This window comes from Streptomyces sp. NPDC050658 (assembly GCF_044457025.1).
GTDB lineage: Bacteria > Actinomycetota > Actinomycetes > Streptomycetales > Streptomycetaceae > Streptomyces.
This window is the reverse complement of sequence record NZ_JBITGM010000001.1, coordinates 1003301-1060971: the sequence shown is the minus strand read 5'-3', so window position 1 is coordinate 1060971 and position 57671 is coordinate 1003301. Positions and strand designations below refer to the sequence as shown.

Annotated in this window: 46 protein-coding genes and 2 tRNA genes (2 of these 48 running past the window's edge); 32 read left to right on the top strand and 16 right to left on the bottom strand. The window is 71.0% G+C overall.

Annotated features, from left to right (window positions below):
• The 3 genes in view from ACIBKX_RS04785 to ACIBKX_RS04775 are tightly spaced (at most 7 nt apart) and all read left to right on the top strand, a layout consistent with a single transcriptional unit that may run on beyond the window.
• A protein-coding gene (locus ACIBKX_RS04785; protein WP_363273342.1) for a polyphosphate kinase 2 family protein crosses the window boundary here: on the top strand, positions 1–742 show its 3' portion. The gene continues 266 nt to the left of window position 1, outside the view; only the last 742 of its 1008 coding nucleotides appear in the window; its start codon lies off the left edge, out of view; the stop codon is at positions 740–742.
• Positions 739–3474, top strand: a complete 2736-nt coding sequence (locus tag ACIBKX_RS04780; RefSeq protein WP_363273343.1) for an HAD-IC family P-type ATPase — start codon at positions 739–741, stop codon at positions 3472–3474. The genes ACIBKX_RS04785 and ACIBKX_RS04780 overlap by 4 nt, the downstream gene beginning before the upstream one ends.
• Before the next feature lie 7 nt (positions 3475–3481).
• The gene (locus ACIBKX_RS04775; protein WP_363273345.1) at positions 3482–5173 is read left to right on the top strand and encodes a sulfate permease; all 1692 of its coding nucleotides are present in this window, start codon (positions 3482–3484) and stop codon (positions 5171–5173) included.
• A gap of 95 nt (positions 5174–5268) precedes the next feature.
• Here ACIBKX_RS04775 and ACIBKX_RS04770 read toward each other — a convergent pair whose 3' ends face one another.
• From ACIBKX_RS04770 to ACIBKX_RS04760, 3 genes are read right to left on the bottom strand one after another with little or no spacing between them, the layout of a single operon-like run.
• A complete protein-coding gene (locus tag ACIBKX_RS04770; protein WP_363273346.1) occupies positions 5269–6765 on the bottom strand; it encodes an alpha-amylase in 1497 nt (498 codons plus the stop codon).
• Positions 6762–9461, bottom strand: coding sequence for an MGH1-like glycoside hydrolase domain-containing protein (locus ACIBKX_RS04765; RefSeq protein WP_363273347.1), 2700 nt, complete (start codon positions 9459–9461; stop codon positions 6762–6764). Before ACIBKX_RS04765 ends, ACIBKX_RS04770 begins: the two co-directional genes overlap by 4 nt.
• A gap of 21 nt (positions 9462–9482) precedes the next feature.
• Entirely contained in the window at positions 9483–10928 is a 1446-nt protein-coding gene (locus ACIBKX_RS04760; RefSeq protein WP_363273348.1) for a hypothetical protein, read from the bottom strand.
• Positions 10929–11063: 135 nt separating this feature from the next.
• Between ACIBKX_RS04760 and ACIBKX_RS04755 the strand changes: the two genes are divergently transcribed.
• The 3 genes from ACIBKX_RS04755 (at position 11064) to ACIBKX_RS04745 (ending at position 14549) form a co-directional block, all read left to right on the top strand.
• Positions 11064–11618 carry a DUF1269 domain-containing protein gene (locus ACIBKX_RS04755; RefSeq protein ID WP_363273349.1) on the top strand — a complete coding sequence of 185 codons (555 nt, stop codon included), beginning with the start codon at positions 11064–11066 and terminating at the stop codon, positions 11616–11618.
• On the top strand, positions 11618–12103 hold the full coding sequence (locus ACIBKX_RS04750) for a DUF1269 domain-containing protein (RefSeq protein WP_363273350.1): 486 nt from the start codon (positions 11618–11620) through the stop codon (positions 12101–12103). The genes ACIBKX_RS04755 and ACIBKX_RS04750 overlap by 1 nt, the downstream gene beginning before the upstream one ends.
• A gap of 163 nt (positions 12104–12266) precedes the next feature.
• Positions 12267–14549, top strand: a complete 2283-nt coding sequence (locus ACIBKX_RS04745; RefSeq protein ID WP_363273351.1) for a LuxR C-terminal-related transcriptional regulator — start codon at positions 12267–12269, stop codon at positions 14547–14549.
• Between the two features lie 115 nt (positions 14550–14664).
• On the opposite strand, the gene ACIBKX_RS04740 is transcribed toward ACIBKX_RS04745, so the two are convergent.
• Positions 14665–15096: a LuxR C-terminal-related transcriptional regulator gene (locus ACIBKX_RS04740; protein WP_363273352.1), complete on the bottom strand. Its 432-nt coding sequence runs from the start codon at positions 15094–15096 to the stop codon at positions 14665–14667.
• 170 nt (positions 15097–15266) lie between these two features.
• The gene (locus tag ACIBKX_RS04735) at positions 15267–15539 is read right to left on the bottom strand and encodes a hypothetical protein (protein ID WP_363273353.1); all 273 of its coding nucleotides are present in this window, start codon (positions 15537–15539) and stop codon (positions 15267–15269) included.
• Positions 15540–15738: 199 nt separating this feature from the next.
• On the opposite strand from ACIBKX_RS04735, the gene ACIBKX_RS04730 reads away from it, so the two are divergent.
• A complete protein-coding gene (locus ACIBKX_RS04730) occupies positions 15739–16200 on the top strand; it encodes a hypothetical protein (protein ID WP_363273354.1) in 462 nt (153 codons plus the stop codon).
• A 19-nt stretch (positions 16201–16219) separates the two neighbouring features.
• Here ACIBKX_RS04730 and ACIBKX_RS04725 read toward each other — a convergent pair whose 3' ends face one another.
• Positions 16220–17524 (bottom strand): diacylglycerol kinase family protein, encoded by a 1305-nt coding sequence (locus tag ACIBKX_RS04725; protein WP_363273355.1) that lies wholly within the window; start codon positions 17522–17524, stop codon positions 16220–16222.
• A 126-nt stretch (positions 17525–17650) separates the two neighbouring features.
• On the opposite strand from ACIBKX_RS04725, the gene ACIBKX_RS04720 reads away from it, so the two are divergent.
• Positions 17651–19132 carry a DUF2252 domain-containing protein gene (locus tag ACIBKX_RS04720; RefSeq protein WP_363273356.1) on the top strand — a complete coding sequence of 494 codons (1482 nt, stop codon included), beginning with the start codon at positions 17651–17653 and terminating at the stop codon, positions 19130–19132.
• Here the strand turns inward: ACIBKX_RS04720 and ACIBKX_RS04715 are convergent.
• Complete coding sequence (locus ACIBKX_RS04715) at positions 19124–19933, bottom strand: YhjD/YihY/BrkB family envelope integrity protein (protein ID WP_363273357.1); 810 nt, start codon at positions 19931–19933, stop codon at positions 19124–19126. The two genes, ACIBKX_RS04720 and ACIBKX_RS04715, sit on opposite strands and share 9 nt — an antisense overlap.
• Before the next feature lie 287 nt (positions 19934–20220).
• On the opposite strand from ACIBKX_RS04715, the gene ACIBKX_RS04710 reads away from it, so the two are divergent.
• The 4 genes from ACIBKX_RS04710 to ACIBKX_RS04695 all read left to right on the top strand — a co-directional run bounded on the left by ACIBKX_RS04710 (position 20221) and on the right by ACIBKX_RS04695 (position 24046).
• The gene (locus ACIBKX_RS04710) at positions 20221–20727 is read left to right on the top strand and encodes a hypothetical protein (RefSeq protein ID WP_363273358.1); all 507 of its coding nucleotides are present in this window, start codon (positions 20221–20223) and stop codon (positions 20725–20727) included.
• A gap of 146 nt (positions 20728–20873) precedes the next feature.
• Positions 20874–22175 carry a glutamate-5-semialdehyde dehydrogenase gene (locus tag ACIBKX_RS04705; RefSeq protein WP_363273359.1) on the top strand — a complete coding sequence of 434 codons (1302 nt, stop codon included), beginning with the start codon at positions 20874–20876 and terminating at the stop codon, positions 22173–22175.
• 110 nt (positions 22176–22285) lie between these two features.
• Positions 22286–22861: a hypothetical protein gene (locus ACIBKX_RS04700; protein ID WP_363273360.1), complete on the top strand. Its 576-nt coding sequence runs from the start codon at positions 22286–22288 to the stop codon at positions 22859–22861.
• A gap of 114 nt (positions 22862–22975) precedes the next feature.
• Positions 22976–24046 carry a hypothetical protein gene (locus ACIBKX_RS04695; RefSeq protein WP_363273362.1) on the top strand — a complete coding sequence of 357 codons (1071 nt, stop codon included), beginning with the start codon at positions 22976–22978 and terminating at the stop codon, positions 24044–24046.
• A 3-nt stretch (positions 24047–24049) separates the two neighbouring features.
• Here ACIBKX_RS04695 and ACIBKX_RS04690 read toward each other — a convergent pair whose 3' ends face one another.
• Positions 24050–25159, bottom strand: coding sequence for a M48 family metallopeptidase (locus ACIBKX_RS04690; protein ID WP_363273363.1), 1110 nt, complete (start codon positions 25157–25159; stop codon positions 24050–24052).
• Positions 25160–25256: 97 nt separating this feature from the next.
• Between ACIBKX_RS04690 and ACIBKX_RS04685 the strand changes: the two genes are divergently transcribed.
• From ACIBKX_RS04685 to ACIBKX_RS04655, 7 genes are all read left to right on the top strand, one after another.
• Positions 25257–25481, top strand: a complete 225-nt coding sequence (locus ACIBKX_RS04685) for a hypothetical protein (protein ID WP_363273455.1) — start codon at positions 25257–25259, stop codon at positions 25479–25481.
• A gap of 86 nt (positions 25482–25567) precedes the next feature.
• Positions 25568–25732, top strand: a complete 165-nt coding sequence (locus tag ACIBKX_RS04680; protein WP_363273364.1) for a hypothetical protein — start codon at positions 25568–25570, stop codon at positions 25730–25732.
• A gap of 67 nt (positions 25733–25799) precedes the next feature.
• Positions 25800–26438 carry a nicotinate-nucleotide adenylyltransferase gene (gene nadD, locus ACIBKX_RS04675; RefSeq protein WP_363273365.1) on the top strand — a complete coding sequence of 213 codons (639 nt, stop codon included), beginning with the start codon at positions 25800–25802 and terminating at the stop codon, positions 26436–26438.
• 16 nt (positions 26439–26454) lie between these two features.
• A complete protein-coding gene (locus ACIBKX_RS04670; RefSeq protein ID WP_363273366.1) occupies positions 26455–28203 on the top strand; it encodes an LCP family protein in 1749 nt (582 codons plus the stop codon).
• A gap of 167 nt (positions 28204–28370) precedes the next feature.
• Complete coding sequence (gene rsfS, locus ACIBKX_RS04665; RefSeq protein ID WP_363273367.1) at positions 28371–28814, top strand: ribosome silencing factor; 444 nt, start codon at positions 28371–28373, stop codon at positions 28812–28814.
• Entirely contained in the window at positions 28811–29452 is a 642-nt protein-coding gene (locus ACIBKX_RS04660; protein ID WP_363273368.1) for a histidine phosphatase family protein, read from the top strand. Before rsfS ends, ACIBKX_RS04660 begins: the two co-directional genes overlap by 4 nt.
• 104 nt (positions 29453–29556) lie before the next feature.
• Positions 29557–29629: transfer RNA gene (locus tag ACIBKX_RS04655), tRNA-Ala, on the top strand.
• A gap of 20 nt (positions 29630–29649) precedes the next feature.
• On the opposite strand, the gene ACIBKX_RS04650 is transcribed toward ACIBKX_RS04655, so the two are convergent.
• The gene (locus ACIBKX_RS04650) at positions 29650–30612 is read right to left on the bottom strand and encodes a helix-turn-helix transcriptional regulator (RefSeq protein ID WP_399375637.1); all 963 of its coding nucleotides are present in this window, start codon (positions 30610–30612) and stop codon (positions 29650–29652) included.
• Positions 30613–30700: 88 nt separating this feature from the next.
• On the opposite strand from ACIBKX_RS04650, the gene ACIBKX_RS04645 reads away from it, so the two are divergent.
• The 3 genes from ACIBKX_RS04645 (at position 30701) to ACIBKX_RS04635 (ending at position 32703) form a co-directional block, all read left to right on the top strand.
• Positions 30701–32188, top strand: coding sequence for an MFS transporter (locus ACIBKX_RS04645; protein WP_399375636.1), 1488 nt, complete (start codon positions 30701–30703; stop codon positions 32186–32188).
• A gap of 86 nt (positions 32189–32274) precedes the next feature.
• Positions 32275–32466 carry a hypothetical protein gene (locus ACIBKX_RS04640; protein ID WP_363273370.1) on the top strand — a complete coding sequence of 64 codons (192 nt, stop codon included), beginning with the start codon at positions 32275–32277 and terminating at the stop codon, positions 32464–32466.
• Positions 32467–32469: 3 nt separating this feature from the next.
• Entirely contained in the window at positions 32470–32703 is a 234-nt protein-coding gene (locus ACIBKX_RS04635; protein ID WP_306334254.1) for a hypothetical protein, read from the top strand.
• Here the strand turns inward: ACIBKX_RS04635 and ACIBKX_RS04630 are convergent.
• Positions 32672–33910: a glycosyltransferase 87 family protein gene (locus tag ACIBKX_RS04630; RefSeq protein WP_363273371.1), complete on the bottom strand. Its 1239-nt coding sequence runs from the start codon at positions 33908–33910 to the stop codon at positions 32672–32674. The two genes, ACIBKX_RS04635 and ACIBKX_RS04630, sit on opposite strands and share 32 nt — an antisense overlap.
• Before the next feature lie 137 nt (positions 33911–34047).
• Here ACIBKX_RS04630 and ACIBKX_RS04625 point away from each other — a divergent pair.
• Positions 34048–34120, top strand: a tRNA-Ala gene (locus tag ACIBKX_RS04625).
• Between the two features lie 81 nt (positions 34121–34201).
• Here ACIBKX_RS04625 and ACIBKX_RS04620 read toward each other — a convergent pair.
• Positions 34202–35791, bottom strand: a complete 1590-nt coding sequence (locus ACIBKX_RS04620; protein ID WP_363273372.1) for an NADH-ubiquinone oxidoreductase-F iron-sulfur binding region domain-containing protein — start codon at positions 35789–35791, stop codon at positions 34202–34204.
• On the bottom strand, positions 35788–36984 hold the full coding sequence (locus tag ACIBKX_RS04615) for a ferric reductase-like transmembrane domain-containing protein (RefSeq protein WP_363273373.1): 1197 nt from the start codon (positions 36982–36984) through the stop codon (positions 35788–35790). The genes ACIBKX_RS04620 and ACIBKX_RS04615 overlap by 4 nt, the downstream gene beginning before the upstream one ends.
• 416 nt (positions 36985–37400) lie before the next feature.
• On the opposite strand from ACIBKX_RS04615, the gene leuS reads away from it, so the two are divergent.
• From leuS to ACIBKX_RS04585, 6 genes are all read left to right on the top strand, one after another.
• A complete protein-coding gene (leuS, locus tag ACIBKX_RS04610) occupies positions 37401–40319 on the top strand; it encodes a leucine--tRNA ligase (protein ID WP_363273374.1) in 2919 nt (972 codons plus the stop codon).
• A gap of 119 nt (positions 40320–40438) precedes the next feature.
• Positions 40439–41173: a hypothetical protein gene (locus ACIBKX_RS04605; RefSeq protein WP_363273376.1), complete on the top strand. Its 735-nt coding sequence runs from the start codon at positions 40439–40441 to the stop codon at positions 41171–41173.
• 106 nt (positions 41174–41279) lie between these two features.
• Positions 41280–42125 (top strand): DegV family protein, encoded by an 846-nt coding sequence (locus ACIBKX_RS04600; RefSeq protein WP_363273377.1) that lies wholly within the window; start codon positions 41280–41282, stop codon positions 42123–42125.
• A gap of 101 nt (positions 42126–42226) precedes the next feature.
• Entirely contained in the window at positions 42227–43252 is a 1026-nt protein-coding gene (locus ACIBKX_RS04595; protein WP_363273378.1) for a ComEA family DNA-binding protein, read from the top strand.
• Complete coding sequence (locus ACIBKX_RS04590) at positions 43249–45825, top strand: ComEC/Rec2 family competence protein (protein WP_363273379.1); 2577 nt, start codon at positions 43249–43251, stop codon at positions 45823–45825. Before ACIBKX_RS04595 ends, ACIBKX_RS04590 begins: the two co-directional genes overlap by 4 nt.
• A gap of 165 nt (positions 45826–45990) precedes the next feature.
• Positions 45991–46875, top strand: coding sequence for a YceI family protein (locus ACIBKX_RS04585; RefSeq protein ID WP_363273380.1), 885 nt, complete (start codon positions 45991–45993; stop codon positions 46873–46875).
• Between the two features lie 62 nt (positions 46876–46937).
• Here the strand turns inward: ACIBKX_RS04585 and ACIBKX_RS04580 are convergent, their stop codons facing one another.
• Entirely contained in the window at positions 46938–47183 is a 246-nt protein-coding gene (locus ACIBKX_RS04580) for a hypothetical protein (RefSeq protein ID WP_363273381.1), read from the bottom strand.
• A 71-nt stretch (positions 47184–47254) separates the two neighbouring features.
• Between ACIBKX_RS04580 and holA the strand changes: the two genes are divergently transcribed.
• Positions 47255–48238 carry a DNA polymerase III subunit delta gene (holA, locus tag ACIBKX_RS04575; protein ID WP_363273383.1) on the top strand — a complete coding sequence of 328 codons (984 nt, stop codon included), beginning with the start codon at positions 47255–47257 and terminating at the stop codon, positions 48236–48238.
• 263 nt (positions 48239–48501) lie between these two features.
• Here the strand turns inward: holA and rpsT are convergent, their stop codons facing one another.
• Positions 48502–48768: a 30S ribosomal protein S20 gene (rpsT, locus tag ACIBKX_RS04570; RefSeq protein WP_363273384.1), complete on the bottom strand. Its 267-nt coding sequence runs from the start codon at positions 48766–48768 to the stop codon at positions 48502–48504.
• Positions 48769–49058: 290 nt separating this feature from the next.
• Between rpsT and lepA the strand changes: the two genes are divergently transcribed.
• Positions 49059–50930, top strand: coding sequence for a translation elongation factor 4 (gene lepA / locus ACIBKX_RS04565; RefSeq protein ID WP_363273385.1), 1872 nt, complete (start codon positions 49059–49061; stop codon positions 50928–50930).
• A 264-nt stretch (positions 50931–51194) separates the two neighbouring features.
• The gene (locus ACIBKX_RS04560) at positions 51195–53084 is read left to right on the top strand and encodes an AMP-dependent synthetase/ligase (protein ID WP_363273386.1); all 1890 of its coding nucleotides are present in this window, start codon (positions 51195–51197) and stop codon (positions 53082–53084) included.
• A gap of 46 nt (positions 53085–53130) precedes the next feature.
• Here the strand turns inward: ACIBKX_RS04560 and ACIBKX_RS04555 are convergent, their stop codons facing one another.
• Both ACIBKX_RS04555 and ACIBKX_RS04550 read right to left on the bottom strand, forming a co-directional pair.
• The gene (locus ACIBKX_RS04555) at positions 53131–53715 is read right to left on the bottom strand and encodes a response regulator (RefSeq protein WP_363273387.1); all 585 of its coding nucleotides are present in this window, start codon (positions 53713–53715) and stop codon (positions 53131–53133) included.
• Between the two features lie 12 nt (positions 53716–53727).
• Positions 53728–57671, bottom strand: the 3' portion of a protein-coding gene (locus tag ACIBKX_RS04550; RefSeq protein WP_363273448.1) for a HAMP domain-containing protein. It continues 193 nt past the right edge of the window; the window shows 3944 of its 4137 coding nt (coding positions 194–4137); its start codon lies beyond the right edge, outside the window; it ends in the stop codon at positions 53728–53730.

Sequence of the window (57671 nt, the reverse complement as noted above, 5' to 3'; positions counted from 1 at the left end):
GGACGGCACGATCCGGCACGTCATGAGCGGGGTGAACCCGCAGGGCGTGCATGTGGCCGGCTTCAAGGTGCCGTCGGCGGAGGAGCTGGGGCACGACTACCTCTGGCGCTACGTCCGTGAGCTGCCGCGCCGCGGGGAGATCGGCATCTTCAACCGGTCGCACTACGAGGAGGTCCTCGTGGTGCGCGTGCACCCCGAACTCCTGGACCGCCAGCGGCTGCCGGGCAAGACCACGGACAAGGCCAGGAAGAAGCTCTGGCGGCGGCGCTACCGGGAGATCAACGCGTGGGAGCGCCATCTGACGGACAACGGGTTCAGGGTCGTCAAGCTGTTCCTGAACCTGTCCAAGGAGGAGCAGCGCATCCGCTTCCTCAAGCGGATCGACGTACCGGACCGGAACTGGAAGTTCTCGGCGGCGGACGCGCGTGAACGCACCCGGTGGGACGCCTACCAGGCGGCGTTCTCCGACATGCTGTCCGCCACGAGCACGCCCTGGGCTCCGTGGTACGTCGTGCCCGCCGACCACAAGTGGTACGCGCGGATCTGCGCGGCCGCCGTCCTCGCCGACACGCTGATCGACATCGACCCGCACTTCCCGGAGATCGACGACAAGAGCCGCCACGAACTGGAGCTGGAGAAGCGCCAGTTGGAGGAAGAGGCACCGCCCGGAGCGGCGCTCGACCCCTATGCGGACTCCATCGGCGCACGAAGCCACCGGGGTGGTCGGAGGCGGGCCCGGTGACGGCGCCGGCGTCGGGACAGGACGCACCCCTGACACCGGGCCACGCCTGGTACGCGCGATCGGCCCAGGAAGTGGCCGGGCACCTCGGCGTCGACCCGGCAGTCGGCCTCGACGCCGCCCGCGTGTCCGCGAGGCGCGCCGAGGACGGGCCCAACGTCCTGCCCGAGGAGCGGCCGACACCGGCCCTGCTGCGATTCCTCGGCCAGTTCACCTCGTACATGCAGATGATCCTCGTCGGCTCCGCGGTGGTGTCCCTCGCCATCCAGGAGTGGGGCACGGCGGTGGTGCTGATGGCCCTGACCGTGCTGAACGCGGTCATCGGGATACGTCAGGAGGGCAAGGCGGAGAGCGCCATGAACGCCCTGAAGGCGATGACGAAGGCCACGGCGCGGGTGCGGCGCGAGGGACGTGAGGCCGAGATCCCCGCCGAGGAGGTGGTCGTCGGGGACGTCGTCCTGCTCGCCGCCGGGGAGGAAGTGCCCGCGGACGGACGGCTCGTCGCCGCGAGCGCCCTGCAGATCGACGAGTCCGCGCTCACCGGCGAGAGCGTCCCTGTGTCGAAGGACGCCACGACGGTGACGGGCGACGACCTGGGTCCGGTCGACCAGACGGACATGGCGTTCATGACCACCCCCGTCACCCACGGGAGCGGCGTACTGGTCGTCACCGCCACCGGCGCCGGTACGGAACTCGGCCGGATCTCGGGCATGCTGTCGGCCACCCCGCGCGAAGAGTCCCCGCTCACCCGGGAGTTGAACCGGCTGACGCTGTGGATCGTCGGGGCGGCCGGGATCACCATGGCCGTGATGTTCGCCCTGGGGCGCGGGCGGGGCGAGGCCTGGGAGGCGCTGTTCATCAGCGCCGTGTCGCTGGCCATCGCCGCCGTCCCCGAGGCGCTGCCGACGGTGACGCAGACGATCCTGTCGATGGGCGGGCTCGACCTGGCCCGGCGGCACGCCATCGTCAAGGACCTGCCGTCGGTGGAGACGCTGGGCTTCACCTCGGCCGTGAACTCCGACAAGACCGGCACCCTGACGATGAACCAGATGACCGTGGTCGAAGTGGTGGACGCCTTCGACCGCTACACCGTCTCGGGGACCGGATACGCCCTCGAAGGCAGGATCCATCACGCCGCGGGCCGCGGTGACCGCATCGACGACGCGATCCTGCCCTACCTCGTCGCCGGCGACGCCTCGCTGGTGGACGGACGGGTGGTGGGCGATCCCACCGAGGGCGCGCTGCTCGTGCTCGGCCACAAGGCGGGCCTCGACGTGGCGGCGACCCGCGAGCGGCTGCCCCGGCTCGCCACGCTGCCCTTCGACCCGGCCTACAAACTGATGGCCACGTTCCACCCGGCCATCGACGACAAGGGGCAGCCGGTCGTGCGCTGCTTCGTCAAGGGCGCGGCGCCCGCCGTCCTCGCGCGCACCACCGCGGCGCTGTCGAACGGCAGCAGCATCGAGTTCGACGCCGCACTGCGGGAGCGGGCCGAGGGCGAGGTCGAGCGGATGGAGCGCGCGGGGCGCCGCGTGATGGCCGCCGCAAGCCGGGACCTGGACCCCGCGGCGTTCGATCCGGCCGGCGATCTGCTGGCCCTGGTCACGGAGTTGCGGGTCACCAGTCTCGTCGGCATGGTCGATCCGCCGCGCGAGGAGTCACGGGCCGCCGTGGCCGCCGCGCAGGCCGCCCACATCCGCGTACGGATGGTCACCGGTGACGACGTCATCACCGGCGCCGCGGTCGCCGAGCAGATCGGGATCGGCGGCGAGGCGATTCTCGGCGCCGACTTCGCCGCCCTGCCCGAGGAGGAGCGGCTCGCCCGCATCGACGACATCGGCGTGGTGGGCCGGGTGGCCCCGGAGCACAAGGTGCTCCTGGCCGAGACCCTGAAGAAGCACGGCGACGTGGTCGCCATGACCGGTGACGGCGTCAACGACGCGCCCGCCATCAAGGCCGCCGACATCGGCATCGCCATGGGGTCCGGCACCGAAGTGGCCAAGAACGCCGGACGGATGATCCTGTCCGACGACAACTTCGCCACGATCGTCCACGCGGTGGAACAGGGCCGCAAGATCTACGACAACCTCACCAAGTACATCCGCTTCGTCCTGGTGCTGCTCGTCGTGTTCGTCCTGACGTTCCTGGGCGCCGCCCTGTTCGACATCGCCGACGGCGAGCCGTTCACGCCCGCGCAGGTGCTGTGGATCCACTTCGTCGTCAACGCGGCCTTCGGCTTCTCCCTCGGGTTCGACCGCGTCAGCCCCGGACTCATGACCCGGCGCCCGCGGCCGCGCGGAGAGCCGGTCATGACGCCCGCCCTGATGCTCACGGTCGGTCTGGCGGGTACGGCCGTCACCATCGGGCTGCTCGGCCTGATCCAGCTCGGGGAGGCCCGCTACGACAGCGTGCGCGTCGGCAATTCCATCGCCTTCGCCTCGTTCGCGCTGTGCCTGATCGTGGCCGCCCTGGAGTGCCGCAGCCAGACCGGAACGGTCCTGACCACGGAGACCTTCGACAGCAAGCAGCTGAACTGGACGATCCTGGGCGAGTTCGTGCTCGCCGTTCTCGTGACCCAGACGGACGCCTTCAACCGGCTGCTCGGCACCGTGCCGCTGGGCATCGGCCAGTTCGGCTGGGCGCTCCTGCCGGCGCTCGCGCTGCTGGCACTGTGGGAGCTCGGCAAGCTCACCGCCCGTCACCGTCGGCGGCCTTTGGCCACCGGCGGGCGGTGAGCCGGCGATGCGCGGGGTACCACCCGGCGTCCGGACGCTGCGCACCTACCGTCGCGAGTGGCTGTTCAAGGACCTCGTCGCCGGCATCGTCCTGACCACGCTGCTGGTCCCCCAGGGCATGGCGTACGCGGAGCTGGCGGGGCTGCCCCCGATCACCGGTCTGTACACGTCCGTGCTCTGTCTGCTCGCCTACGCCGTGGCGGGGCCGTCCCGCATTCTGGTGCTCGGCCCCGACTCGTCGATCGGTCCGATGATCGCCGCGACGGTGTTGCCGCTGGTGGCCTCGGACGGCGACAGCGCCCGCGCGGTCGCCCTCGCCTCGGTCCTCGCCCTGATGGTCGGGGCGATCACCATCCTGGCGGGGGTGGCGCGGCTCGGCTTCGTCGCCGATCTCATCTCCAAGCCCACCATGATCGGCTACATGAACGGCCTGGCCCTGACCATCCTCGTCGGCCAGTTGCCCAAGCTCTTCGGCTTCTCCACGGACGCCGACGGGCTGATCGCCGAACTGGACGCCTTCGTCGGCGGGTTGGCCGACGGGGACGCGGTGCCCGCAGCCGTCACGGTGGGCGGCTGCGGAATCGTCCTGATCCTGTTCCTCCAGCGTCTCCTGCCGAAGGTGCCGGCCGTTCTCGTCATGGTGGTGCTCGCCATCGGCTCATCGGCCCTGTTCGACCTGGGCGACCACGGTGTGAAGCTGGTCGGACGGCTGCCCGAGGGGCTGCCGCCCTTCACGGTTCCCGACATCCGCTGGGACGACCTGGGGCCCCTCTTCGTCGGCGCGCTCGGCATCGCGCTGGTGTCGCTGGCCGACACCATCTCCAACGCCTCGGCCTTCGCGGGCCGCACCGGCCAGGAGGTCCGCGGCGACAGCGAGATGATCGCCATCGGCACCGCCAACGCGGCCGCGGGTCTGTTCCAGGGCTTCCCCGTGAGCACGAGCGGATCGCGGACGGCCGTGGCGGAACGGGCCGGGGCCAGGACCCAGCTCACCGGGGTGGTCGGCGCCGGGCTGATCGTTCTCATGCTGGTCCTGTTGCCGGGCCTCTTCCGTGAACTCCCGCAGCCCACACTGGCGGCGGTGGTCATCACCGCCTCGCTGTCCCTGGCCGACCCGCGCGGCACGGCACGGCTGTGGCACCAGCGCAAGGCGGAGTTCTGGCTGTGCGTCGCGGCGTTCCTCGGGGTCGCCCTGCTCGGGGTGCTGCAGGGGATCGCGGTCGCCGTGGGCCTGTCCATCCTCAATGTGTTCCGGCGCGCCTGGTGGCCCTACAGCACGGAGCTCGGACGCGTGCCGGGCCTGGAGGGGTACCACGACGTGCGCTCCCACCAGGGCGCCGAACACCTGCCGGGCCTGGTGATACTGCGCTTCGACGCGCCCTTGTTCTTCGCCAACGCCAAGTCGTTCCGCGACCAGGTGCTGCGGTACACGCGCGGCACGGCGCCACTGGAGTGCGTGCTGATCGCGGCCGAGCCCGTGACCGACGTCGACACGACCGCGGCCGATGTCCTGGAGGAACTGGACCGCACCCTCCAGGACCGCGGAATCGCCCTGGTCTTCGCCGAGCTCAAGGACCCCGTACGGCGCAAGATCGAACGCTACGGGCTGACCCGCACCTTCGACCCGGCCGCGTTCTACCCGACGGTGGAGAGCGCGATCGAGGCGTTCCGCTCGCGGACCGGCGCGGACTGGGGCTAGGGCCTGTCCGGCGGATCTTGCATGGGACGCGGCGGCAAGGCACCGCCCACAGGAGCCGGCCAGATCCGCCGGACAGGCCCCAGGCGGCCAGGCGGCTAGGACACGGGAGGCGAACCGCTCACGACGGACAGCACATGGCTTCCCCAGGGCGGCAGATCCACGTACAGGCCGCTCTCCACGAGCTCCGCGCCCCCGCGCTCGTACCGCTCGGAGCCGAGCACGTCGAGCAGGCTCCAGGTGTCCGGGCCGAGCAGCTCGGTCCACGGCAGCCGGACGCGGGCCTGTGCCGGATGCGCGGAGAGGTTCACCACGGTCAGGAACCGGCCCGCGGGACCGGTCCAGCACGAGGCGACCAGATCGCGGCAGGAGTCGTTGTCGGACCAGCCCTCGCAGTCGAGCGGCTGCCAGCGGCCCGTGCGCATGCCGCTGGCGTGCACGCGCGACAGGAGTTGTTCGTGGAAGGACCGCAGGGAGGGGTCCGCGGGTTCGTCGGGGCGCCGGTCCAGGAACACCGGCAGATGGACGCGGCGGCCGGTGAACTGTCCCTCGTGCCACAGCGTGGCGCCGGGCAGGGTGGCGACCAGCGTGGCCGCGGCCCGTTCCTTGGCCGGGTGCAGCGTCAGGGCGGCCCGCGGCTCGTCGTGGTTCTCCAGGAAACGGACGAGCCCGCGCTGGTACTCCTCGTCGGCGCGCAGATGTCCCCGGACGGCCTCGGGGCTCTCGTTCAGCAGCCTGTCGTAGAGACGCTTGTCGTAGCAGAAGTCGAACCCCTGGCGCTGCAGGGCCCATTCGAGGTCCCAGTAGGCCTCGGCCGCGAAGATCAGACGTGGGTGTTCGCGGCGGACCTCACCCACCACCTCGGGCCAGAAGTCCGCCGCGGGCGCGGGCCCCACCCGCTCGCCCCACGTCCGCGCGAAGACGTCGTTCATCAGCAGCATGGCCATGTCGCAGCGCAGCCCGTCGCAGAACCGGCCGATATGGCCCAGGAGTTGAGCGGTGGCCGTGCGCAATTCCGGTGCGAAGGCGTTCAGTTGGACCACGTCCGGCCAGGGCGGGAAGAACGGGTCGCGGCCTCGGGCCAGCACCGCCCGCCCGGTGTCGAGGAACCCGGCCGGATCCCGCCGCAGGTCGTCCGCGTCGCCGCGCACGAAGTACTCGGGGTGTTCGCCGACCCAAGGGCTGTCCGGTGCCACGTGATTGGGGACGTAGTCGAGCAGCAGCCCGACGCCCCGCCGGTCGAGCTCGGTCCGGGCCGAGACGAGCCCCGCGGCACCGCCGAGTGCCGCGTCGACCTCGTAACGGCGGATGCAGTACGGCGATCCGGCGATGTCGTCGTCGGCCACGCCCGGCAGCGCCGCGTCGAAGGCGCCGCGGAGCTGCGGGTTCTCCAGGGCGATGGCGCGTCCCCGGGGGCTGCGCTCCCACACGCCCATCAGCCATACGGCGTCGACACCGGCGGGAGTGATCTCGTCCCAGACGTCCTTCGGTACGTCCCCGAGTCCGGTCGGTCGGCCGGTGCGGAGCCCGGTCTCCCGCAGCCACACACGGGTGTTGACCTCGTACACGACGGGCTGTGCCGGCAACGCGGTCATCGCCTCTTCCTCCTCGTGGCCCCGGGACCGAAGTCCGCCGGGCCGAGCGTGCCGAAGATCTTCATCAGGGCGGCGACCAGGCCGGTCCAGCCCGTCTGATGGGAGGCGCCGATCCCGGCGCCGTTGTCGCCGTGGAAGTACTCGTAGAACGAGATCAGGTCGCGCCAGTGCGGATCGTCCCGGAACGCCTCCTGCCCCCCGTACACCGGGCGCACGCCGTTCTCGTCGCGCAGGAAGATGCGGCTGAGCCGGGCGGAGATCTCCTCGGCGACCTCGAAGAGGTTCTTGTGCACCCCCGAGCCGGTCGGGCACTCGACGGTGAGGCCGTCCCCGTAGAAGCCGTAGAGGTTGAGCAGCCCGCGGATGACGAGCGTGTTCATCGGCATCCACACCGGTCCGCGCCAGTTGGAGTTGCCGCCGAACATGCCGGTGTCCGACTCGGCGGGCAGATAGCCGACCTTGTACTCCTGGCCGTGCACCCAGAAGGAGTACGGGTGCTCGGCGTGATGGCGGGAGAGCGCCCTGATCCCGTACGGACTCAGGAACTCGTCCTCCGACAGGAGGTGGGCGAGCACCCGCACCAGCTTCTTCTCGTCCACGACGGACAGCAGCCGGGGGCCGCCCGCCGCACCGGCCTGGGCCGACGTCAGCGTCACGGAGAGCGAGGGGTGGCGCTCGGCGAACCTCTGCAACCGCTCCCCGAGGCCGGAGAGGCGCTCCAGCTGCTCGGGCCTGAAGACGGTCGACGCGCACAGCGGAAGCAGCCCCACCATGGAGCGGACCTTCAGCCGGACCGACTGTCCGTCGGGCAGCCGCAGCACGTCGTAGAAGAAGCCGTCCTCCTCGTCCCACAGTTCGTCCCCGAGATTCCCGAGCCGGTCCATCGAGGCGGCAATCCACAGATAGTGCTCGACGAACTTCAGGACGAGATCCTCGTACGCGGCGTTGTGCTCGACGAGTTCCAGCGCGATCTGCAGCATCGACTGGCAGTACAGCGCCATCCAGGCCGTGCCGTCGGCCTGCTCCAGGACGCCGCCGGTGGGCAGTGGCGCACTGCGGTCGAAGACACCGATGTTGTCGAGGCCGAGGAAACCGCCCTGGAAGACGTTGCGGCCGTTCGGGTCCTTGCGGTTGACCCACCACGTGAAGTTCGTGAGCAGCTTCTGGAAGGTGCGCTCCAGGAAGGCGTGGTCGGCGTGGCCCGTCGTGCCCTGCTCGACCGTGTACACGAAGTACGCGGCCCAGGCGTGCACCGGCGGGTTCACGTCGCCGAAGTTCCACTCGTAGGCGGGGATCTGGCCGTTGGGGTGCAAGTGGGTGTCCCGCAGCAGGAGTTCGAGCTGCTTCTTGGCGAAGCCGATGTCGACGGCCGAGAGGGCCACCGCGTGGAACGCCAGGTCCCATGCGGCGAACCAGGGGTACTCCCACTTGTCCGGCATCGACACGATGTCGTCGCTGACCATGTGGAACCACTCGCGGTTGCGTATCCCGGGCCGCGGCGGACTCCATGGCGTCAGATCGTGCTCGGCCAGCCAGGTCTCCAGGTCGAAGGCGTAGTACTGCTTCGACCAGAGCATCCCGGCGAGCGCCTGGCGGATCACCCGGGCCTCGTCCTCGCCCGCCCGCGGGGGCGTCAACTCCCGGTAGAAGGCGTCCGCTTCGGCGATGCGGTCCTTGAACACCGAGTCGAATCCCCGGCCGAGCGACAGCTGGGCACCGGCGGGGCCGAGACGCAGCCGCAACGTCTCGGACCCGCCGGCGGGTACGGTCAGCCGGTGGTGCACGGCCGCCTTGGTGCCCTCCTGGGCCGGATTGACGGCGCCCTGCTCTCCGTCGACCACGCGGCGGCCGATGCCGTCCTTGACGTAGGGCGAGGCGCTGGGGGTGTCGAAGAGCCGCTCGTTGTTGGTCTCGTTCTCGGTGAACAGCAGCGCGGCCGGTCCGGAGCACCGCAGGTCGTAGCTGCCGAGCTCCGGATGGTCGGCCCGGACGGTGAGTGTGGAGCGCGGCCCTTCGGCCTTCCGCAGCCGTGGCCTGTGCTCCCGGTCGGGGTGTTCGCCCCAGGACCAGGTGTTGCGGAACCACAGCGTGGGCAGCACGTGCAGCGTCGCCTCGTCGGGGCCGCGGTTGTCGACGGTGATCCGCATGAGGAGGTCGTCGTGATCCGCCTTGGCGTACTCCACCGTCACGTCGAAGTACCGGCCCTCGTCGAACACGCCGGTGTCGAGCAGCTCGTACTCGAACTCCTGGCGCGTCCGCTCCCGGTTCACCGCGGTGAGGTCGCCGTAGGGGAACGCGGCCTGCGGATACTTGTACAGGTAGCGCAGGTAGGAGTGGCTGGGCGTGCTGTCGAGGTAGAAGTAGTACTCCTTGACGTCCTCTCCGTGGTTGCCCTCGCCGTTGGTGAGGCCGAAGGCCCGCTCCTTGAGGATCGGGTCGCGGCCGTTCCACAGGGACAGGGCCAGACACAGCCGCTGCTTCTCGTCGCAGACGCCGCCGAGACCGTCCTCGCCCCAGCGGTAGGCGCGCGAGCGGGCGTGGTCGTGCGGGAAGTACGACCACGCGTCGCCACCGGGGCTGTAGTCCTCGCGGACCGTGCCCCACTGGCGTTCGCTCAGGTACGGGCCCCACAGGCGTGACCGGCCGCTCTTGTCGTCGACCGGTCCGACCCGACCGGCGTGTGTCTGGCTCTTCATGCCGTGCCTCCCTGCCCTCGGTCAGCCGGAGGCCCCAGTCTTGGCGGGCGCCGGAGGCCCGGCCTCACCTGCCGGGGGTGAGCCCTCCGTCCTGGCGAGGAGCGTGATCGCGATCTCGTACGCGGCGAGCAGACAGGCGATGACGAGCAGCGCGGTCCACGACGAGAGGAGCAGCGCGATCAGGGCGGCGACGACGAGGCCGGACACCCGCAGCACATCGGCGTTCCGGGCCAGCCACGGCCGCACCGGGGAGTCATGGGTGAGGCGTTCCCCGGCCCGCGCCACGAAGTGGCCGGTGGCCCTCGCGCCCTGTACCGCGTACCGGCGCAGCGCCACCGGCAGCCGTCCGGGCCCGACCAGATAGGCCAGCACGGCGATGCCGACACCGAGCCAGAGCAACTGGTCGCCCCGTTCGCGCAGGGTGGTGAAGACGGTCCACAGGGCGGCGGCCACGCCCTCGCGGTAGACGCCGGGCTGCACCTGGCCGAGCAGCTGGTCCCGCACGGCCCGCAGCACACTGGACAGCACGGTGACCGTCACCACCAGCCACAGGCCCAGCTGGAGCAGGGTGCGCCGCCGGTTGGGGGAGACCCACAGGGCGAGGCCGAGCAGCACCGGAACACCGATCAGCAGACCGACCACGGCCTTCTTGAACAGGACGACGGCGTCCTGCAGTTGCCCGAGTTCGTTCCGGTCGTAGAGCCGGATCTGCCCGAAGTCCTCCGGGAGGTTCACCCCGAGCGCGTTCTCGATGCGCTCGTGCAGACCGGGCGGCAGCTCGCCGGAGGACAGGGCCGGCAGATCGAGCTTCTTGCCGAACACCGACGGCAGTTCCTCCTCCAGGGACTTCAGCAGGTTGTTGACCATCGGCAGCAGGTTCAGCGTCACCGTGTCGCCCTGCACCCGCACGTTTTCGGAGCGTTTCTCCAGCACCGCGACGATCCGCCGGTGCGCGTGTTCGTTCGTCGCACGCCACAGGTCCTGGAACTGATCCGTCGCGATGAGCTTCGAGATCGAGTCCCGCATGAAGTCGTGGACGGCTCCCGTGACCGGCGCGGCGAGGAAGGACGCACGGGGCGGCAGCGCCTCGGACAGCCGCCGCTCGACGTCGGCTTGATCGAAGATCTCGTCCGCCAGATACGCGGAGACGGCGGCGTTCACCTTCGGGTCCTCGGGCAGCGGGCCCACGGTGGCGATCCAGCGATCCGTGTTCAGGGTGGTCCGCGATCCCCACACCCCGACGACCGACGTGACCGAGAGGACGGCGACGAGGGCGATCAGCACGGCCGCGACGACACGGCGGAGCGTCAGCAGGCGGGTCCGGCGCCGCCGCTCGGTTCCGGCCCGGTCACGCAGTTGCTCGACCTCGGCGCGCAGGCGGGCCAGTTCGGTCTCGGTGGCGGTCTCGGTGGCGGTCTCGGGGGAGGGCACGGGGTCGTCCCGGCCCGGCGTCTGTCCTTGACTCATGGGCGTCGCACCTCCGTCGGCCAGCGTCGCCGCGCCGCCGTGCGCCTTGCTCACCTGCGGCGGGTGAAGCGGCGGGGGTGATCGGCCGCTGTGATGACGGCCGTGACGGCGGACGTTCCGCCGGAGGGAGGGATCATGACCAGCATCGGACCGGTACAAGTCCTCACGGTCGAGTTCGGCCCGGAAGCCAAGTTCGAGGGCCGGATCGTCGAGGAGCTGGCGATCCTCGAGGCCAACGGGCAGATCCGCGTACTCGACATGCTCTTCATCAGCAAAGGGGCCGACGGAGATCTGTTCACCCTCGACTTCCAGGCGGAGGGGATGGGCGAGACGGTCTCCGCCCTGCTCGGCATTCCCGTGGAGAGCATCCAGCCGGCGCAGAACGTCTACCCGAGCCTCGCCGAGGGCAACGCCTTCGGTCTGGGCCTGGACGAGATCCGGGAGATGGCCGAATCCCTCGATCCGGACACCTCCGCGGCCGTCGTCCTGCTGGAGCACGTATGGGCCAGGTTCTTGCGCAAGGCGATCCGTGACGCCGGTGGGGTGCCCGTGGCGGAGGGCTTCCTCACCGAAGAGGCACTCGAACCCGTCGCCGCCGAACTCATGGCCGTGGCACAGCGCCTGGGCGATCCGGTCGTCAACGGATCAGGCGTGGCCCGGGCGCCCGGCAGCAACCAGAGGAGCACCTGATGGCCGAACTCGTCGTACTCGGATTCTCGGACAAGGAGAAGGCGCAGGGGGTCCTGCGCCTCGCCAAGGAACTGTCCCGCCAGGAACTGCTCGACCTGGAGGACGCCGCACTCGCCTGGCGCACCGCGGACGGCAAGATCCATGTGCGCCAGACCTACAACACCACGGCCACCGGCGCGGCGGGCGGAGCCCTGTGGGGCTCGCTGTTCGGGCTGCTCTTCCTGATGCCGGTGTTCGGTGCCGCGGTGGGTGCCGCCACCGGCGCCGTGGCGGGCAAGCTCACCGACATCGGCATCAACGACGCGTTCGTCAAGGAGATCGCGGGCACGCTCGAACCGGGCCGGGCCGCCGTCTTCGCCCTCGTGCGACGCTCGACGCCCGACCGGGTACGAGAGGCGCTACGCCCCTTCAACCCCAGTGTGATCCGCACTTCGCTGACCAAGGACCGGGAGGAAGAGCTGGTGGCCGCCCTTCAGGGGACGTAGCGGGGACGGCTCGCGGCCCCGCGTCGCGAGCGCTCCGCAGGCGCGCCGTCTCACCCCGGAACTTCACCCGGGTGAGATGGCGCGCGCCGCGTTCTCCGCCCGCACAACCGGACCCACACTTTCCCTGCGACGCGTCGGCTCGCTCACCGAGGGGGTGCCGCGCATGGTCGATGGGACGTGCCGCAGAGAGGACAGCGGTCCTGACCGCGAAGCCGCCGGAACCGCGCCCGCACTGCCCGGTTGGCTGGTCCCAAGGCCCCGGCTGACGGACCGCATCGCCCGAGGCGTTCTCGGTCCGCTGACCGTGGTCGTCGGGCCGGTGGGCGCCGGCAAGACGGCGCTCGTCGTGGAGTGGGCGCACACCCGGCAAGCGCCGGGGCCGCTCGCCTGGGTCACCTGTGACGGCCAGGCGGAGCAGGCCGGAGTGTTCTGGCAGCGAGTGACCCACGCTCTGCACGCGGCCGGCGTGGAACTGGCGGAACCCGCCACGGCGGGCGACCTTCCGCTGCTCGTGGCGGCGCTCGCCGATGGTCTGAACGAGCACGCCGAGCCGGTGGTGCTGGTTCTCGACGACTTCCACCCCGTGCCCAACTCACCGGTCGCGGAGGGGGTCACCACCCTGCTGCGGCACACCCCCGGCGTGCTGCGCATGGTGGTGCTCGCGCGCCGGGACCCGCCGCTGCACCTGCGGCGCGGACGGCTCACCAGCGACGTCACCGAACTGCGCACCGCTGACCTCGCGTTCAACGACCGGGAGACCGCGGAGCTGCTCGCCCAGCACGGGATCGACGTCTCCAAGCAGACGGTGGGCACGCTGCGGCGGCGCACGGAGGGCTGGGCCGCCGGTCTGCGGCTCGCCGCCATGTCGATGGAGAACATCCGTGAACCCGACCGGTTCGTGGCGCAGTTCGCCGGTGACGACGAGGCGGTCGCCAGCTATCTGGTCGAGGAAGTGCTGGACGCGCAGCCGGCCGGAATGCGCAGACTGCTGCTCACGACCAGCCTGCTGGACCGAGTGAACGCGGAACTCGCCGTGGAACTCTCCGGTGCGGACGCCGGACGGCACTTCGCGGCCCTCGTCCGGGAGAACTCCTTCCTGCGCCCCGTCGGACAGGGCTGGTACCGGTGCCACCAGATGTTCGCCGACGTGCTGCGGATGTGTCTGCGGCACGAGGTACCCGGCCTTGAGGCGCCCCTGCACCGCAAGGCGGCCCGCTGGCTCGACGAGCACGGCCTGCCCGTCGACGCGGTGCGCCACCTGCTGGCGGTGGGCGACTGGGACCAGGCCGCCCGGCTGATCGTGCACCGGCTCGCGATCGGCCAGGTCCTCGGCCTGGCCAGGGCGCGGCTGCCCGTCGAGATGATCCGGCAGCTGCCGGAGGACCTGCCGACGGACGAGCCCGAACCCGTCCTGCTGGCGGCGGCCGTCGCCCAGGCCCGCGGCGACGACACGACATGTGCCCGCCATCTAGAGCGTTCCGCACGGCTGATCGGCCGGCTGTCGCCGGAGGAGGACGGCCGCGAGGCACGCTGCCGGATGGCCCATGCCGTGATCCGCATGGAACGGCTGCGTTCGTGCGACCCGAGGGCGGCCCGGGTCGCCGCGGCCGAGGCCGAGTCGGCCGGACTGCGGCTGCCGCACACCCTGGTGGCACAGAGCCCCGAGATCCTCGCCCTCACCCTGACCGTCCGGGGCAGCGGCGAACTGCGGGACGGCAACCTCAAGGCGGCCGAGGCCTCCCTCACCCGAGGGCTCAAGACCGCCGGTGCCGCGGGCAACGGCACACTGCGCCGCGACTGCCTGGTCGAGCTGGCGCTCCTCGACACGCTGCGCGGACGCTTCCGCGCCGCCGATGAACTCGTCACCCTGGCCACCCAGCCGCCCCTGCCCTCATGGACCACGGCCGAGCCCGCGTCCGCCGCCCTGCACACGGTGCGGGCCTGGGTGGAACTCGCCCGCGGCGAGCCACGCCGGGCCCGTCGCGAACTGACGGCCGGCGAGGCCGCGCTGAACAGCCGGCCCGACACGTTCCTGTCCGACCTCGGTTCGCTGGCCACGCGTCTGATCTGCCTGGCGGAGGCGGGCGGCGGCCCGGCGGCCGTCCCGCTCGGCGACGTGGTGGCCCGCTCCCGGCTGCCCGGTACGGTGCTGCGGACCCTGGGTCCCGTGTGCAGCACCGTGCTCGGCTCCGTCCGTACGGGGCGGCTCGCGGCGGCCGCGGCCGAGCCTGTGCCGGGCCCGTCGGCCCCGGCCGAACGGCTCAGCGCACGGGAGCGCGACGTACTGGACCGGCTGGCGCAGATGATGACCACGGAGGAGATCGCCCAGGAGCTGTACCTCTCGGTCAACACGGTGAAGACGCATCTCAAGAGCGTCTACCGCAAGCTCTCCGTCTCCCGGCGCTCGGCCGCCGTCCGCAGGGCCCGCGAGCTGCAGCTGCTGTGACGGCTCCGATCAGGTTCTGTGACGGCTCCGATCAACTGCTGTGACGGCTCCGCCCGCCGCACCGTGCCCGGTGCGGCGCCGCCGCGCCCCCTCACACCAGACCCAGTTCCCGCGCTCACACCAGACCCAGTTCCCGCGCCCGGTGCACGGCCTCGGCCCGCGAACGCGCGCCCAGTTTCCGGTACACGGCACGGGTATGGCTCTTGACGGTGTTGCGCGAGACGTACATGCCGTCGGCGATCTGCCGCAGCGGTACCTCCTCCTGCAGCTGCCGGAGCACCGCCAGCTCACGGCTCGTCAACGACACCGGGCCCGGCACGGCACGGCACGCCTTCCCCGGCGGCGCCGGCACCTGGGCCAGTACCGGCACCTGGGCCAGCACGGCCGACGCCTCGTGGGCGAGGGCCCTCGCACCCCTTGGATCCCGCACCTCACCGGCGATCTCCAGGAGGACGCCGGCGACCCACATCAGACAGGTCGTCACGGCCGCGTCCGCGGGCGCGGGCTCATGGCCGAGGAACCTCAGCCTCCTGCGGAGAACGGACACCCGGCGCTCCCCCTGAGGCCGGTCTTCCGATCGTGGGTACAGCGCTGTGGACATGCCCCTCACCTCCCCGTGCGACAGGGCATCACCCCTCCACGATGGAGGGCTCCGCCAGCCGCCGGAAGGGTCCTGTCTGGCCAGACATGCCCAGGGCCGGATCCGTCGGACAGGCCCTAGCCCGCGCCACCCGCGGGTCCGGGCAACCGGCGTACCTCCAGGAGTTCGAGCCCGAGCGCCTGAATGCGGTCGAGGATCGAGTACAGGGCGGACTGGTCGAGTCCCGCGCCCAGCAGCACCGTCTCGGCGGGGTGCAGCACCACCGTCAGTTCGCCGAACGCCGACTTGAAGGTCTCACTGATCTTGCCTCCGACATGGATCTCGAAGTCGCCACCGCCTGGGGGCGTCCCGGCCGGTTCAGGACCGGAGCCCGCATGCACCCCACCCATGGCGTCCCTCCTGCCGTCAGTCCAAAGGCCGACCCAGCAACGCCATTCTCGCGGCGGTACGGCTGACGGCATCACCTTGAGCGGGTGACGGCAGCCCGGGATACGGGGCTCATCCCCCGCGGGTGAACCGGCGGGGCACGGACGGGCGGGATGCTCGGGGTGCTCCGGGTTCACCGGGCTCACCGAGGAGGAGGCCGACATGGTTGAGCAGAGTTCGCGGGGCCAGGCCCGGTCCGGCACGCCTGAACCGGAACCCCGCGTCAGCGCGCCCGCGCTCGGCGGAGTCGTCTTCGCCGTGTGCGTGATGGTCATCCTCGGCGGTTACCACACGATCGCGGGCCTCACCGCGGTCCTCAGCGAGAACTACTACCAATCGCAGAGCGAGTACGCGTTCGACTTCGATGCGAACGGCCGCGGCTGGGTGCAGATGATCACCGGCGTCATCGTCCTCGCGGCGGGCCTCAACCTCTTCCGGGGCCGCACGTGGGCGCGTGTCGTGGGCATTTCCGTCATGGGGCTCAGCGCGCTGGAGAACTTCTTCTTCACTCCGTACCAGCCGGTGTGGTCGGCCATCATCATCGCGCTCGATGTCGTGGTGATCTGGGCGCTCGCCTCGTACGGGCATCGTGAGGCGCACAAGGCGTACGGGGAGCCGCTGTAGCCGGGCGCACGGAGTGCCGTCAGTGCCGCGACGTGAGCCCGAGCCTGGCGAGCAGACGCCAGTCGAGCGGCGGCCGTTCCCGGTACACGCCCGGCCGCCGCCGGGGCACGACCACGCGAAGGGCCCCGGGACGCACCTCACAGCGCACGGGTACGTCCAGCCGCAGGGCCTCCCCGTCGACGCCGACCGGGATCTGCCGCTGGTCGGCGTCGACGACCACCGTGGTGGCGGTCGCCGTGGTCAGCCCCGCGGATTTCCGGCCCCGGAGCAGGCCCACGGCCTGGGAGGCCGTCGTGACGTGGACGCCGACGCAGCCGAGGATCCCGCCGTCCAGCCGCGTGCGCCGCCCGAGCCCGGCGACGTCGTGCGCCCCGTAGGGGTTGTTGCTCACCAAAAGGGCCTGCGGATCGCGGAATTCACGGTCGCCCGCGCGTGCCGTGAGCCGTGCGCCGCGGTGACGCAGGAGGAGATCGGGGAGCAGTTCGAGGGTGGTGCGGGTCTTTCCGTCCCGGTACGACGGGCTCTGTACGACCTCGGCGTACGCACCGAACGACACGTTGTTGACGAAGGGCAGCGCTCCGGCCCGGCCGAGGTCCACCTGGAGTTCCACCCCGTCGCGCAGGGCGTCCAGCGCCTTCGCGGGGTCGTCGCGATCCAGGCCCAGGTCCAGGGCGAAATGGTTGCGGGTGCCCGCGGGGATCACGACGAAGGGCAGATCCAGTGCGGCGGCGACCTCGGCGACCAGGGCCTGGGTGCCGTCCCCGCCGGCGACACCCAGGAGGTCGGCCCCCTCATCCGCGCAGGTCCGGGCCAGCGCCGCCACATCAATGGTTTCGGGCCCCTCCAGGAGCTCCACCCGCGCCCCCAGCGCCTCGGCGCGTTCGCGCAGCCCGAAGCGGCCGACCTTGCCCCCGCCCGAGCGCGGATTCATGATCAGGACCGGTTGCGCGAACTTCGGCGGAGGCCGTTGCGGCATCGGCAGCGAGGCCGAGCGTGGCCCCAGAGCCGCACGGCCCGCGCCTGCCGCGAGGAACCACAGGGCGATCGACACGATGACGACCCAGGCGAGGTGCGCCCGCGTGTACGCCACCAGGACCCCGACCGGGGCGGCGAGCGCGAGGAGCGCCGCGAGGTAGCGGGTCACCCCCCGCCTGCTGAGCACCCACCAGACCGCGGCGGCCGTGACCACCAGTCCGGCCAGGCCCACACCGAGCAGGGCGAAGGTCCGGACCCCCGCGAAGACACCGAGAACCAGCAGCGCGGCAGCTGCGCCCGCCAGGGACGCCCGGGCCAGCCACCGCCGACCACGCATCGTCGGTTCCATGCCGACCAGTCTGCGCACCCTTCCCGCCGCGGGCCTCACCCCTGGGAGGCGACCTCACACCGGCGGGGTGACGTCGCGGGCACCGGCCGTGGGCAGTGTGCTCACCGTCCCGGACGGGAGGGCGCGATGACCAAGACCAAGACCGAGACCAGGACCAAGACCGAGACCGAGACCGAGACCGAGACCAGGACCGAGACCAGGACCGAGACCGAGACCACGAGCCGTCACCTCACCGCTCGGCAGCGGGCGGCGCTGGGCAGGGCGGCCCGCTCCCGTGTGCCTCGATCGAGCCATGCCGAATTCGCCCCCGCGGCCGGCCGGCCGGACCCGATCGACGTGATCGGACGGCAGTCGGCCAGCAGGCTCCAGGAACTGGTGCCGATCCGCTACGGGCGCATGCTCGAGTCGCCGTTCCGGTTCTACCGGGGAGCGGCGGCGATCATGGCCGCCGACCTGGCGGACACACCGGCCACCGGTCTGCGCGCCCAACTCTGCGGAGACGCCCACATGTTGAACTTCCGGCTGCTCGCCTCGCCGGAACGGCACCTGATGTTCGACGTCAACGACTTCGACGAGACGCTGCCCGGCCCCTGGGAGTGGGACGTCAAACGCCTCGCGGCCAGCCTCGTCATCGCGGGCCGCGGCAATGGGTTCCGCACCGCGGAGCGCGCACGGGTGGTGCGGGCCGCGGGCCGCTCGTACCGGACCTGGATGGAACGGTTCGCCGGGATGCGGACGCTCGACGTCTGGTACACGCAGATCGACGCCGATCGGCTGTACGCCATGCTCGCCGCCAGGCTTGACACCCGGACGCGACGGCGCCTGTCCAGGGCGATCGGCAAGGCGCGCGGCCGGGACCATCTCCAGGCGCTGGGGAAGCTGGCCCACCCGGTCGACGGGGAGCTGCGCATCGCCGCCGATCCGCCCCTGATCACTCCGCTCGGCGACTTCCTTCCCGACGTCGAGCGCAAGCACATCGAGGAGCAGCTGCGGGACCTGATCGAGTGCTACGCCCACACGCTCACCGCGGACCGCAGGGCACTGCTGGCCCAGTACCGGGTGGTCGACATGGCCCGGAAGGTGGTGGGCGTGGGCAGTGTGGGGACCCGCTGCTGGATCATCCTGCTGCTCGGCCGGGACGACGACGACCCGCTGCTGCTCCAGGCGAAGGAGGCGCAGACATCGGTCCTCGCGGAGTTCGCGGGGGAGAGCGAGTACGCCAACCAGGGTGAGCGGGTGGTCACCGGTCAGCGTCTGATGCAGGCGACCAGCGACATGTTCCTCGGCTGGGAACGGGCCGCGGGCTTCGACGGCCGCGAACGCGACTTCTACGTACGACAGTTGAGGGACTGGAAGGCCATCCCGCAGGCCGAGCTGATGAGCCCGGACGTCATGCGTCTGTTCGGCCGGGTCTGCGGTGCGACGCTGGCCCGCGCCCACGCACGCTCCGGCGACCGGATCGCCATCGCGGCCTACCTGGGTCGCTCCGACACGTTCGACCGGGCGCTGGCGCGTTTCGCGGAGGCCTACGCCGACCAGAACGAGCGGGACCACGAGGCGCTGGCCGCGGCGGTGCGGGCCGGCCGGGTGGCGGCGGCGTCAGCGTGACGCGGCGCCCGCCGCGCCGCCCAGCCGGTGCCGCAGGAACTCCTCCTGGGCCAGTACGCGGCCCACGGCGACCCCGAACACGACACACGTGAAGAAGAGGATCAACCAGGACAGCATGGTGAACACCGAGCCGAGCGCCCCATAGCGGTCCGTGCTCATGTGCAGCGCGCGGGGCAACCACAGCCCCGACAGGGTGTAGAACGTGACCGCGCCCGTGCCGGTCAGCACGGCCCCCGGCAGCAGCGGCAGCCAGGACACCCGCTTGGCGAGCAGCAGATGCTGGGTCCACCACCACATCAGCACGGCCGCCGTCAGCTGCAGCGGGAACCCGAGGACGAGGCCTGCCCCGAACGCCCGGTGCAGCGTGCCCTGCACCACCAGCATCACGATCCACACAAGCAGCCAGACGGCCCAGCGCCACACCGTGATCCGGATCCCGGCGCGCGGCAGGCCCCAGGAACGTTCGCACAGCCGCTGCAGGGCACGCGTGAACGCCGTGGCCGACAACAGCGCGACCAGCACACCCGCCGCACCCCAGCTGTGCAGGGCGTTGTCGCCGCCCGCGGTCAGCTCCCCGGTCTGCGCCACCACGGGGCCGCCGGTGCCGAGCAGCGTGCGCAGCGAGCGCAGGAGCTCACGCCGGACGGCCGCCGGGCTGAAGGACGCCACGGCGATGAGCATCGGCAGGGCGGCCAGGAACGCCTGCGCCGCAAGGCGCGTCGCCATGTCCAGGATGTTGATGTGGACCAGCTGCTGGACGACTCGACCCGCCAACGGGCGCACGGCATCCGTGTTCGGCATGACGGCACCCTTCCGTGACGACGGCACGCGCCTGCACGGGGCCACCTTCGAACCGGTCGCCTCGCCGCACGTCGCCCGCTCCGGGTGACGGCGGTGCCGCCGTGCCCCGTCCCGGAGCAGTGCGATCCCGGCCGAAAACAGGCGCGAACGCCTTGGAACGGCAGGCCCCTGCGAGGTGAAACTCCCCAAAACCGCCCCGCGGGGGCGCTTGGCCTGCTCAACTTTGTTCCAGACACTTCCGCACGACCATTGCGTATCCGCACCACCATTGAGTAAAGGAGGCCGTCGTGAGACGAGTGCGCCCAGGGGCGGCGTCCCGCGGGTCGGCCGAGCGGGCCCTGACGAGCGTCGCCGCGGGGGCGACGTACGCGGGTGCCACGCGGGCGGCGGGCGAGACGGACGGGACGGGCGAGCAGCGCGAGACGGACGAGAGGGAGGGCGAGACGGTGGAGGCGCCCCGTCTGTGGCACGTCACGCTGAGCGTCTCGGGAGCCGAGACCCCGCTCAAGGAGGTCAGGCGAGGCCTCGAACAGCTCGCCCACGACCACCCCTTTCTGCTGACCAGCAGGTACGCACCCGACCACGCGGAGATCCGGTACTGGGAAGAGGCCCGCGACCTGCACGACGCGGCCGCCGTCGCGCTGCGGCTGTGGGGCGAGCACCGGCAGAGCGCGCAGCTCCCGCCCTGGGAGATCGTGGGGCTCGAAGTGATCGACCGTGACACGTACCACCAGAGGATCGCGGAGGGGTACGGTCCGCTGCCCGCCACCCCGGTCGGCGTGCACCCCTTTTGAGCCGACGTTCGAGCCGATGTCTGGGCCCACGCCTGGGCCCACGCCTGAGTCCACGCCTGAGTCCACGTTCGAGCGGACGTGAGCACCGTGGTCTCGGCTGCTGAAACGAGGGGTGGACCGCGCCCACCGCGCATTACCCTGCCGACATGACGTCCCTCCCTGCTTCGTTCTCGGGCTCCCCGTACGACAACCTCTCGCCGGTCGCCCAGGCCGCCTACCGCGCCCGCGGCGCCGCCGCCACGCTCGCGCCGCTGCCGCGCGCCGCCAAGGACGACGCGCTGCTCGCGATCGCCGACGCGCTCGAGGTGCGCACCGCCGAGATCGTCGAGGCCAACGGCAAGGACATCGCGCGCGCCCGGGAGGCCGGGACCAGCGAGGGAATCGTCGACCGGCTCACCCTCACCCCCGAGCGGGTCCGCGCCATCGCCGCCGACGTGCGCGACGTGGCCGCCCTGCCCGACCCGGTCGGCGAGGTCGTCCGCGGCTCCACGCTGCCCAACGGCATCGACCTGCGCCAGGTCCGCGTCCCGCTCGGCGTCGTCGGGATCATCTACGAGGCCCGTCCGAACGTCACCGTGGACGCGGCCGCCCTCTGCCTGAAGTCCGGCAACGCGGTGCTGCTGCGGGGCTCTTCGTCGGCGTACGAATCGAATACGGCACTCGTCCGCGTCCTGCGCGACGCCGTGCACGGCTCGGGGCTGCCCGCCGACGCCGTCCAGCTCGTGCCCGGCGAGAGCCGCGACTCCGTACGGGAGCTGATGCGCGCCCGCGGCCTCGTCGACGTGCTCATCCCGCGCGGCGGCGCCTCGCTGATCAAGACGGTCGTCGAGGAGTCCACCGTCCCGGTCATCGAGACCGGCACCGGCAACTGCCACGTCTACGTGGACGCGAAGGCCGACATCGACATGGCCGTCGACATCCTGATCAACTCCAAGGCCCAGCGCCCCAGTGTCTGCAACGCCGCCGAGACGCTCCTCGTGCACGCGGACATCGCCGACGCCTTCCTGCCGCGCGCCCTCGACGCGCTCGCCGAGGCGGGCGTCACGGTCCACGCGGACGAGCGGGTGCTCACGTACGCCGACGGGACCAAGGCCACCGTCGTGCCCGCGACCACCGAGGACTGGGAGACCGAGTACCTCTCGTACGACATCGCGGCGGGCATCGTCGACTCCCTGGAGCAGGCCGTCGAGCACATCCGGCTGTGGACCTCCGGGCACACCGAGGCCATCGTCACCACCTCGCAGCAGGCCGCGCGCCGCTTCACGCAGCTCGTGGACTCCACGACGGTCGCCGTGAACGCCTCCACGCGTTTCACGGACGGCGGCCAGTTCGGCTTCGGCGCCGAGATCGGCATCTCCACGCAGAAGCTGCACGCCCGCGGTCCGATGGGGCTTCCGGAGCTGACGTCGACGAAGTACATCGTCACCGGAGACGGCCACACCCGCTGAGCCGGAGACGGTCCCACGCGCTGAGCCGGGCCCGCTGAACCGCCGGGTCACGACAGTTGAATTCCCGTACCGTCTGCCCAGATTGCCCCTTCCGGGGCTACGCTGGGAGCGTGCCGGAGGACGTGGGGGGCACGCCGTCGTTTCCCGACGGCTGGGAGCCCGACGACGACCGCGACCGCGGGGGTGCGGACGAAGAGTTCGCCTCCGTGGTCTTCGACGAGGACTTCGTGAAGGCCGCCGAAGTCCATGAACCCACCGCGGTGGAGCGGCTGTTGGCCGCCGCCCAGGCGCGTGCCGAGGCCTCCGAGGCCGAGGCCCGCCGGGCCCGCACCCGCGGCCCCGGCCGCGAGTCACCGGACGACGACCTCTACGACGACGGCTTCGGGCCGGACGAAGGCGGCGAGTTCGGCCACGACCCCGACTTCGACGACGCGTACGACCGTGAGTTCACCGAGGACGGGTACGGCAGGCCGGGCTATGCCGGCCGGTCCCGCTGGCACCGTCCCGTCGCCTGGATGCTCGCCCTCGTGATGGGCATCGGCATGGTCGCGCTCGCCTTCACCGCCGTCTACCGAGGGGCGTCGTCGGGGCGCCAGGAACGCGTCCCGCCGCCCGTGTCGACGGAGCCGTCGGCCTCCGCGGAGTACGGCCAGCCGCCCGTCTCCGCGGCGCCGCGCAGCCCGTAGGAATGCCCGGGAAAATCCCCGTGGAAATCCCCGTGGAAATCCCCGTAGGAAGTTGTCAGAAGTTGTCGCGCACCAGCGCGTTTACCTGACAGCCAGGAGACCTACCCTGAAGGTATGGGCGGGCCAGGAGAACCACCTGAGGGGACACCCGAGGGAGCTCCCGCCGGTGGCGAGGACGAATACCGATCCGTCGTCTTCGACGAGTCGTTCGTCCGCGCCGCACGGCTCCAGGAGTACTCCGCGCAGGAGCGCATGGGTGATCACGCACGAGCGGTGCGCCGACGCCCCGCCGCGGCCCGCAGGAACCTCTCCAAACAGGCCGTGATCCTCGTCCTGCTGATCGCCGTCGCCTTCGGCACCGCGATCTACATGGGCGTACGCCACCCTTATCAGGCCCCGGTCGCCCAGCGCCCCGAGCCGCTGCGCATGACGGTCATACCGCTCGCCCCGCAGGGCACCGTGCCGGGCGCCGAGAAGCCCGCCGACCTGTACGAGCACAGCCCGGCCGCGCAGTTCCGGGTGGGCGCGTCCGGCATCAACCTGCCCTCGGCGCGCCGCACTTCACACTTCTCGGACAGTCAGGTCACCACCGCCCTGAGCACCGCCAAGGACTATCTGGTCGAGTCCTCGCTCGACCCGGACGTGCTCACCGGCGGCGCCGTGCGCTCGGCGCGGATCCTGCTCGACCCGCAGCAGCTCGACCAGTTCGACGACAGCTTCGCGCACCCGGCGGCGGACGGCCGGCACGCGCCCACCGGCTGGCTGGTGCGGTTCGACCCGACGAAGATCGCGCTGGCCTCGCCCGGAATCCGCGTCCAGGGCTCGCTGCACGCCACCGAGACGGACAAGGACACCCTCGAGGTGACCTCGGACCACACCTTCGTGTACGCGCTGCGGCCGGTCGGCGATGACCGGCACGCGAAGGCCTCGCTCTTCACCGTCCGCCGGGAGCTGCAGTTCCGCTTCGACCGCGACGACCTGCGGATGCACCAGGCCGAGCTGCTCGTGTCGTACACGCAGGCGGGTCCGCTCGCCTGCTCCGCCGACGCGGCGAACCAGCTGCGGCCGCTGCTCGCCGGGCAGAAGGCGAAGGCGGGCGGCCCCGCGGGCACCGACCCGTACGCGACGGGGGACGCGACGGCGCTGTGCGGATCGCTGGCGGCGTCCGCGCAGCCTTCGCCGTGAGGGTTACTTGCCTGCGGCGTCGGAGGGGCCGCTGCCGCCGCCCTGCTGCCCGCCCGGGCCCGTGAACTTCCCGCGCAGCTTGCCGCCCAGGTCGCCCGCGCCGCCCGCGATGTCGTTGACCAGCTTCATCAGCGGGTCCTTGCTCTGGCGCACGTTGTCCGCGTAGCTGGAGGCCGACTGGCGGAAGGAGTCCGAGACCGAGGTGTCCTTGTCCTCGTCGCGCCGCGGGTAGTGACCGTCCATGATCCGCTGGTAGTCGCGGGTCGCGGCCCACTTCTTCAGCTCGGCGGCGCGCACGGTGGTGAAGGGGTGCGTACGGGGCAGCACGTTCAGGATCTTCAGCACGGAGTCCCGCAGGTCGCCCCCGGCCTCGTACTCGTCGGCCTGGGCGAGGAACGCGTCCACGTTCATCTCGTGCAGATGGTTGCCGCCGGCGATCTTCATCAGTCCGCGCATGGACGCCTGGAGGTCCTGGCCCACCAGGAGCCCGGCCCGGTCCGCCGACAGCTCGGACTTGCGGAACCACTCGCGCAGGGCGGTCACGATCGCCATGATCGCCACGTTGCCCAGCGGGATCCACGCGACCTTGAGCGCGAGGTTGGTGAGGAAGAGCAGTATCGTCCGGTACACCGAGTGGCCGGAGAGCGCGTGGCCCACCTCGTGGCCGACGACCGCCCGCATCTCCTCCTCGTCGAGCAGCTCGACTAGGCCCGTGGTCACCACGATGATCGGCTCGTCGAGGCCGATGCACATCGCGTTCGGGTTCGGGTCCTGGTTCACGTACATCGGCGGGACCTTCTCCAGGTCCAGGATGTAACAGGCGTCCCGCAGCATGGTGTTGAGGTGCGCGAACTGCGCGTCGGAGACCCGCACGGAGTCGGAGAGGAACAGGAGCCTCAGGCTCCGCTCGGGGAGCAGTCCGCTGAGGGCCTTGAAGACCGTGTCGAAGCCGCTGAGCTTGCGCAGGGCCACCAGGGCGGAACGGTCCGCCGGGTGCTCGTACGCCCGTGAGGAGATACCGGGGAAGCGCCTGCGCTGCCGGCTCGGCACCTTCTCGTGGCCGCTGCCGTCCCGGCCGCCGTTCCCCTGGCCGTGGTCGTTGTCGTCGGTCATGCCCCATCCCCCATGCTCGTCCAGTCATGCCCCCGAGGTGGGACCCAGCCTAGGCGGAGATACCGTGACAGGGCAGCACACCTAAGGAGTAGTCCTCATGGAGCACAACCCCGCCGCCCAGTGGGTCACGGAGGCGGCCGCGTACGCCGCCAAGGAGCAGGGTGCGGGCAATCTGCTGCGCGTCGTGCTGATCGTCATGGTCGTCGGGTGTGTCCTGATGGGCTGGTTCCTGCTGCGCGGCTATCGGCAGGGGCAGGACGAGGACCGCGCGGAGCCGGGAGCGAAGACCTCGGCGGCCAAGGACGAGGACTGCGACAGCTGAGTCGGCGTGAGGTCCGCCGCGGGCCCCGCATACGATGGCCCGGAAGTCTTTATGTCCATCCCACCCCCGGATAGGTCCTGCCTGAGATGAGCCTCCACAGCACCGCCGCCCAGCTGGTCACTCTCGCCTCCGAGGGCGGCGAGCACGGCGGCAACCACGAAAGCCTCAGCCCTCTGCTCACCGGCGGCGGCGCGTTCGTCGTCCTGCTGCTGCTCCTGTGGATCACCACGCGCTTCAACCGGGACCGCTGAGCGAGCCGGTCTCCGAACGGGACCGCTGAAGCAGGGCCCGTCCGCCGGGCCGGTAGGGTCTGCACGCATGGGAGAGCAGGACATGCCTACCGGTCCCGGTACCGGCCCGGCGAACAAGGGCAAGCGCCGCCTCGGCGTCATGGGCGGAACGTTTGACCCCATCCACCACGGGCACTTGGTGGCGGCCAGCGAGGTCGCCGCGCAGTTCCACCTCGACGAGGTGGTCTTCGTGCCCACCGGCCAGCCGTGGCAGAAGAGCCACCGGGCGGTGTCCCCGGCCGAGGACCGCTATCTGATGACGGTCATCGCGACCGCCGAGAACCCGCAGTTCTCGGTGAGCCGCATCGACATCGACCGCGGCGGACCGACGTACACCACGGACACCCTGCGCGATCTGCGCACGCTCAACCCGGACACGGACCTCTTCTTCATCACGGGCGCCGACGCCCTCGGCCAGATCCTCACCTGGCGCTACACCGAGGAACTGTTCTCCCTGGCGCACTTCATCGGGGTCACCCGGCCCGGCCACACCCTGGCCGACCCCGGGCTGCCCGAAGGCGGTGTCTCCCTGGTGGAGGTCCCCGCCCTCGCCATCTCGTCGTCGGACTGCCGTGCGCGGGTCGCCAAGGGGGACCCCGTCTGGTACCTGGTGCCGGACGGTGTGGTGCGTTATATCGACAAGCGCGAGCTGTACCGCGGCGACTGAGCCGAGAGGGGCACCGGTGAACGACCGACAGTACGACCCGTACGCGGGCGGCGACCCGTATGCGGGCGAGTACGCGGCTGATCAGTACCAGGTCGTCGGGTACGACGAGTATGGGCAGCCGGTGTATCAGCAGGTCCAGGCCCAGCAGCAGGTCCAGGCCCCGGCTCCGGCCTCGTACGACCAGTACGGGGCCCAGCAGCAGGGCTATGGCTACGACCCGTACGCGGCGGGACAGACCGGGCAGACGGGGCAGCAGGCTCCGGTGCCTCCGTACGACTCCGGTGCCTATCCGGCGTACGAGCAGCAGCGGGCCCAGCAGCAGCCGCAGGCCCAGCCCCAGCAGCAGCCTCAGCCGCGCCGGCAGACGCAGACGGAGCAGACGGGCTGGATCCCGCAGCAGCAACAGCCGCCGCAGGCGCCTCCGCAGCAGCAGCCTGCGCAACAGCCTCCGCGGCCGCAGCAGTCCCGGCAGCCCGAGCGGCAGCCGGAGCGCGAGCGTGCGTACGAGACACAGCAGTTCTCGTTCATCGAGGAGCCCGACGAGGACTCCGAAGACGTCATCGACTGGCTGAAGTTCACCGAGAGCCGCACCGAGCGGCGCGAGGAGGCCAAGCGGCGCGGGCGTTCCCGGGTCGTCGTCCTGGCGGTCGTCTTCGCGCTCGTCGTCGCGGGCGGCGTCGGCTACCTCTGGTACGCGGGCAAGCTGCCCGGCCTGTCCGAGGACAAGACCGGCGGTGGCGCCGCCGCGGCCGGACCGCAGAACCGCGACGTGATCGTCGTACACCTGCACAACACCAAGGGCGGCGGCACCTCCACGGCGCTCCTGGTGAACAACACCACCACCGAGCGGGGCACCACCGTCCTGCTGCCCAACTCCCTTGCCGTGACGGACGACGACGGCACGGGGACGACGCTGGGCAAGTCGGTCGACGACGACGGTTCGACCGGCACCCGCGAGTCGATCGACGCGCTGCTCGGCACCCAGGTCGAGGGCACCTGGCGCCTCGACACCCCCTACCTGAACAACCTCGTCGAGCTCGTCGGCAACATCGACATCGACACCAACGCGAATGTGCCCGACCCCAAGGCCAAGAAGGGCGAGGCCCCGCTCGTCAAGAAGGGCGAGCAGCAGACCCTCAGCGGCCCGATGGCCGTCGCGTACGCCACCTACCGCGCGTCCGGCGAGAGCGAGACCGCGCAGCTGAGCCGGTTCGGTGCGGTCATGCAGGGCGTCCTGCGCAAGCTGTCGTCCGACCCGCAGGCCGCGACGACGACCGTGCAGTCCCTCGCGCAGATCCTGGACCCCTCCCTCAAGGAGAAGGACCTGGGCGCCTTCCTCGCCAAGCTCGCCGACCGGGCGAAGGGCGGCGACTACGCCACGGAGCTGCTGCCGGTCCAGCAGGACGGGACGCTGTCGGAGAAGGCCGGCGAGAGCGTGGTCAAGGACGTCCTGGGCGGCGCGGTCAAGAACCCGGACAAGGGCGCGGCCGTGCGGGTCGGCGTCAAGAACGCCTCCGGGACCAAGGGCGCCGGACAGGACGCGCGGATCTCCCTCGTCAACGGCGGCTACACCTTCGTCGACGGCGGGGCGGGCTCCGCGGCCCAGCCGGCGTCGACGGTCACCTACGCGGACGCGGCGAAGAAGACGCAGGCCGCCGAGGTCGCCAAGACCCTGGGGCTGCCGGACAGCGCCGTCCGCAAGGGCAGGACCGCACCGAACGCGGACGTCGCGGTGGTGCTCGGGCAGGACTACAAGGCGGGCTGAGCCGACCACTGAGGCGGGCCGGGTCATGGGCCCGGCCGGGCTGAGCCACAGGCACTGCTCCGGCCGGGGTGACGCAGCAGACAGCGTGATCGGGAAATCGCCTGGGGTGCTGTCGGCGGTCCGTGAGACCCTTGGGGAGTATTGACCTTCCGAAGGAAAGCTCTCTAGTGACCGCCACGGACCGCTCCACCGAGCTCATCAACGTCGCCGCGCAGGCGGCCGCCGACAAGCTCGCGCACGACATCATCGCGTACGACGTCAGCGACGTGCTGTCGATCACGGACGCCTTCCTGCTCGCATCCGCGCCGAACGACCGCCAGGTCAAGTCGATCGTCGACGAGATCGAGGAGCAGCTGAACAAGCAGCTCGGCGCCAAGCCGGTGCGCCGCGAGGGCGACCGCGACGCCCGCTGGATCCTCCTCGACTACGTGGACATCGTGGTGCACGTCCAGCACAGCGAGGAGCGGGTCTTCTACGCGCTCGAGCGCCTGTGGAAGGACTGCCCCGAGATCGAGCTGCCCGAGGACGCCAAGGCGACCCGCGGCAAGGCCGCCGAGCACGCCGAGCAGCAGGCCGCGGAGGAGGCCGACCTGGACGGTGAGCTCCGGTGACCAGCCGCGGCTGCCGGATCATCCTGTGGCGGCACGGTCAGACGGCCTGGAACCTGGAGCGCCGCTTCCAGGGCTCCACGGACATCGAGCTGACCGACGCCGGCATCGCCCAGGCCAGGCGTGCCGCCCGGCTGCTCGCCTCGCTGAAGCCGGACGCGATCGTGGCGTCCGACCTCAAGCGGGCGGCGGCCACGGCGGGCGAGCTGTCCGCCATCACCGGCATCCCCGTCACCCACGAGGAGGGCCTCCAGGAGACGTACGCCGGTGAGTGGCAGGGCCTGACGCACGACGAGATCATCGCGCGCTTCGGCGAGCAGTACGCCGCGTGGAAGCGCGGCGAGGCGGTGCGCCGCGGCGGCGGCGAACTGGAGACCGAGGTCGCCGACCGGGCCGCCCCGATCGTCCTGCGGCACGCCGAGAAGCTGCCGGAGGACGGCACGCTGGTGGTGGTCAGCCACGGCGGCACGATCCGTACGACCATCGGCCGCCTCCTCGGCCTGGAGTCCCACCACTGGGAGAGCCTCGGCGGGCTCTCCAACTGCTGCTGGTCCGTCCTGGGTCAGGGTGCGCGCGGCTGGCGCCTCCTGGAACACAACGCGGGCACGCTGCCGGAACCGGTGCTCGGCGACGACGACTGAGTGTCCCGGAGCCTGCTCCGGACCCGGATTTCACATTCCGGCTGGTCGCAGGCTAAAGTTCTTCTTGTTCGGCCCGCGGAGCGGGAAGAACGCGAAGAACACAAGGGGCTATAGCTCAGTTGGTAGAGCGCCTGCATGGCATGCAGGAGGTCAGGAGTTCAATTCTCCTTAGCTCCACAATCCGGATCCCGTCCTCATCAGAGGGCGGGATTTTCCGTTGCGTCTGTTGCATTCGTTCCAGCCGTTCCAGCCGTTTCATCCATTGTTGCCGTTGCTTCCGTCGTCCAGCCCTGTGCCGTCCACAGCGCCCCGCGCATCTCCCGCAGCCGCGCCGTCCGTTGCCGGCTCTCCTCGTCGTCCGGGGTGTATGCGACGATCCGGCACTCCGGCATTCCGTCGACGGACAGCGAGACCGACGTCATCCGCAGCTCACCGACCGCCTCGTGCCGGAACGTCTTCACGCGGGGGCCCGGCGGCGCCACGTTCCCGCTCTCCCACAGCTCCGCGAAGTACCCGCTGGCGTCGGCCAGGCGGCGTATGAAGCCCTCCCAGGCGGGCTCGCCCACATGCCGTCCATAGGCACTGCGCAGCGTCGCGACCATCACCGGCAGCTCCGTGTCCCGGTAGACCAGGGGGCAGACGGGGTCGGGGACGATGAACAGCGTCCACAGCACGTTCGGTACGCCGAGGACCGCTATCTGGGGGACGAAGAAGAGGTCGCGGTAGGCGGGGTTGGTGGCGAGGATGTCGTACCGCGCGTTGTAGACCACCGCCGGGTGCGGGTCGAGGGCGTCGATGATGCCCTGGATCTCCGGGCCGACGGCATCCGCGGCGGTCTCGGGGTCCGGTGAGTACGGCACCTCCGCCAGGTCGTACAGATGCTCGCGCTCGGGCTGGTCGAGCCGGAGGGTGCGTGCCACGGCGTCCAGGACCTGCGCGGACGCGTTGATGGGGCGGCCCTGCTCCAACCACGTGTACCAGGTGACGCCCACTCCGGAGAGCTGGGCGACCTCCTCGCGGCGCAGGCCCGGTGTGCGGCGGCGCAGTCCCGGCGGCATGCCCACGTCGGCCGGTGTCACGCGGGCCCTGCGGCTGCGCAGGAAGGCGGCCAGCTCCGGCCGGCGTCGCTGAGTCGTCCCCATCGTCGTCACGTCCCCCATCGTCACTGTCTGCCCCGAGCGCTGCCAGGTGCTGTCAGTACCAGCATCGGCAGGCTCTCGTTACCCGTACCAAGCCCCCCGCAGGCTCATGGCCATGGCTACGACAACCCCGACCAACTCCTCCGGCTCAACTCCCTTACTCAGTAAAGACCCCGGCACTGACAATCGCCGCGGACGGCTGCTGGCGGTCGTCATCGCGGCCCAGTTCATGGCGCTGCTCGACGTGTTCATCGTCAATGTCGCCGCCCCCACCATCCGCGCCGAACTGGACGCGTCGGGCGCCGGGTTGCAGCTGGTCATCGCCGGATACACCATCACGTACGCCGTGTTGCTGATCACCGGCGCGCGGCTCGGCGACCTGCTCGGCCACCGGACCATGTATCTCGTGGGGCTCACGGTCTTCACCGCCGCCTCGCTCGCCTGCGGACTCAGCCAGAGCACGGGCCAGTTGATCGCCTTCCGGCTGCTGCAGGGCGCGGGTTCGGCGCTGCTGATCCCGCAGGTGCTCAGCCTGATCCAGCGCAACTTCACCGGCGAGGCGCGCACGAAGGCCCTCGGCGTGTACTCGGCGGTGATCGCGATCGGGGCCGCCGCGGGGCAGGTGCTCGGCGGAGTCCTGGTCAGCGCCGATCTGTTCGGGGCGAGCTGGCGCCCGGTGTTCCTGGTGAACGTGCCGGTCGGTGTCGTCCTGCTGGTCGTCGCGCGGTGGGTGCTGCCGCGGGACGGCGGCCGGGGGAAGACGGCGGGGGAGCGGGCCGCGGGGCGGGTCCGGGGGCTCGATCTGCCGGGTCTTGTGCTGCTCGGGGCGGCGGTCTCGCTGCTCACGGTGCCGCTGGTGCTCGGGCAGCAGGAGGGCTGGCCGCTGTGGTCGTGGCTCTCGATGGGCGCGGCGGCGGTCGTCTTCGCGTTCTTCTGCGGATACGAGTCCCGGCTCTCCCGCGGCGGCGGGGCGCCGTTGATCGCGCCGCGGGTCCTGCGCATCCCCGGCATGGGCCTCGCGATCTTCCGGATCGGCGTGGTGATGGCCGTGAACGCGGGCTTCCTCTTCGCCCTCACCCTGCACGCGCAGAGCGGACTCGGTTACAGCGCGCTGCACACGGGCCTCATGTTCGCGCCGACCGCCGCGATCTTCGGCGCGGTGGGACTGACCTGGCGGCGCTGGCCCGCCCGGCTCCAATCCGCCCTGATTCCCGGCGGGTTCGCGCTCACGGCGGTGTCGGCGCTCGCCGTGGGTCTGGTGCTGCGCGACGGCGGAGAGGGCGGCACGTGGCTGTATGTGGCGTTCGTGGGGATCGGTGTGGGACTCGCGCTGGGCTTCAGTCCGACGCTCACGCGCGCGTTGTCCACGGTGCGGCCCGAGGACGCCGCGGACGCCAGCGGTCTGCTCGCCACGGTCACCCAGCTCGGCCAGCTGACGGGTGTCGCGGCCTTTGGCGCACTTTTCCTCAACCGGCTTGAGTCACAAGGGGCTCCGGGGGCGTATTCCTCTGCGGACGCGCTCCTGGTGTGCGCTTACGCACTGGCGGGGGCGGCCGCACTGGGCGCCGTGTCCGGACTGGTACGCATGCGTCGCTGACCGGTTCGCTCAGACCGTGGCAGAATCGGACGGCCGGAAGGGGACCGCACCAGATCACCGAATGTGACCCGACGGAAGGGAGAGCGATGCCTGCGAGCATCCTCGAAGAGGCCGAAGGCCTCGTCGAAGTGGCAGCGCCGAGCCGCGCGGCCGCTCCCTTCGCGGCGATCGCCCTCCTGACCTGTCCGTCCTGCGGTTCGTCCCATGTCGCCCAGGTACTCGGCGACAACGGCGGTGTCTCGTACGTGTGCACGGCCTGCGGCCACAGCTGGAGCTGATCGATGGGTGCACACAGGCGGAAGTGCGACTGGTGCGGCAGTGGTACGCCGATCGTCCGCGACATGGAACCCGTCAACCAGGAGTACCAGTACTGGTGCGAGGAGTGCGCGAGGGCGCTGATCATAAAAGGCGACCCCATCGAGACGTACCGCGAACTCGAGGGGGAGCCGATCTACGGTCGGCTGCTCGACGAGCACTGCACGCTCAAGCGCTTCTACTCGTTCGCCACGGCTTGAGTCCTCGCGGGAGCCGTGGCTTGAGTTCGTGCACAAGCAGCGCGAAAGCGGTCACCACGTAGAGGGCGGACAGCGTCATCTCGCCATAATTCTGGTCGAGTTCAGGCCGCCCCGCGCCATGCGGCACCCACCACAGGGCGTACGAGCAGAACACCAGGCAGACGGCTCCGGTCGCCGCCCACCGGACCCGGCCGTTCCGGCGCAGCCCGTCCGCCCACATCAGCAGCGCCATCGGCACGCACCACACCCAGTGGTGCGACCACGACACCGGGCTGACCAGCAGGGCCGTCGCCGCGCAGGCGACGGCCGCCCGCGCGTGCTCCCCGCGCAGCGCCGCGGTCACGGCGGCCGCGAGGCCGAGCGTGCCGACCGCCACGGCGGTCACCGCCCACCAGGGGCCCGGGTCGCCGGTGTGCAGGAGCCGGGCGAGGACTCCGCGCAGCGACTGGTTCGCGGTGTCGTCGGCGAGGCCGACCCGGCCCGCCTCGAAGACCATCCGGGTCCAGAAGTTCTGGGAGTCGTGGGGCAGGACGGCAGCCGCGAGCAGCGTCGCGCCCGCGAACGTGCCGGCCGCCACGCACGCGTGCCGCGTGGGTCCGCGCCAGGCCCCCCGACGCGCGGCCTCGGCGGCGCCGGTGAGCAGCAGGAACACCGCGAACAGCGCGGGCGTGAGCTTGATCGCCGCCGCGACGCCGATGCCGACGCCCGCCCAGCGGTGTCCGCGCGGCCGTGACAGGTCCCACAGGACGAGCACCGCGAGCAGCAGATTGATCTGCCCGTACCGCAGGGTCGTCCACACCGGCTCGGCCCAGACGGCGAGCGCGGAAACCCACAGGGCGCTCTCCACGCGCGCGTACCGGGGGTTTCCGATCAGCCGCAGGGTGAGGCCGACGAACACCACGAGGAGCAGCAGGTTCCCGAGCGTCGCCAGGGTGCGCATGTCCGCCGTGTCGAGCAGCGTCAGCGGGGTGAACAGCAGTGCCGCGAACGGCGGGTAGGTGGTGGGCAGATGGGCCTCGGTGGCGCGCAGCGCGTAGAGGTCGCCGCCGGCTCGCACGGTCTCGCCCTCGGCCCGGTAGACCATCAGGTCGACCATGGAGACGTCGGCGGCGCGCTGCGCGAGCCAGAAGGCCGCGAACGACAGCAGGCAGGCCCCGGCGGCCAGTGGAACGCGGCGGCGGGCGGCGGCGAGCGCGATCACGGACACGAAGCCAGACAGTACCGGCCTTATCTGTACAGAACGGAAACGATTTGGTGGAGCACGGGGAAGACCGTGTAATGTTGGCGGAGCCGCCGGGGGAACCGGGCGACGAGACAACACGCGGCTTCCGCCGCGTGAAACAAGGGGCTATAGCTCAGTTGGTAGAGCGCCTGCATGGCATGCAGGAGGTCAGGAGTTCAATTCTCCTTAGCTCCACAGAAGATGAGAGCGGGCCACCCGGATCGGGTGGCCCGCTTTCGTGTGTCTTCCAGGACCTTTCGTGTGTCTTCCAGGACGCTATGGGCGTCCGCTGCCCAGCGCCCTGCGGCCCCGGCCCGGCGGCAGCGCGGGTGGCAGCGCCGGGGGTGGCGGCGTCGCCGACGCGTCCTCCTCGATGCGCAGCGCGAGAGCCGGGCAGCGGCGTACGGCACGTGCGGCGCGCGCTTCGGAGTAGCGCGGTACGGACGCCTCCGCCACACCGGGGAAGCCGTCGGGGCCCAGCTGGATCAGCTCGGGGACGATGTCCGCGCACAGGCCGTGGCCCTGGCAGAGCGTCCAGTCGACGGCGAGCTTGCGACCGCTGGGCGCCTCTCCCTGGGGGGCCTGTGCCTGGAGCGGCAGGACGCCCTCCACGGGGCGGCCGCAGCCGCCGCCCAGGACATGCGCGGCCAGGTCGTCCGTGAACGCCGAGATCGTCGAGTCCAGGAACGCCGCCGAGCCGTCCGGGTGCTTGCAGGCGCCGCGCCGCTTCACCGCGCGGGTCACCTCGCGCAGTGCCTCCAGGGCGGTGGGTCCGCCGCCGTCCAGGATGTCCGCCAGGCCACGTGCCGCAGCGGGCAGGCCCAGATAGCAGGGGCCGCACTGTCCGGCGCTCTCGGCGGCCAGCCAGTGGGCCACGCGCAGCGACTCCCCGAGGGGGCAGGTGCCGGGTCCGATGGGCAGGATCGCGCCCGCGCCGAGCGCCCCGCCGCAGGCCTCCAGGGCGGCGCGTGAGACCACCGCGTCGTGCGCGGTGACCGAGTCGAGCCACTTGCCGTGGTACCCGCCGGTCAGCACGCCCTGGGGCAGCGGCGGTCCGCCGGCCAGCTGCAGGACGTACCGCAGGGGCACTCCGGTGGGGACCTCGACCACCATGGGGCGGGCGACGGCTCCGGAGACGGTCAGCAGGACCGTGCCCGGCTCGTCCCGCAGGCCGGTGCGGCGGTAGCGGTCGGCGCCGATCCGGGCGGCGACCGCGAGCTGCGCGAAGGTCTCCGCGTTCGACAGGAGCGTGGGGGCGCCGCCCACTCCGGAGTCGGAGGTACGGAGCTTGCGCCCCGGAGGCAGCGGCGGGCCGCCGTCCGCCGAGCGCACCAGGGCCGATGACTCGCCGGTCACCATGCGCACCGGGTTGCGCTGCACCCGCGCGCGCAGGCCGGGGCCGCGCCGGTTGGTCAGGCCGCGCTCCGCGAGCGCCGAGCGCATCGAGGACTCGGTGGAGTCGCGGGTCACGCCGATGACGAGGGTGCGCGCGCCCAGCGCCTCGGCGGCCAGCAGCGCGCCGTCCAGGATGAGATGCGGGGCGCGGTTGATCAGGACGGTGTCCTTGCGGCAGGCCGGTTCGTCCTCACTGCCGTTGACGACGACGACCGGGCGCACTCCACGACGTATCGCGGAGTCGGCGACCGCGCGCAGTTTCCGGGCGAAGGGGAAGCCCGCGCCGCCTCTGCCGAGCAACCGGATGTCTTCGGAGAGGGCGGCCAGGGATTCGCCGGCCATCGGTTCCAGCGGTCCGTGCACCTTCAGGTGCATCGCCAGATCGAGCCGCTCGACCAGGTCGAAGCCCGAGGTCAGGAGCGGAAGTCCGACGACGCGGACTTCGGGGACGTCGGGCAGCGCCGCGTTCACTGGGGGCCTCCGGTGGTGGCGTTCCAGGGTTCGCCCGGACCGGGCGCCTGGAAGGTCTGGGGCAGCGGCTCGGTCGCGGGTCCGCTGTCGTACGGGGCTTCGTGGGGCGGTTCGTACGGAGGCGACGGGTCGTACGCCGAGTCGTACGACGTGTCATGGGAGCGGTAGACGGTCTCTTCGGAGGCGTACGCCGTGTGGTGCGCGGTCTCGTAGGAGGCGTCGTAGGCCGATTCGTACGGCATCCGGGGGGCCTCGGCGGGCGGCGGCGGTGACGGGGCCGGCCAGCGGGGCGGTGGTTCGGCGCGGGACACGACCTCGGTCGGCCGGTTCGGGGAGCCGAGCACGCGGTAGGCCGCGGCGATGCCGACCACGGGGGAGGGGGCGGGCTCGGGTTCGGGGGCGGTGGTCGTGCCGGGGAGCGGCGCTGAGGCGGTGTCCCGGCGGGCGGGCCCCTTCCGGTCCTCCGGTTCGAGGACGGCGAGGATCCGGGCGGCGACCTTCCGCTTGACCGGGAGCGGGGCCGCGCGCAGCGACACCGCCCCCGCCACGGCGACCAGGCACAGGCAGTACAGGGCGGTCACCCACGGCTTCGGGGCGCGGCCCGCGTACAGGCCGTGGATCAGCGCCGAACACCAGGCGGGGTAGGCGAGCATGTGCAGCGCCCGCCAGCGCGAGGCGATCTGCGCCGGGGAGGCGAAGGCGCTGCGCAGGGCTCCGGTGACGCCCGTGGCCACCATCAGGAGCCCGGCGAGCGAGCCGAGGCCGATGAGTCCGTCGCTCCCGGAGAAGCCGAGGCCGAAGGGGACGAGGGCGCCGACCGGCGAGACATGGTCGAGCGCGAGCTTGACGGTCACGTGCAGCAGCAGGAAACCGATGGAGGCGACCGCTGTGGCCCGGTGCACGGCCTGGGCGAGCAGTCTCTGCCGGGAGTGCAGGAACAGCCGGTCGGTGGCGACCAGGCCCCAGACCACCGCCGCGGTGAGGCTGACCAGGGACAGCACTCCGGTGGTGAAGTCGAGCGCGGCGCGGAAGGCGTCGCTCGACGCGAGGACGAGCAGGGGTATCAGCAGCAGTGCGGCGGTGGTCAGGACCCCACGGGTGGTTCTGCTGGGCTCGGGGAACGGGGGGAAGCCACGGCTCGTGCGATCGGTGCGGCTTGCGCGGCTCTTGCGATGAGGGTTCAGAGGGTTCATGGGGGCGGCTCCGAAATGGCTCGATCGCCGCATGCTAGGTCGCCGCATACCAGTGAGTACGGGGTTTGAGTTATTGCGTTGTTATCAAAGCGCGACGCGATCTTGGTGTTGCCCCGATAGTGGTCGGTACGCGGAGTAACCCTTGGCCAAAGGTGAAGTCCGGGCTTCCGTCGGGGTCGGCGGAGCGTCATGGCCCGGTCACGGCCCAAGCTCGTCGCGGGCCGTGCGAGCGCTGCGGTACCCTGACGCCATGCGTGCCGTACGCCTTCTGCTTAGCGGGCCGCGCTGATCAGTCCCGACCGCCGGTGAATCGCGGTCGGAATCGGCGCGGCGTCCCCTCCTGTGCGAGGGGCATTTTTGTTTGGCCGTGACGGTCAATTCCGCAGGCAGAGACGATCGATGGAGCTTTGAGGATCATGAGCGAGACGAATTCTGCTGCCGCCTCCGAGGTGGCCGCGCCGCACCGCTACACGGCCGCCCTGGCCGCCGAGATCGAGGCACGCTGGCAGGACTTCTGGGACGCCGACGGCACGTACGAGGCGCCCAACCCGAGCGGCGACATGGCCGCCGCGGACGACGCGCAGGCCGCGCTGGTCGCCAAGCCCAAGAAGTTCATCATGGACATGTTCCCGTACCCCTCGGGTGCGGGCCTGCACGTCGGCCACCCGCTGGGCTACATCGCCACGGACGTCTACGCCCGCTTCCAGCGGATGACGGGCCACAACGTCCTGCACACCCTGGGCTTCGACGCCTTCGGCCTGCCCGCCGAGCAGTACGCCGTGCAGACGGGCACCCACCCCCGGGTCTCCACCGAGGCCAACATCGCGAACATGAAGGCGCAGCTGCGCGGTCTGGGCCTGGGCCACGACAAGCGCCGCTCCTTTGCGACGATCGACCCGGACTACTACAAGTGGACCCAGTGGATCTTCGTCCAGATCTTCAACTCCTGGTACGACGACGAGGCGAAGAAGGCCCGCCCGATCGCCGACCTGGTGAAGCAGTTCGAGGTCGGTGAGCGCGCCGTACCGAACTCCACGCGCGCGTGGAACGAGCTGAACGCGGGCGAGCGCGCCGACGTCCTGAGCGGATACCGCCTGGCGTACGCCTCCGACGCCCCCGTCAACTGGTGCCCCGGCCTGGGCACCGTCCTGGCGAACGAGGAGGTCACCGCCGACGGCCGCTCCGAGCGCGGCAACTTCCCCGTATTCAAGGCCAAGCTGCGCCAGTGGAACATGCGCATCACCGCGTACGCGGACCGTCTGCTGGACGACCTGGACGCCCTGGACTGGCCCGAGGCCATCAAGCTGCAGCAGCGCAACTGGATCGGCCGCTCCGAAGGCGCGCGTGTCGACTTCCCGGTCCGCTCCGGTGACGGCTCCGGTTCCGCCGATGAGGCCATCACCGTCTTCACCACCCGCCAGGACACCCTGTTCGGCGCCACCTACATGGTCCTGGCGCCCGAGCACGACCTGGTCGACAAGGTCATCCCGGCCGCCTGGCCCGAGGGCACCCACGACGTGTGGACCGGCGGCCACGCGACGCCCGCCGAGGCCGTCGCCAAGTACCGCGCGTTCGCCGCCTCCAAGTCCGACGTGGAGCGCCAGGCCGACGCCAAGGAGAAGACCGGCGTCTTCACCGGCGTCTACGCCACCAACCCGGTCAGCGGCGAGCGGGTCCCCGTCTTCATCGCCGACTACGTACTGATGGGCTACGGCACCGGCGCGATCATGGCCGTCCCGGCGCACGACAGCCGCGACTTCGCCTTCGCGCGCGCCTTCGAGCTGCCGATGCGGTGCGTGGTCGAGCCCTCGGACGACCGCGGGACCGACGCCTCGACGTGGGACGACGCGTTCTCCTCGTACGAGGCGAAGCTGGTCAACTCCTCCGGAGAGGACATCTCCCTGGACGGCCTGGGCGTCGTCGACGCCAAGGCGCGCATCACCGAGTGGCTGGCCCGCAAGGGCATCGGCGAGGGCACCGTCAACTTCCGCCTGCGCGACTGGCTGTTCAGCCGCCAGCGCTACTGGGGCGAGCCCTTCCCGATCGTCTACGACGAGGACGGCATCGCCCACTCGCTGCCCGAGTCGATGCTGCCCCTGGAACTGCCGGAGGTCGACGACTACAGCCCGCGCACCTTCGACCCGGACGACGCGGACACCTCTCCGGAGACGCCGCTGTCCCGCAACGAGGACTGGGTCAACGTCACCCTGGACCTGGGTGACGGACTGAAGAAGTACCGCCGCGAGACCAACACCATGCCCAACTGGGCCGGTTCCTGCTGGTACGAGCTGCGCTACCTGGACCCGCGCAACGACCAGCAGCTGGTCGACCCGGCCGTCGAGCAGTACTGGATGGGCCCCCGCGCCGGCCAGCCGACCGGCGGCGTCGACCTGTACGTGGGCGGCGCCGAGCACGCGGTGCTGCACCTGCTGTACGCCCGCTTCTGGTCGAAGATCCTGTTCGACCTGGGGCACATCTCGTCGGCCGAGCCGTTCCACAAGCTGTTCAACCAGGGCATGATCCAGGCCTACGTGTACCGCGACAGCCGCGGCTTCCCGGTCCCGGCCGCCGAGGTCGAGGAGCGCGACGGCGAGTACTTCTTCGAGGGCGAGCCGGTCAAGCGCGAGCTGGGCAAGATGGGCAAGTCCCTGAAGAACGCGGTCACTCCGGACGAGATCTGCGAGGAGTACGGCGCGGACACCCTGCGCCTGTACGAGATGGCGATGGGCCCGCTGGACGTCTCGCGCCCGTGGGACACCCGCGCGGTCGTCGGCCAGTACCGCCTGCTGCAGCGCCTGTGGCGACTGATCGTCGACGAGTCCACCGGTGAGGCCACCGTCGCGGACGTCGCGGAGACGGAGATCGCCGAGGACACCCTGCGTGCCCTGCACAAGGCGATCGACGGCGTCCGCCAGGACCTGGACGGCATGCGGTTCAACACCGCCATCGCCAAGATCACCGAGCTGAACAACCACCTGACCAAGGTGGGCGGCGCGGTGCCCCGCTCGGTCGCCGAGCGTCTGGTGCTGCTGATCGCCCCGCTGGCCCCGCACGTGGGCGAGGAGCTGTGGCGCAAGCTGGGCCACGGCGACTCGGTCGTCCACCAGGACTTCCCCGTCGCCGACCCGGCGTTCGTCGTGGACGAGACCGTGACCTGCGTCGTGCAGATCAAGGGCAAGGTCCGGGCGCGCCTGGAGGTCTCCCCGTCGATCTCGGACGAGGAGCTGGAGAAGGTGGCCCTGGGTGACGAGCGCGTCCTGGCGGCGCTGGACGGCGCAGGGATCCGCAAGGTCATCGTGCGGGCGCCGAAGCTGGTGAACATCGTTCCCGCCTGACGCCTCCGGGTAGTCCCCTACGGGCAGGTTGGGGGTTCCGCTGGAACCTCCGGCCTGCCCTTTGCGTTTACCGTTGAAGGGTCGGTGCGGAACCCGCCGCGGGACCCGGGAGGAGCGTCATGGAAGCCGTGATCGCAGTCGTGGCGCTGCTCGTCGTGCTGTTCCTGGTCCTGGGGGCCTACGCGACGGTGAAGGTGGTCTCGGCGGCCAAGCGCGGTGTGGACCGCACGATCTCGCAGGCACGCCGGACGGTGGAGGACACGACGCTCCGGGCGAAGAGCCTCGGCCAGATCGGCCCCGCCGCAGAACTGGCCCAGCTGCGCCTCTCGTTGCGTACGTCGATGCGCGCCACGCAGGAGACGCTGCAGGCGGGCGTGGCCGAGGACGCCTCGCTGAAGGAGTCCCTGGGGCTCTTCGAGCGGCTCAGCGCCCATGGGCACGAGCTGGACGACGAACTGCGGCGGCTCGAGCGCGACCCGGACAAGGCCAGCCTCGGTGAGCGGCTCCCCGGGCTGCGGGAGCGCACGGAGCAGATCACGAAGGCGGCGGACTCGCTGCGTTGGTCGGCGCGCGACCGGGCCCGCAGGTTCGCCGACGACGACCTGGACTCGCTGAGCACCCAGATCGACATGGAGGCGGGCGCCCTGCGGCACTGGACGACGGAGCCGGCGCCCGCGCAGACCCCCGCCGCCTGGCCCGAGCCGGAGGCCGACGCGGGCAGGACCGCCGAGCAGACCTGGGACGAGCCCGCCAAGGTGGCGGACCAGGAGCCGGAGCGGCCCGCGATCACGCCGCCGGCGCCGCAGCCCGTCTACCCCTGGCAGAAGAAGGCCAAGCCCGAGAGCACCACCTGACCGGTCCGCCCGGCGTCACCTGACGGTCCGCCCGGCAGCACCTGTCGGGTCCGCCCGGCAGGGGGCGGGCTGCCGTCGCCGGGCCCAGGCAGGTAATCTCCAGCGCATGTCCCGTCATGTCGCGATCGTCACGGATTCAACGGCCTACCTGCCGCAGCGGACGATGGAGCGGCACGGCATCACATCGGTGCCCCTGACCGTGGTCCTCGGTGATCAGGCGCTCGAAGAGGGCACGGAGATCTCCGCCCGCTCGCTCGCCCTCGCGCTGCAGAAGCGGCGCCCGGTGACCACGTCCCGGCCGAGCCCCGAACTCTTCGCCCAGACCTATCGCAGGGTCGCGGAATCGGGCGCGACGGACATTGTCTCGCTGCATCTGTCCGCCGAGTTCTCGGGTACGTACGACGCCGCGGTCCTCGCCGCGAAGGACGCGCCGGTGCCGGTGCGGGTCGTGGACACCGGGATGGTCGCGATGGCCCTGGGTTTCTGCGCCCTCTCGGCGGCCGAGGTGGCCGGGTCCGGCGGCTCGGCGGACGAGGCGGTGGCCGCCGCGGAGAAGCGCGCCGAGGGCACGTCCGCCTACTTCTACGTCGACACGCTGGACTATCTGCGCAGGGGCGGCCGGATCGGTGCCGCACAGGCGCTGCTGGGTTCCGCGCTGGCCGTGAAGCCGCTGCTCCAACTGGACGGCGGGCGCATCGAGATGCTGGAGAAGGTGCGGACGGCGTCGAAGGCGATCGCCCGGCTTGAGGAGCTGGTGGTCGAGCGGGCCGGGGCGAACCGCGTCGACATCGCGGTCCATCATCTGGCGGCGCCCGAGCGTGCGGCGGCCCTCGCGGACCGGCTCGGGGAGCGGGTGCCGGACCTGGCCGAGCTGCATGTCAGCGAGGTGGGCGCGGTGATCGGGGCGCATACGGGGCCGGGGCTGTTGGGGGCTGTGGTCTCGCCCAGGTGACAGCACGCCTTTGAGTGACGGAGTTATCCACAACTCGTGGGTAATCCACGGGAATTGACCAAGATCAACAAGTTTTCCGTTCCGTGCCTAACGTCGACGGCATGGCACTTCGATCACTTTCCAGGACACAGGCACGGACGCGCATCGCGACGAGCGGGCCGGGGCGGGGCGCGGGTTCCGACGGTCGGCTCGCGGACGGGCGCGGGAGTTACGGTCGCGCCCGCAGGCGGGCGGCTCGGCGCAGGCAGGCTTCGGCGGAGGCGATGCGGCTGCGGGCGGAGAGCATGTTTGCTCCATCTGCGTCTGCGTCTGCGTCTGCGTCTACGTCTAGGTCTACGCCTGCGCCTGCGTACGAACCCGAACCCGAACCTGAGGCCGTGGCGCGAGGTGCGCCGCCCGGCGAAGAGGCGGCGGCGCCCTTGCGTGAGCGGGCCGGGCTCGCCGTGCGGGAGCGGCTGCCACTGTGGCTCCAGCTCAGGTGTGGCATCGAGCGGCGGAGTCTGGTGGCGCTCGCGGTGGTCCTCGTCGTCGCCGCCGTGTTCGCGGCCCAGCACTTCTGGTCGGGGCGCACCCAGTCGGTACGGGCGCCGGAGGTGGTGCGGGCGGCGTCGGACGGGGAGGCGCGGCCGTCTCCGTCTCCGGGGCCGCCGCCCGGTCCGCCGGTGGAGGGCGGTGCGGCAGGCGCCGGTGGTGGGATCGTCGTGGACGTCAGCGGGAAGGTCCGCAGCCCCGGCATCCTCAAGCTGCCGGCGGGATCCCGCGTCGCCGACGCGCTGAAGGCGGCGGGCGGGGTCCGCCCCGGCGCGGACACGGACGGCCTCAACCGTGCCCGGCTGCTCATCGACGGCGAACAGGTGGTGGTGGGCGCACCGGCGACGGCACCCGCAGTGCCGGGTGGCGGGACGGCAGCCGGGCCGCCGGGCGCGAGCCCTGCCGCGCCGGTCGGCCTCAACACGGCGACCGCCGAGCAGCTCGACGGACTGCCGGGCGTCGGTCCCGTGCTGGCCCAGCACATCATCGACTACCGCACGGAGCACGGCGGTTTCCGCTCCGTGGACGAACTGCGCGAGGTCAACGGAATCGGCGACCGGCGCTTCGCGGACCTGCAGAATCTCGTGCGGCCATGAGGCCGGCCCACCCGGCGGTGGCTGGAGCCTCCGCGCCGGCCGCGACCCGCCCCGCGGTGCACGACTCTTCCGGGAGTCGGCTCGGGGACTCCCACCCCCGGCAGGAGGGCCCGGCGGACCTCCGTCTGGTGCCGCCCGCGCTCGCCGCCTGGGGCGCGGCCGCGACGGCACTGGACGCCCCGGCCCGGTGGGTGGCCGCCGCCGTGGTGGTCTGCGTGGTGGTGGCGGGGACCCTGCTGGTGACGCTGACGCTGACGCTGACGGTGCGGGGGCGGCGGCAGTCGTGGCGGCGGGTGTCCGGGGCGGCCGCACTGCTCTGCGCCGCGGCCGCCGCGACCTCCGCCGGGCTGCACGGGGCGGATCTGCACCGAGGTCCCGTTCCCGCCCTGGCGCGCCAATATGCCGAGGTGGAGGCCGAGTTGGAGGTCACGTCCGACCCCCGCCACACCCGCCCCCGCGTCACGGGGGATCGTGCCGTACCGCCGTCGGTCATGCTGAACGCGGAGATCGTCCGGGTCAGGTCGGCCGACGGTGCGACGTCCGTGACGCGGGCCCCGGTGCTGGTCTTTGTCAGAGGTGGGCCGTCCGATGCGCGGGCGGGCCCGGCGAGCTGGTTCGGGTTGTTGCCGTCGACGCGGGTGCGGGTCCGGGGGAGTCTGGCTCCCGCGCTGCCTCAGGGGGACCGGGTCGCGGCGGTGCTGAAGGTGTCCGGGGACAAGGCTCCGCAGGTGGTCGCGGGACCGACCGGGGCACAGCGCCTGGCGGGCCGGTTGCGCGGCGGGCTGCGGGAGGCCACGGACGGGTTGCCGCCCGATGCCAGGGCCCTACTGCCGGGGCTGGTGGTCGGGGACACCTCACGGGTGCCGCCCGAGCTGGCGGAGGCGTTCCGGGCGACGGACCTCACGCATTTGCTCGCCGTCAGCGGCTCCAACCTCACGATCCTGCTCGTGCTGCTCATCGGCCCGCCCGGACTCGCGCAGCGCGCCGAGCGGCGGGGTCTCGCCCCACGGCTCGGGATCCCGCTGCGGGCGACCGCGCTCATCGGCGGGGGACTCACGCTGGCCTTCGTGGTCGTGTGCCGACCGGACCCGAGCGTGCTGCGGGCGGCGGCCTGCGGGCTCATCGCGTTGCTCGCCATCGCCACCGGGCGGCGCCGCTCGCTGATCCCCGCGCTGGCCGCGGCGGTGCTGCTGCTCGTCCTGTACGACCCATGGCTGGCCCGCAGCCCCGGATTCCTGCTGTCGGTTCTCGCCACGGGCGCACTGCTCACCCTTGCGCCGAGGTGGAGCGCCTCGCTGCGGGGGCGCGGGGTGTCGCCGCGGCTGGCGGAGGCGTTCGGCGCGGCGGCGGCCGCGCAGGCGGTGTGCGCGCCGGTCGTCGCGGTCATGGCGGCCCGGGTGAGCCTGGTGGCGGTGCCCTGCAACCTCCTCGCGGAGGTCGCCGTCGCGCCTGCCACGGTCCTCGGCTTCGCCGCCCTGGCGGTGGCGCCTGCCGCGATGCCGGTCGCCGAGTTTCTGGCGTGGGGCGCGAGTTGGCCGACCGGATGGATCGCGGACGTCGCCCGCACTGGGGCGGCGCTGCCGGGCAGCGGCATCGACTGGCCCGGCAGCTGGCCCGGCGGACTGCTGCTGGCGGTGGTCACGGTGGGCGTCGTCCTGGTCGGGCGCCGACTCGTCCGGCGTCCCTGGCTCGGGGCGGCCTGCGCCCTGCTGCTCCTCCTCGCGGTGGTGCAGCCGCCGCCGCTGACCCGAGTGATCGCGGGGTGGCCGCCGTCGGGCTGGCGGTTCGCGATGTGTGACGTGGGGCAGGGCGACGCCACGGTGCTGGCGGCGGGTGACGGGGCGGGGGTGGTCGTCGACGCGGGGCCCGATCCGGTGCCGGTGGACCGCTGTCTGCGGTCGCTAGGAGTCACGCGGGTGCCGCTGGTGCTGCTGACGCACTTTCATGCCGATCATGTGGCGGGCCTGCCGGGGGTGTTGCGGGGGCGTCGGGTCGGGGCGATCCAGACGACGGGGTTCCGGGAGCCGCCGGAGCAGGCGGAGTTCGTGGACGCGCAGGCGGCCGCCCATCGCGTTCCGGTGACGCGGGCCGTGGCGGGGGAGCGGCGGCGCACCGGTGGCCTCGACTGGCAGGTGCTGTGGCCCTTGGCGGCGGGGGCGGGCCGGGCGCCGACCGCCGAGGGGCCCAACGACTCCAGCGTCACGCTGCTGGTCCGTGCCCGAGGGCTCACCCTGCTGTTGCTCGGGGATCTCGAACCGCCCGCCCAGCGGGCGCTGTTGCGGACACCGGCCGTGGCGTCGCTGCCGCCTGTGGACGTACTGAAGGTCGCCCATCATGGCTCGGCCTATCAGGACACCGGACTGCTGCGGCGGACCGCCCCGCGCCTCGCGCTCGTCTCCTGCGGCCGGGACAACTCCTACGGTCACCCGTCGCCCCGTACGGTCGCGGCGCTGCGGGCCGGGGGAGCGGAGGTGCTGCGGACGGACAGGGACGGGGCGATCGCTGTCGTCGGTCCGGCCGGGTCGACGCAAGGCGCGGCTCCGGGGATGGAGGTGGTCACCCGGCCGCCCTGAGCAGGTGAAACGGCAGGCGGGGCGCTTATTTCGGACCACTCGCTACAGAAGAAGCAGTAGCGCATGATTCCTGCGATGTGGGCCCGTGTTGCATCGAATGCCGCAACGGTGATCGAATGCCTCTTCGGGACAGGAGTTGTCAAGCTTTGCGGGGGTGTGTCGCAGATGTTCGGCCGTTGGCTGGGAAACCGTACGAATCGAGCCGGCGGGAGCGGGGGACTGCTGTCCGCCGTGCCGGTTCCGCCGAGTGCGGGAGTTCTCAGCTGCCGGGTGCTCGATCCGGTCAATGAGCCGGTGCGGCACGCGGAGTTCGCGGTCAGCGATGCCATGGGGCGCAAGGTGGTGACCGGCGGGATGGATCCGTTCGGTTCCTTCGTGGCGACGGTTCCCGCGGGCGACTACCGGCTCGCGGTCTCCGCGGAGGGCTTCACGCCGTACCGGGCGAGTGCCACGGTCGCGGAGAGCGCGCACGCGTCCCTCGGTGACGTCATGCTCCAGGTCGCCCAGCCGCCGACGCTGCCCGAGCCCGGTGACTGGGAGATCGACCCGATGCATTCCTCGGTCGCCTTCACCGCGCGGCACATCGGTCTGGCCCGGATCCACGGCCGGTTCAACAGCTTCGCCGGGGCGATCCGGATCGCGGACCGGATGGAGAACTCGGCGATGCATGTCGTCATCGACGCCGCCTCCATCGACACCGCGGTCCAGATGCGCGACGACCACCTGCGCTCCGGTGACTTCCTCGACGTGGGGCGCTTCCCGACGATGGAGTTCTACAGCGACCGCTTCGTGCACAAGGGCGGCAGCCGGTGGGCGGTCACGGGCGGCCTGACGCTGCACGGCGTGACGCGCACGGTGACGCTGGACACCGAGTATCTCGGGGTCGGCCAGGGACTGGAGGGCGAGACGCGGGTCGCCTGCCGTGCCACCACGGAGCTGCACCGCGACGACTTCACGATCACCTGGCAGACGATGCTGGCGCGCGGTATCGCCGCCGTCGGACCGAGCATCACGATCGACCTCGACATCCAGGTCCTGCCCAAGGGCTGACCGCCGTCCTGCCCAAGGGCTGACCGCCGTCCTGCCTACGGGCTGAACTCGGCCCCGGTTCGCTACGGAGCCTCCAGCCAGCCCTCGTGCTCCGCCGCCAGTGCGTCGAGGTCGGTGGGGTCCAGGCGCTGCTCCGGGTCCTCGACGACGACCAGCCACTGGGCGTCCTCGGCGTCGTCCTCGCCGGCCAGGGCGTCGCGGACGAGCTGCGGCTCCTCGGCGACGCGGAAACGGTCGGTCAGCTCCCCGGCCACTTCCTCCGCGGCGTCGCGGTCGGGCAGCACCAGGACATGTCGTACGTCGGTCACCTGCCCATTCTCCGCTACGGGACCGGCGGCGCGGGACGGGGTGTCAGTGCCCCGTGGGATGCTTGACGACGATGGCCAGGAAGACAGCTAACGACGATCCGCTCGCTCCTCTCACGCTAGCCGTGGGCCAGGAGGACCTCCTTCTCGACCGCGCCGTGCAGCAGGTGGTGGCCGCCGCCCGCGCCGCCGACGCGGACACGGACGTGCGTGACCTCACCCCCGACCAGTTGCAGCCCGGCACGCTCGCCGAGCTGACCAGCCCCTCGCTCTTCGCCGAGCGCAAGGTCGTGGTCGTGCGGAACGCGCAGGATCTGTCGGCGGACACGGTCAAGGACGTGAAGGCGTACTTCGGGGCGCCGGTCGAGGAGATCACCCTCGTCCTGCTGCACGCGGGCGGCGCCAAGGGCAAGGGGCTGCTCGACGCGGCCCGCAAGGCGGGAGCCCGCGAGGTCGCCTGCCCCAAGATGACCAAGCCCGCGGACCGGCTCTCGTTCGTACGGGGCGAGTTCCGGGGCCTGGGTCGTTCGGCGACCCCGGAAGCGTGCCAGGCCCTGGTCGACGCGATCGGCAGCGATCTGCGTGAGCTCGCCTCCGCGGTGTCCCAGCTGGTGGCGGACGTCGAGGGCACGATCGACGAGGCGGTCGTCGGGCGCTATTACACGGGCCGTGCGGAGGCCTCCAGCTTCACCGTCGCCGATCGGGCCGTGGAGGGGCGGGCGGCGGAGGCGCTGGAGGCGTTGCGGTGGTCGTTGTCGACCGGCGTCGCGCCCGTTCTGATCACCAGTGCGTTGGCACAGGCCGTGCGGGCCATCGGGAAATTGTCCTCTGCCCGCGGCGGGCGGCCTGCCGATCTTGCTCGGGAGCTGGGGATGCCGCCGTGGAAGATTGATCGGGTTCGGCAGCAGATGCGGGGGTGGTCTCCCGACGGGGTGGCGGTGGCTCTGCGGGCCTGCGCGGAGGCCGACGCCGGCGTCAAGGGCGGGGGCGATGATCCGGAGTACGCCCTCGAAAAGGCTGTCGTCACCATCGCTCGTGCGGCGCGGTCCCGCCGCTGAGGGTCCTGCCGGTTCGGCGCCTGCGGGCGCGTCGTGGCTGGTCGCGCCCCGCGGCGGAGCCGCTCATGTCACAGCCCCGCGCCCCTGAAGGGGCGCTCCCCTGGCAGGTATCGGCCCCCGAACACAGCAATGCCCCCGGAGTGGGTCCGGGGGCATTGTCGCAGCGTGGCGTACTGCGTGGTCTGTCCGCGATTCGAGGTAGAGGGCTCGAATTACCCTCGCGGGAGGATTGATCAGCGCCCCGGCGAGCCGGGGCAAGGGCTTCAGCCCTGGAGGGACGCGACCTTCGAAGCAAGCGCCGACTTCTTGTTGGCGGCCTGGTTCTTGTGGATGACGCCCTTGGAGACGGCCTTGTCGAGCTGACGCGAAGCCTCGCGCGTGGCCTCGACGGCCTTCTGGGTGTCACCCGCGGCAACGGCCTCGCGAGCCTTGCGGATCGCGGTCTTCAGCGAAGACTTGACCGCCTTGTTGCGCTGACGCGCCTTCTCGTTGGTCTTGATCCGCTTGATCTGGGACTTGATGTTCGCCACGAAAGAGCCTTTTCAGGTTCAGTTACCGCAGAGGTTCTGCGGTTGAGTGTTTCTGACAAGTGCCTCAAAGCTGAGAGGGCAAAGAGACACAGCTGCCCAGGTTACCAGCAGCCCTCCGACCGGCCCAATCCGAGCCCCCACGGGCCCCGGAGCGGCCCCATCCACACCTCGTTCCCCCTTGGAGCGGCCCAAACCGGGCCCACTGCCCCACCCATGGGACCATGGAACCTACGTATCGATCCGGAGATCCGACCCCGAGGCGACAGGCGCCTCAAGAGACAGGACCCTGCGTGCCCGCGACCCCTAAGAATGTGCCCGAGCCGAGCCGTACCGACCCGGCTCTGATCCGTAATTTCTGCATCATCGCGCACATCGACCACGGCAAGTCCACGCTCGCCGACCGCATGCTCCAGCTGACCGGTGTGGTCGAGCAGCGGCAGATGCGTGCTCAGTACCTCGACCGGATGGACATCGAGCGCGAGCGCGGCATCACGATCAAGTCCCAGGCGGTGCGTCTGCCCTGGGCTCCCACCGAGGGGCCCGAGCAGAGCAAGACCCACATCCTCAACATGATCGACACCCCGGGGCACGTGGACTTCACGTACGAGGTGTCGCGCTCGCTCGCCGCCTGTGAGGGCACGGTCCTCCTCGTCGACGCGGCCCAGGGCATCGAGGCGCAGACTCTCGCCAACCTCTACCTGGCGATGGAGAACGACCTCAAGATCGTCCCGGTCCTCAACAAGATCGACCTGCCGGCCGCCCAGCCGGAGAAGTTCTCCGAGGAGCTCGCCAACCTCATCGGCTGCGAGCCGGAGGACGTCCTCAAGGTCTCCGCGAAGACCGGCATGGGCGTCGAGGCGCTGCTCGACAAGGTGGTCGCCGAGGTCCCGGCGCCGGTGGGCGTCAAGGACGCCCCCGCCCGCGCGATGATCTTCGACTCGGTGTACGACTCCTACCGCGGTGTCGTGACGTACGTACGAGTGGTCGACGGCCAGCTCAACAAGCGTGAGCGGATCCGGATGATGTCCACCGGCGCCACCCACGAGCTGCTCGAGATCGGTGTCTCGTCGCCCGAGATGACCCCGGCCGACGGCATCGGCGTCGGCGAGGTGGGCTACATCATCACCGGCGTGAAGGACGTCCGTCAGTCCAAGGTCGGTGACACGATCACCTCCCTGAACAAGGGCGCCACCGAGCCGCTCGGCGGGTACAAGGACCCGAAGCCGATGGTCTTCTCGGGGCTCTACCCGCTGGACGGCTCGGAGTACCCGGACCTGCGCGACGCCCTGGACAAGCTGCAGCTCAACGACGCCGCGCTGGTCTACGAGCCGGAGACCTCGGCCGCGCTCGGCTTCGGCTTCCGCGTCGGTTTCCTGGGTCTCCTGCACCTCGATGTCATCCGTGAGCGGCTCGAGCGCGAATTCGGGCTCGACCTCATCGCCACCGCCCCCAACGTGGTCTACCGCGTGATCATGGAGGACGGCACCGAGCACACGGTCACCAACCCGAGCGAGTTCCCCGAGGGCAAGATCGACGAGGTCTACGAACCCGTCGTACGCGCCACGATCCTCGCCCCGAGCGAGTTCATCGGCTCGATCATGGAGCTGTGCCAGAACCGTCGCGGCACCCTGCTCGGCATGGACTACCTCTCCGAGGACCGCGTGGAGATCCGCTACACGCTGCCCCTCGCCGAGATCGTCTTCGACTTCTTCGACCAGCTGAAGTCCAAGACGCGCGGTTACGCCTCGCTGGACTACGAGCCCACGGGCGAGCAGTCCGCGCAGCTCGTCAAGGTCGACATCCTGCTGCACGGCGACAAGGTCGACGCCTTCTCCGCCGTCACCCACAAGGACGCCGCCTACGCGTACGGCGTGCGGCTCGTCGCCAAGCTGCGCGAGCTGATCCCGCGGCAGGCCTTCGAGGTGCCGGTGCAGGCCGCGATCGGCTCCCGGGTCATCGCCCGCGAGACCATCCGGGCGATCCGGAAGGACGTCCTCGCCAAGTGCTACGGCGGTGACATCTCCCGTAAGCGCAAGCTGCTCGAGAAGCAGAAGGAGGGCAAGAAGCGCATGAAGATGGTCGGCTCCGTCGAGGTGCCGCAGGAAGCCTTCATCGCCGTGCTCTCCAGCGACGACAGCGGTCCGGGCAAGGGCAAGAAGTAGCCCCGGCCCCGGACGGCGCAGTAGCTCCGGCCCCGGACGGCACGGGCGTCACAGAGGCATCGCAGCGGGTCCGTCGCGCTTTCGCGCGGCGGACCCGTTCCGTTTGGAGTGACCGGCAGAAGCTGTAGGAAGTGACAGGCAGAAGCCCCTTACGCAGCGGGCTTCCGCGCTCTACTCTGATCACCACTCGTAGGTTACTCGCAAGTTAAACAAGACCAGCAGCCGCCAGCCAGTCGCCGCACTGTCGCGGGTCCGGAGGATGTCGTGAGCGACACACAGACCTTGATCGAGAACCGTCCGCCGTCCGTGGCGCATCTCTTCCTGGAGCGCGTGGCGGCCACGCCGGACGCGGAGGCCTACCGCTATCCGGTGCGGGCGGCCTCCGGCGAGGGCCCCGACGACTGGAAGTCGCTGAGCTGGGCGCAGGCCGCCGAGCGCGTCTACGCCATCGCGGCGGGTCTGATCGAGCTGGGCATCGCGCCCGAGGAGCGGGTGGCGCTCGCCTCGTCCACGCGGGTCGAGTGGATCCTCTCCGACCTGGCCATCCTCTGTGCGGGCGCGGCCACCACCACGGTGTATCCGCAGACCAACGCCGAGGAGTCGACGTACATCCTGTCGGACTCCGGCAGCCGGGTGCTGATCGCCGAGAACGCCGAGCAGCTCGCCAAGGCCCGCGAGAAGCGCGCCGAGCTGCCCGAGCTGAAGCACGTCGTGGTGATCGACACCGAGGGCACCGAGGACGCCGACGGCGACCCCGAGGGCTGGGTGCTCTCGCTCGCCGACCTGGAGGCGCGCGGCGCCGCCCACCTGGAGAAGAACCCGGAGGCGGTCAAGGAGCGGATCGCCGCCATCACCAAGGACCAGCTCGCCACGATCATCTACACCTCCGGCACCACGGGTAAGCCCAAGGGCGTGCGCCTGCCGCAGGACAACTGGTCGTACATGGCCAAGGCCATCGCGGCGACCGGCCTGCTCGGCCCGGACGACGTGCAGTACCTGTGGCTGCCGCTCGCGCACGTCTTCGGCAAGGTGCTGACCTCCGGGCAGATCGAGCTGGGGCACGTCACCGCGGTCGATGGCCGCGTCGACAAGATCATCGAGAATCTGCCGGTCGTGCAGCCGACGTACATGGCGGCGGTCCCGCGCATCTTCGAGAAGGTCTACAACGGGGTCGCGGCCAAGGCGAGGGCCGGTGGCGGGGCCAAGTACAAGATCTTCCTGTGGGCGGCCGAGGTCTCCCGCGAGTACGCGAAGGTCAGCCAGGACAACTTCCGCAGGACCGGCAACGCGTCCGTGCCCTTCGGTCTCGGCGCCAAGCACAAGGTCGCCGACGCGCTCGTCTACTCCAAGCTCCGCGAGGCCTTCGGCGGACGCCTGCGCGCCGCCGTATCCGGCTCGGCGGCGCTCGCGCCCGAGATCGGCTACTTCTTCGCCGGCGCGGGCATCCACATCCTTGAGGGCTACGGCCTCACCGAGTCCTCCGCGGCCTCCTTCGTGAACCCCGGTGAGGCCTACCGCACCGGCACCGTCGGCAAGCCGCTGCCCGGCACCGAGGTGCGGATCGCGGACGACGGCGAGATCCTGCTGCGCGGCCCCGGCATCATGGAGGGCTACCACGGCCTGCCGGACAAGACGGCCGAGGTGCTCGAATCCGACGGCTGGTTCCACACCGGGGACATCGGTGAGCTGTCCCCCGACGGGTACCTGAAGATCACCGACCGCAAGAAGGACCTGATCAAGACCTCCGGCGGCAAGTACATCGCGCCCGCCGAGGTCGAGGGCCAGTTCAAGGCCGTCTGCCCGTACGTCTCCAACATCCTGGTGCACGGCGCCGACCGGAACTTCTGCACCGCCCTGATCGCCCTCGACGAGCCCGCCATCCTGGACTGGGCCAAGGAGAACGGCCTGAGCGGCAAGAGCTACGCCGACGTGGTCGCCGCCCCGGCGACGGTCGCGCTCATCGAGGGCTACGTGAAGCAGCTCAACGAAGGCCTGCAGCGCTGGCAGACCGTCAAGAAGTTCAAGCTGCTCCCGCGCGACCTGGACATCGAGCACGGCGAGCTGACGCCCAGCCTGAAGCTGAAGCGTCCGGTCGTCGAGCGCGAGTACCAGCACCTGATCGACGAGATGTACGCGGGATCGCGCGAGGCCTGAGCCGCCGCACCGCCCGTCCGGGGGCGGGACGCCGGCCCCGGACGGGTCAGGCGCCCCGCCCCCGCCGCATCTCCCTCACCATCTCCTCCATGTGCGTGACGTGGTGGCGCAGTTCCAGTACGTCCTTGAGGCTGCTGGCCGCCATGTGCGTCTCGATCGCCGCGAGGCGGGCCGCCAGCTCCTCGAACTGCTGCTGCTCGCGCGCCAGGATCTTCTCCAACTGCTGGTTCTTGCGGTGCAGTTCGAGGAAGACCGTGACCTTGGCGCGCAGCACCCACGGGTCGAACGGCTTGGTCAGATAGTCGGCGGCGCCCGTCGCGTAGCCCCGGAAGGCGTACCCGGCATCGTTGTCCGTGCCCGTCAGGAAGATGATGGGCACGTCCTTGGTCTGGTCGAGCCGTTTGATGTTCGACGCGGTCTCGAAGCCGTCCATCCCCGGCATGCGTACATCCAGGAGGATCACGGCGAATCGTTGCCGCAGGATCGCCTTCATGGCTTCCTCGCCCGAACGGGCGCGTACCAGTGGTTCGTTGAGTGACCCCAGGACGGCTTCGAGCGCCATCAGATTGTCCTCCATGTCATCGACAAGGAGGATGCTCGCGCGATTGTCGGTCATGACCTCTGTGCTCATGGTGACAGTGCCTCACTCGGACTTCGGCGGAACAGCGTTCTCCCCTTGCGCGCTCGACTGTTCCGGGTCGACGGGATTCTCGGTCGGTGTGGTCGTCGGTGTGGTCGTCGGTGTTGTCGACGGTGTCGTCGACGCGGGCGGCCGGGCCGGATCCGCGTCCTCGGGGGCCAGCAGGGTGCAGGCCACGGTGAGCAGTTGGTCCACGTCCACGGGCTTGGGCACATAGTCGCTGGCACCCTGGGCGATCGCCTTCTCGCGGTCGCCGGGCATGGCCTTCGCGGTCAGCGCGATGATGGGCAGGCCCGCCCAGCGCGGGGTGCGGCGGATCGCGGCGATGGTCTCGTAGCCGTCCATCTCCGGCATCATGATGTCCATCAGGACGATGTCGACGTCGGGATTGCGCTCCAGGGTCTCGATGCCCTCGCGGCCGTTCTCCGCGTACAGGACCGGCATGCCGACCCGGCTCAGTACGTGGGTCAGCGCGAAGACGTTGCGGATGTCGTCGTCCACGATCAGCACCCGGCGGCTGCGCAGCACCCGGCCGGCCCTGCCCTCCCGGTACTCCTCCAGCTTGGTGGGCGTCGGCCAGCTGTCGTCCTGGTCGCGGAAGGCGTGCGGTGTCAGGGCGGCCGGACGGTCCACGAGGGCCGGCGGCGCCTCGGTCCGCGCGGCCGCGTACGCCGCGGCCGCGGGCCCGTGGCCGGGGTGCACCACGGGAACGAACAGAGTGAAGGTGGAGCCCTGCCCCGGCCTGCTCTCCGCGGTGATGCGGCCGCCGAGCAGCCCGGCGATCTCGCGGCTGATGGAGAGGCCGAGCCCGGTGCCGCCGTACTTGCGGTTGGTGGTGCCGTCGGCCTGCTGGAACGCCTCGAAGATGACGGGGAGCTGCTCGGAGGGGATGCCGATGCCGGTGTCCTTGACGGCGAAGGAGATCTGGTCGTCGCCGTCGTGCCGGGGCCGGTCGCCGGCGGGCTTGACGCGGGTCACCCGCAGTTCGACGCTGCCGCTCGCGGTGAACTTGACCGCGTTCGAAAGGAGGTTGCGCAGGATCTGCTGGAGGCGCTGCTCGTCGGAGAACATCTCGCGCGGCACGTCCTCGCCGACCGACACCTCGAAGGCGAGACCGCGGTCGAGGGTGAGCGGGCGGAACGTCGCGTGGACGTAGTCGAGCACCTTGATCAGGGGGAGGCTCTTGGGGCGTACGTCCATCCGGCCGGCCTCGATCTTCGAGAGGTCGAGGATGTCGTTGATGAGCTGGAGCAGGTCCGAACCCGAGCGGTGGATGGTGGTCGCGAACTGGACCTCCTGGTCGGAGAGATGGTCGTCGGGGTTGTCGGAGAGCAGCCGGGCCAGGATGAGCAGCGAGTTCAGCGGGGTGCGCAGCTCGTGCGACATGTTCGCCAGGAACTCCGACTTGTACTGGGAGGAGGTGGCGAGCAGCGCGGCCTTCTCCTCCAGTTCGGCGTTGGAACGCTGCAACTCGGCCTGCTGGAGCTGGAGTTCGTCCGAGCGGTCCTGCAACTGGGTGGCGAGCCGCTGGGACTCGCTGAGCAGGGACTCCGTACGCGAGTTGGCGATGATGGTGTTGATCGCGACGCCGATCGTGCTCACGAACTGGTCGAAGAACGCCAGGTGGACATCGGAGAACCGGGAGAACGTGGCCAGCTCGATCACGCCGAGCAGCTTGTCCTCGAAGAGGATCGGGATGATCACGAGGCTGGCCGGGGTGGCGTCCCCGAGCCCCGAGGTGATCTTGATGTAGTCGGGCGGCACCTCGTCGACGAGGATCCGCTTCTTCTCCAGGGCCGCCTGCCGCACCAGGCCGTGCGCGGGCATCGCGCCCGTGTCGACGACCGAGCCCTGTGCCGAGCCGTACCCGGCGATGAAGGCGAGCCCCTTGGCCGGAGGAGTCTGCAGCGTCGCGGCGTCCTCGGTGTCCGGGTCGGCCAGGAAGAAGGCGCCGTACTGCGCGTTCACCAGCGGCGTCAGCTCGCGCAGAATCAGATCGGCGACCTCCATCAGGTCGCGGTGGCCCTGCATCAGGCCCGCGAGACGGGCCAGGTTGGACTCCAGCCAGTCCTTGGCGCGAGTGGTCTCGCGGAGGTTGGACACCATCAGATTGATGTTGTCCTTCAGCTCGGAGACCTCGCCGCGCGTCTCGACCGTGATGGAGCGGGTCATGTCGCCCTGGGCGACGGCGGACGCGACCTCGGCGATCGCGCGCACCTGGGTGGTGAGGTTGAGGGCCAGCTCGTTCACGTTCGTCGTCAGGCGCTTCCACGTGCCGTAGACGCCCTCGACCCTTGCCTGGCCGCCCAGTTGACCCTCGGAACCCACCTCGCGGGCCACCCGGGTGACCTCGGAGGAGAACGAGGACAGCGTGTCCACCATGGTGTTGATGGTGGTCTTCAGCTCCAGGATCTCGCCGCGCGCGTCGACGTCGATCTTCTTGGAGAGGTCGCCCTCGGCGACCGCCGTCGCGACCTGCGCGATATTGCGGACCTGCCCGGTGAGGTTGTCCGCCATGTAGTTGACGTTGTCCGTGAGGTCCTTCCACACACCGGACACGCCGAGCACCTGCGCCCGGCCGCCGAGCCGCCCGTCCGTGCCGACCTCGCGGGCCACACGGGTCACCTCGTCGGCGAAGGCGCGCAGCTGCTCCACCATCGTGTTGACGGTGTCCTTCAGTTCGAGGATCTCGCCGCGCGCCGTCACCGTGATCATCTTGGACAGGTCGCCGTTGGCGACCGCCGTCGTCACCTGCGCGATGTTCCGTACCTGCGAAGTGAGGTTCAGCGCCATGAAGTTGACGTTGTCGGTGAGGTCCTTCCATACGCCGGACACCCCGCGCACCTGCGCCTGACCGCCCAGGTTGCCCTCGGTGCCGACCTCGCGGGCGACCCGTGTGACCTCGTCGGCGAAGGCGGAGAGCTGGTCGACCATCGTGTTGATCGTCGACTTCAGTTCGAGGATCTCGCCCTTGGCCTCGACCGTGATCTTCTTGCCCAGGTCGCCCTGGGCGACGGCCGTCGACACGAGCGCGATGTTCCGCACCTGCGAAGTCAGGTTGTCCGCCATGAAGTTGACGTTGTCGGTGAGGTCCTTCCATACGCCGGACACGCCACGCACCTGGGCACGCCCGCCCAGATTGCCCTCCGTGCCGACCTCGCGGGCGACCCGTGTGACCTCGTCGGCGAACGCGGAGAGCTGGTCGACCATCGTGTTGACCGTCGACTTCAGTTCGAGGATCTCGCCCCGCGCGTCGACGGTGATCTTCTGGCTCAGGTCGCCGTTGGCGACGGCCGTCGTCACCTGCGCGATGTTCCGTACCTGCGAAGTGAGGTTCGACGCCATGAAGTTGACGTTGTCCGTGAGGTCCTTCCAGACCCCCGAGACGCCCCGCGCCTGCGCCCGGCCGCCCAGCTGCCCCTCCGTGCCGACCTCGCGCGCCACCCGCGTCACCTCGGCCGCGAAGGCGGAGAGCTGGTCGACCATCGTGTTCACGGTGAGCTTCAGTTCGAGCAGCTCGCCCGTCGCCTCGACCGTCACCGTACGCGTCAGGTCGCCCTGCGCCACCGCCGTCGTGACCAGCGCGATGTCCCGCACCTGGGCGGTCAGCCGGGCCGCCATCGTGTTGACGGCCTCCGTCACGTCCCGCCAACTCCCGGACAGGCCCCGCACCTTCGCTCGCCCGCCGAGCCTCCCCTCGGTGCCGACCTCGCGCGCGACACGGGTGACCTCGCCCGTGAAGAGCGACAGCTGGTCGACCATCGAGTTCACGGCGCGGCCAAGCCGCCGCAGATCGCCCCGCAGTTCACGCGTGCCGTCGTGCAGGTCCACGCGCTGGGTGAGGTCGCCGCCCGCGACCGCGTTCAGGACCCGCGTGGCGTTGGCCGCCGGGGCGACCAGCGAGTCGAGCAGCGAGTTGACGTTCGAGATGCGCGTGGCCCAGCTGC

Excerpts from the sequence above, each read along its gene's own strand:
- ACIBKX_RS04775 (WP_363273345.1), top strand. The coding sequence starts at position 3,482 with ATGCGCGGGGTACCACCCGGCGTCCGGACGCTGCGCACCTACCGTCGC.
- ACIBKX_RS04770 (WP_363273346.1), bottom strand. The coding sequence starts at position 6,765 with ATGACCGCGTTGCCGGCACAGCCCGTCGTGTACGAGGTCAACACCCGT.
- ACIBKX_RS04765 (WP_363273347.1), bottom strand. The coding sequence starts at position 9,461 with ATGAAGAGCCAGACACACGCCGGTCGGGTCGGACCGGTCGACGACAAG.
- ACIBKX_RS04760 (WP_363273348.1), bottom strand. The coding sequence starts at position 10,928 with ATGAGTCAAGGACAGACGCCGGGCCGGGACGACCCCGTGCCCTCCCCC.
- ACIBKX_RS04755 (WP_363273349.1), top strand. The coding sequence starts at position 11,064 with ATGACCAGCATCGGACCGGTACAAGTCCTCACGGTCGAGTTCGGCCCG.
- ACIBKX_RS04750 (WP_363273350.1), top strand. The coding sequence starts at position 11,618 with ATGGCCGAACTCGTCGTACTCGGATTCTCGGACAAGGAGAAGGCGCAG.
- ACIBKX_RS04745 (WP_363273351.1), top strand. The coding sequence starts at position 12,267 with ATGGTCGATGGGACGTGCCGCAGAGAGGACAGCGGTCCTGACCGCGAA.
- ACIBKX_RS04735 (WP_363273353.1), bottom strand. The coding sequence starts at position 15,539 with ATGGGTGGGGTGCATGCGGGCTCCGGTCCTGAACCGGCCGGGACGCCC.
- ACIBKX_RS04730 (WP_363273354.1), top strand. The coding sequence starts at position 15,739 with ATGGTTGAGCAGAGTTCGCGGGGCCAGGCCCGGTCCGGCACGCCTGAA.
- ACIBKX_RS04725 (WP_363273355.1), bottom strand. The coding sequence starts at position 17,524 with ATGGAACCGACGATGCGTGGTCGGCGGTGGCTGGCCCGGGCGTCCCTG.
- ACIBKX_RS04720 (WP_363273356.1), top strand. The coding sequence starts at position 17,651 with ATGACCAAGACCAAGACCGAGACCAGGACCAAGACCGAGACCGAGACC.
- ACIBKX_RS04715 (WP_363273357.1), bottom strand. The coding sequence starts at position 19,933 with ATGCCGAACACGGATGCCGTGCGCCCGTTGGCGGGTCGAGTCGTCCAG.
- ACIBKX_RS04705 (WP_363273359.1), top strand. The coding sequence starts at position 20,874 with ATGACGTCCCTCCCTGCTTCGTTCTCGGGCTCCCCGTACGACAACCTC.
- ACIBKX_RS04695 (WP_363273362.1), top strand. The coding sequence starts at position 22,976 with ATGGGCGGGCCAGGAGAACCACCTGAGGGGACACCCGAGGGAGCTCCC.
- ACIBKX_RS04690 (WP_363273363.1), bottom strand. The coding sequence starts at position 25,159 with ATGACCGACGACAACGACCACGGCCAGGGGAACGGCGGCCGGGACGGC.
- ACIBKX_RS04685 (WP_363273455.1), top strand. The coding sequence starts at position 25,257 with ATGGAGCACAACCCCGCCGCCCAGTGGGTCACGGAGGCGGCCGCGTAC.
- ACIBKX_RS04680 (WP_363273364.1), top strand. The coding sequence starts at position 25,568 with ATGAGCCTCCACAGCACCGCCGCCCAGCTGGTCACTCTCGCCTCCGAG.
- nadD (WP_363273365.1), top strand. The coding sequence starts at position 25,800 with ATGGGAGAGCAGGACATGCCTACCGGTCCCGGTACCGGCCCGGCGAAC.
- ACIBKX_RS04650 (WP_399375637.1), bottom strand. The coding sequence starts at position 30,612 with ATGGGGGACGTGACGACGATGGGGACGACTCAGCGACGCCGGCCGGAG.
- ACIBKX_RS04645 (WP_399375636.1), top strand. The coding sequence starts at position 30,701 with ATGGCCATGGCTACGACAACCCCGACCAACTCCTCCGGCTCAACTCCC.
- ACIBKX_RS04640 (WP_363273370.1), top strand. The coding sequence starts at position 32,275 with ATGCCTGCGAGCATCCTCGAAGAGGCCGAAGGCCTCGTCGAAGTGGCA.
- ACIBKX_RS04635 (WP_306334254.1), top strand. The coding sequence starts at position 32,470 with ATGGGTGCACACAGGCGGAAGTGCGACTGGTGCGGCAGTGGTACGCCG.
- ACIBKX_RS04615 (WP_363273373.1), bottom strand. The coding sequence starts at position 36,984 with ATGAACCCTCTGAACCCTCATCGCAAGAGCCGCGCAAGCCGCACCGAT.
- leuS (WP_363273374.1), top strand. The coding sequence starts at position 37,401 with ATGAGCGAGACGAATTCTGCTGCCGCCTCCGAGGTGGCCGCGCCGCAC.
- ACIBKX_RS04605 (WP_363273376.1), top strand. The coding sequence starts at position 40,439 with ATGGAAGCCGTGATCGCAGTCGTGGCGCTGCTCGTCGTGCTGTTCCTG.
- ACIBKX_RS04600 (WP_363273377.1), top strand. The coding sequence starts at position 41,280 with ATGTCCCGTCATGTCGCGATCGTCACGGATTCAACGGCCTACCTGCCG.
- ACIBKX_RS04595 (WP_363273378.1), top strand. The coding sequence starts at position 42,227 with ATGGCACTTCGATCACTTTCCAGGACACAGGCACGGACGCGCATCGCG.
- ACIBKX_RS04590 (WP_363273379.1), top strand. The coding sequence starts at position 43,249 with ATGAGGCCGGCCCACCCGGCGGTGGCTGGAGCCTCCGCGCCGGCCGCG.
- ACIBKX_RS04585 (WP_363273380.1), top strand. The coding sequence starts at position 45,991 with ATGTTCGGCCGTTGGCTGGGAAACCGTACGAATCGAGCCGGCGGGAGC.
- holA (WP_363273383.1), top strand. The coding sequence starts at position 47,255 with ATGGCCAGGAAGACAGCTAACGACGATCCGCTCGCTCCTCTCACGCTA.
- ACIBKX_RS04555 (WP_363273387.1), bottom strand. The coding sequence starts at position 53,715 with ATGAGCACAGAGGTCATGACCGACAATCGCGCGAGCATCCTCCTTGTC.